This window comes from Photorhabdus hainanensis (assembly GCF_018448965.1).
Classification (GTDB): Bacteria; Pseudomonadota; Gammaproteobacteria; order Enterobacterales; family Enterobacteriaceae; genus Photorhabdus; species Photorhabdus akhurstii.
In genome coordinates, this window is record NZ_RCWD01000002.1 from 115,343 (window position 1) to 173,013 (window position 57,671).

A 57,671-nucleotide genomic window follows, 5' to 3' on the forward strand; every position below is an offset into this window, starting at 1 on the left:
CCTCACTTTACGTACCGTATTCTGGTCGGTTGTTGTCGCGTTACCTTTGCCGATGCTTTGGTCCGCAATTGGCTATGGGCTGCAAAGCGCCTGGCAGTATCCTATGGCGACCGCTATCGGTTATGGCGTCAGTGCTACGACTCCCGTTCTATGGATCTTCATGCTGAGTGCCACTTTCGCCCATCCAAATGGATTATTCATTGCCCATTTCCGTTGGCCGGAAGAACGCGTTAAACGGGCTTTACGATTCTACCAGCTATCTATCTTTGCCATTGTGCCATTGGTCATGGCATTGATAACTTTTGAACACTACAGTGATCGAGAATTTTCTTCCACACTCGGCAGGCTTTGCTTCCTGATCCTGTGTATTTCTTTAAGCCTGATCACTAACAGCCTGAAACGGGCAAGAGTCCCGCTCTATCTGGATAAAAATGGCTACGGCGAAAATGTTATCAATACCGCTCTCTGGTGGATTTTACTTTCCGCGCCGATAGTCGCAGCGCTAGCTTCCATACTGGGGTATTTCAGTACATCACAAGCATTGCTGGGGCGTTTAGAGACTTCCGTTGCTATCTGGTTCTTCCTGCTAGTTATTTACCATATTATCCGTCGTTGGATGCTGATTCAGCGACGCCGGATCGCCTTTGACCGGGCAAAACAGCGACGGGCGGAAATTCTGGCTCAACGAGCCAAAGGAGAAGATGATTCAACAGGTTCAACAAGTAGTATCGAAGGCGCCATTGAAGTTGAGGAACCTATTATTGATCTGGATGCCATCAGCGCTCAGTCACTGGGATTAGTCCGTTCAATTCTAACTCTGCTTGCCTTGGTTTCACTCATTTGGCTCTGGTCAGAACTTCATTCCGCTTTCTCATTTCTAGAAAATATCCGACTGTGGGATGTCACCACCACAATAAACAATGTAGAAACTGTTCAACCCATCACCGTAGGTTCTGTCTTGATTGCTATCTTGGTGATTATTATCACCACCCAACTGGTGCGTAACCTGCCCGCACTGCTTGAGTTGGCCTTACTACAGCATTTGGAGCTTACGCCAGGTACCGGTTTTGCCATCACCACACTCACCAAATACACCATTACTCTGATTGGTGGTCTGGTGGGTTTCTCTCTGATTGGTATTGAATGGTCAAAATTGCAATGGCTTGTTGCGGCGCTAGGGGTTGGGCTAGGCTTTGGCTTACAGGAGATCTTCGCCAATGTTGTTTCTGGCCTGATGATACTGTTTGAAAAACCCATCCGTATCGGTGATACCGTGACTATCCGCAATCTGACCGGTAGCATCACCAAGATCAATACACGGGCAACAACCCTTTCGGACTGGGATAGAAAAGAGATCATTGTTCCTAATAAAGCCTTTATTACCGAACAATTTATTAACTGGTCATTATCTGACACCATCACTCGTGTCGTGCTGACAATTCCTGCGCCGGCAGAAGCTAGCTGTGAAGAGGTCACCCAAATCCTGTTAACCGCGGCTAAACGCAGTTCTTTGATCCTTGATAACCCGGCGCCTGAAGCCTATCTGGTTGATCTTCAACATGGTATTCAAATATTTGAATTACGTATTTATGCTGCTGAAATGGGGCATCGAATGCCTGTCCGCCATGAAGTCCACCAGCTTATTTTGCAAGGGTTCCGCGAACACGGCATTACTCTGCCATTCCCGCCATTTCAGGCGAGTATTGATGTCATTGGTCGGGATATTCGCAGTGCGACGACCAATATGTCAGGCCGTAATCCACCACGTCAACCAGGTAGTTTATAAAAAGATCATGAAACACTGAGCATCCGTACTTGAATCAACTCACCCTATTTCAGGCAGAATATGGCCTTTTTTACCGCCATCCTATGCTTGAAATAGGCTTTGCGAAGCTATTAATGTCGCGCCACAAGAGATTTTCATTCCCTCCAATGCATACATTTGCCCATTAGAGCTGACTATTTTAGGCGTCCCTTCCACAATGGTTTGATTGCCGCCACATTTTGGACAGGATACCGCATCCCCGACCCGAGCCGCTTTCTTCCCTAACACACCAAAGCTTTCATCACCGGCTAACACCTTGCCGCCATGCGAAGTCGAATCACCGACCAAAATAATAGAACGTGACATATTTCCCTCCATTAATTAATGATTAAATATTAATTTCAACTTCCAACATCTGACTATCATGGCGCCACAACTTGATTAAGGAAAATTTATCTAAACAAAAATCATTGAAATAAATTACACGATCATGTTAGTTGAACACCTATAAAATTTACGTTATTAACTGTTTTAAACAAAAATTTACACATAATTAAATTATCAACCTTGATATCCATAAGATCAAAATATAAATTTACATTAATATTTGGTCATAAAGAACACAAAGGTAGATATGAAAAATTTTGAAGATTTCTATAGGGAAGCACTTTCACAGATAAAGCATGATCTGAGCAACGCGGCGCAAGAGCATCCACACCTTGATCCATTTACCTCCGAATCCGGCGACCCAGATATTCTCCGCGTACTGGAAGGTTTTGCGCTTATCACTGCCGGTCTTCAACAAAAAATTGATGATGGTTTCCCGGAAGTCGTCAACCCGCTTCTACGAAAAGTATGGCCGATACCTTTACATCCGATCCCTTCAACCAGCATTGTCCAGTTAGATATTCAACCGGGCAGCATGACTGAAACCACCAACATTGCCAAAGGCAGTGAAATTTCCGCCATACAGCAGAACCAATCAATTACGTTCAGAACTACTCAAGATATTAGTATTGAGCCTATTACCCTGATCCATAAAACGCTGACGCACAGCGAAGACAAAAGCCTGATATCACTGACCTTTCAATATCATGGGCAAACTCCCCACTGGAAGACAGGGCAAATCACGCTTTTTCTCGGAGAAGATCAAAAACTGGCGTCTTTACTGACCAAATACGTAGATCAATCGCTGAACAACACTTATCTGAAAACATCCCTAAAAGAGACAGAGATGTGGCTGGCTATTGAGATCGCTCCACGCCTGAAAGAAAATTTGGTCCTGCCGAGACCACATGACTATTTCTGGCCGTTGCAGGTGTTATACGAATACCTCTATCTGCCACATGTTAATGACTTTATGTCATTTGATTTATCGGAAGAAATCGCTGAGCTCCCTTTGGGAGAAGATAAGCAATTTACCATTATTCTAGAATTTGACTGTAACATTCCCATCGAGGACATTACACCCGCATTTATTCCCCATTGCGTACCCGTTATTAACCTGGCTCCGGCAAGAACAAAACCGATAACATTTGAAAAGGGCAAATCGCGTTATGTATTAGCAGCGAATGAAATCTTTAGTATTGATAACATTAAACTCCAATCCGATCCTGATGGAACATCTGAAGGATCTGCTCACAGCGTTCCTCTTATCAATAGCGAGCAACTGGCCGCCTGCCATTTTGCCGAACCCGGTGACAACATATTACTTTTTAACCATATACGGGAAGAATCTCCATTTGGCGGCAATCAAATTAATCTCACGTTTTATGATCATCAGGCAAAACCCGTAACAAAACACCACTATCGCGAATTTTACTGCCAATATCACAGATATCATACGCAAGCACGGACATTGGGCATCGGGCAAATCTGTATACCCAGCGAACAGATACCCAGCCATATTCAGGCCAGGAATATCGTGTCGGCGTCAAAAGATCTTCCTGCCGTCGTAAACAGTCATCAGCACTGGCCGATACTATCTTTGTTGTCGATTGGGCCATTTTTTCTCAGTCACATTGAATCAGTCAGATCTCTGGTCAAACAACTTGATACCTTCGCGCATCTGGACGCCCCGCGTAGCCGGCATATTCAGCGCATGGCCGATGGTCTCAGCGCTATCTACCTTGAGCCATACTACCATTTTGACAAGGGCATTCCTGTGAGAGGCCAAGCCATCACACTGCGCATGACACCAGAAAATTATGAGCATGAAGGAGAAATGTATGCTTTTGCCAAAACACTACACACCGCTTTCTCCCTCTGTTTTGTTGAAACCAGCTTTCACAGATTAACCGTTATCAATAACGACACCAATGAATACTGGGAATTTTACAATATGCCTGGGCATCAGAAGATCATGTAATTGAAGGAAACATTATGAAAACCGGACTCCGCTTTTCCTGCACCATCGGCAATCTGCCGCCCATGACTTTTGCGGTAGTGAATTTTACATTAGATGAAGCGCTTTCATCGTTATTTACCCTGTCTCTCACATTAGCGGCAAGCCGTTCAAATATAGACACGGACACCCTCCTGCTCCAAACCGTGCGGTTCACTGTCACCCGTGACGATATTCTGCAACGTGAAGTGAAAGGATTGGTTGCAAGCGCGGTTGTTGGCGCCACAAACCGACATCAAACTCAGTATCACCTGACAGTCAGACCAGAAATGTGGCTGCTGACACTCGATCAGGACAGCCGTATCTATCACCAGCTCAGTGTCCCCGATATTTTACAAAGCATACTGAAACAGAAGAAACTCCGGGCCAATATGCATTTGAATAACCCACACTCAACGCGGGAATACGTCACCATGAAAAGGGAATCATCCTATGATTTCTTTACCCGCCTGGCCGCTGAGGAGGGGATTTTCTTCTGGTTCGCCGATGACGGGCTCTATCTGAGTGATAGCTACCTGAACATGAGAGCGCCGGATACGTTGATTTATAACCCGGACATCGCCAACGCAGTAGAAGAAAATGTTATCTACAAATGGTCTCTTGGCTCCTACATGCGCCCGGAATCTACCGACCAAAAAGACAGAAATTATCACAACCCCAATTACGCTTTACAGCATAACGCCACGGATTTTGAAGCGGAGAACAGTACGCCATTTCATATTTTTGAAAGCTACGGCCGTTTTCAGAAAGATAAAGAGGGCATCCCGTTTACCCAGTACCGGCTGGAAGCCCTGCGGGTTGACAGCAAATCAGGGCAAGCGGACAGTAATTGTATTCGATTAATGCCCGGCAGAATCTTTACATTAACCAATCACCCGATTGACGCCATGAATGATCGCTGGCAAGTCACCTCTTCCCAACACATCGGGCATGTCCCCGCCGTTTTAGGCGATAACGGAACCGGCACTACCCTGAATTCACAAACCCAGTTCATTCCTGGTCGCAACGATTGGCGTCCCCCATACCGCTATAAACCCCTGGCCGACGGCGACGAAGTTGCAACCGTTGTCGGACCCGGGACTGAAGAAATTTACGTCAATAAAGATGGCGCGGTTCGCGTTCATTTCCACTGGAACCGTTATGACGCGCCTGACGACCAGGCTTCTTGCTGGGTGCGGGTTGCACAAGGGTGGAATGGCAACGGATTTGGTTTTCTGGCAACACCGCGAGTCGGTCAGGAAGTGATTATCTCCTATCTCAACGGCGATATTGACCGGCCTATCATTACCGGATGTACTTACAATGGCCTTAACCGCCCGCCGCTGAATTTACCCGCGGAAAAGACGCGCACCACGTTCAGAACCAAAACACATAAAGGTAATGGCTTTAACGAATTACGTTTTGAGGATGAAAAAGGACGGGAAGAGATTTATATCCACGCTCAACGTGACCAACTGATCCAAATCAACCACGATAAGACACAAAAAATAGAGCACGACGAAAGCCACACGGTCATGAATGATCGTCGGCATAAAATCGGCCATGATGAATTTATCCGTGTCATGAATGAACAACATATTCAGGTGGATAAAAATCAGTTCGAAACCATTGAGAAAGACAAAATTACGCGGATCAACAATAGCTGGAAGGAAGAGATCTACGCCTCCCATTTCCAACAAATTGGTGAAAACAAACAGAGTGATATCAAAGGCAATTACCAATTAAATGCCATTAAAGGCATTCACTCACACACCAAAATACATACCCTGCAAGCCAGTGATACATTGATCCTCAGAGGTAAAGCAGGAAGCATCACTCTGGATGCTCAAGGCATCACACTAAACGGCAACATCTTTCTGAAAGGCCCGGTGGTAGTGCAAGGAGGAAGCGCAGGCACCGTGCCAACATTGACCGGCGCAGCCAATGAAGGACAGCCCATCGCTCAGGATTGCAAAGGAAAAGCCGATGCACAGAAGGAAACATCAGAGTGAAAACGCCATCTTTGTTTGATTCAGCCTATTACTGGGTTGCCAATTGCACCTACCAAGCGATAGGTAATGAAAAACATCCTGCCGGACAATATTCAGCCAAAGCCTTAATCCGTGCTCCGACTGAATATGAGGCATTAACGAATCTGTGCAATTACGTTATTGGTTTCGGAATAGCAAACGGTCAATACCAAGACATTATTGCCTTACAAACCTATTTGATGGAAAGCACGCTGCCCGAATTACGGTTAATACGCCATATCCAACAGATAAGCGATCAACACCCCGTAATATTGGTAGAACAGGAAAATGTTGACTCTCCACTGCCTGCCGCTCGTGGTGATCTAATCTTGACACAAGCCACAGATATCCCTGTTTACGGCGATAACGAACATCTCTACGCGGTCATTGATGCGGCAATATACCAACAGGCAGGACGATTTATCATTCCTGATCTGCTCGCTTCCTCCTTACGCTGGCAAGGATTATTTCAGGGAGAAACTCAAGTTTCACTGGAAGATAGCGCCCCTTATCTGGTTGAACTGCATAAAGACAGTAGCAATCAGCCAGCGCTACAGCGATACATTATGAATGCCGATAACCGGGCAGAGTTGAGCCTGTTTATCCAAAGCGAACAACCTTTTGAAACGCTGCTAAATCATCTGCGTAAGTTCACCTATTTAAAAAATGAGCTGACTCAGGCGTGGGCATTTTTCCGTTTCTATCATCCCAACACACTGACAACACTGCTTAATACCCTGTCCGACGGGCCATTAGCCCATTTTATGCAAGGGATCAATGCAATGTGGTTCTATGGTGATAAACCCGATACCCGCCACATTATCACCATCACTGAAAATGTCCGGCAGGCAAAACCCGCGCCTGTCACGCTCAATCGCCGCTTGTGCGAACTGTTTGATCAACAAGCGCAACAACGCCTTACATTTAAAACCATTGATTTTATTCAGGAAAACCTGGCTGAACGCTGTCAGGTGAATAAAAACACCCTGCCTGCTTTTGTTTTACAGCAGACGAATCAAGCTTATCTGCAAGGGCTAACGCAACAGCGGGCCATACTCTATTATGTTGCCGCCAGGTGTTTAATGCCCGATGATGAAGTTCACTGGCAACAGTTTTGGGAGTCAGCCTGCTCGCAAACAGAAACGCAGGAAATACGGGCACATTCACTTTTCAAACAATGCGACACACTGACAACCAAGGAAATATTATGACCACTGACATTCAGGAACGTTTCGACAAATTAATAGAAAAAGCTTACGAAATGTTCCCACAAAATCTTGAAGCAGATACTTATATTCAGCCCTGTGACTGCGATGTTAAACCGATTTACCCGGTTCGCTATGCTTATGTGAACTTTTTCGGCAAGGAGCTGGAAAAACCAGAAGCACCGCCGGATATCCACACCCTGATGTTCTCTTCATCACTCCAACAAACCAAAGGCTATGCCGCCCGCCTGCTGCGTCCCGGCTGGATATACATCAAGGAAGAAGACCCGCTCACCACCCGCGGCAGCAAGGCCCGGGGCTATCTGCACATCTTTAAATACTGCGTGTCAGAGAAAGAAGTTAACGGTAAAAAACAGCGGGTAGAGAAATTTAAAAAATACATGTTCCTCAACCGCAGAGATGCCAGTGAAGGGCTTATTCCTGAGCCGGGCATTCGGGGCGAAGGCCATCCATTCCTGTTTGTCGCCAAAGATGTCATCAATATCAGTATCGCCTACAGTGAACACCCGTGGCACTCCTCGGTACTGGCTAAGATTGACAACAGTCTTGAACTGCGGCAGAAAACCATGCAGTTTATCAATCTCGAACAGAAGCAATCCCCCTTTGCGGTTAACGCCTCAGACAAGTATTTTCGAAAACTGATTGTCGATTACAAAATCCGGCAGGAACAGTTTGCCAACATCAAGTCCATCATTGAAAAAGACATCAATGAACTGGATTTGGCTGACGTCAGTATTGATACGCTGACCACTCAGGACAGCTACGAAATGGACGCCGGTAAGATTATCCAGGAAATCAACAGTTATCTGCACTTCAATGAACAGGCGCGGATTGTGATCCTACATGACCCGGTAGGCCGTCAGCGGGACATTGTGGAAGCCTACTCTATCCTGAATTTGTGGCAACAGAGCTATAACGCCTCCAACATCTATCCACTGACCATCGGTTTCTATGTCGAAAAGCTCAAAGCCACCAAAAACCCGGAGCTGAAAAAGAAAATAGATGACAGTATTCATCAGGACCGCTGGAACAACGACTGGCCGAAATTGAAAAAAGTCACCGAAGATTTTGAAGCGCGGCAGGCGATGTTTATGAAACTGTTTGAAGCCTTTGCGGATAACCCGGACCTCAGTTATCAAGTCGGCGGGCTGCAAAATTACTTTCACTACTTCTTTTCACTGCAAGATGAAAAACAGACGCTGGAAGAAGAGGATGCGTTGGAGTTCCGGTTTTTCAGTGAAATCCTCTCCGGTCTGCTCGGCAACCTGCAATCATCTTTGCCCGGCCAGCAGGTTTTAGCGAAGCTTGCAGCCAAAGAGTCGGACAGCAATGGGGATGGCAACTTCTGGCGCACCATTACCACCGGGGTTGTCACCGTACTGAATAACGACAAAGTAAAATCACCGCTGCTTAAGGGCCCGTTTATTAGTGGCGTCGATAATATTCTGCTGGGGATGGGGACCTTTCTGGCAACCGTCTGCGCCTATACTAATCAGGCAATTTATCAGGGTTCAAGTTATGTCCGGCAGCTTCCCCAGAAAGCGATTGACCAGATAACCCAACAACTGGTTCCGGCCCTGTTATCCACGCTGGGGGTGGTGATTGAACCGGATGGCAGAGTGGCACTCAGTGAACAGAGCTATCAGGAAGTGCTGAAACGGCTGGAATCGAAAACGAATCGCCACCGACCTGACCCGGCAGTACGTCAACAGGCTATCGGGGAACGGATGATTAACTGGAGTAAACGCCTGGAATCACTTGGCAATAAACCGGTGATAACTCTGCCGGAAGTTAAGACCAGTGTGGATTCTCCGGTTCAGCTTTTTACCTTAGAAGGGGCTAATAAAACCTCTATTGGTTTACTGTTTGATTCTTCATTGACCGGTGTCAGCCTGTTCCTGAATGCCTTTACCCTGGCGGACGTGGTTATGCAGACAGAATATGCCCGCAACAACCCTTTACAACCCGGGCCTTCCTATATGAATCTGCTGCGCTTTAGTACCGCGGTGATTGGTATGAGTGCTGATTTGACTTCTATTGGTTCGACACTGGCAAGTAAGGTGAATTCCCCTATAGTCAAGGCTCTGATGAATGGGACAAAAGTGCCGGCCATCAATATCGCAATGGTCAATCAGTTCTCCCGTGTTGCCGGTAGTGTGGCAGGATATTTAGGAGCAATTATCTCTTTCTATGATGCCAGTAACGCCTTTAAAGTAGGTAATAGAGTGGAAGGTTATAGCCAGATAGCGATGGGGACAGGCACGATCATTCTGGCCACAGTCGGATTAATATTCTTCGCCGCTGGCTCTGTCATGACAGCAGGATTGCTAGCATGGCTGGCTGCGGGAATCAGTTTGCTTGTCGGTGGCAGTATTGGACAAGCCAACAGTGCCTGGTCAGATTTGGAGAAAGTGCTGAATAACTGTTTTTGGGGTGCGGGAAATAAATATGCTTTTTGGCCAGTGGATGAACGACCAACTATCTTAAAGCAATTACAAGATGCTAGAGAAATGAGCGATACCATTAAGAATGCTTTTCTTATAGAAAACCAGGAATTTTTAAATCTGTTTATTCAGCCACAACTAAAGATACATAGAGAATACAGAAAAACCACCTATAGATTTACCTTACCTGCTTTCCAAATGGGTGTTTCAGAAATATACGGACTATTCGTTAAAGAAAACGAAATATACTATCTTGGTGCACAAGTTATCACTATCACCATTAACCATCGCCAGTATATACGGGACACTTTTCGTGATGCCACATTTGAGGCTGCACGAAAACAGGCAAAACTGATTTTGAATGGAAATACAGCCACACTAGAAATAGTCACGACAGAAGGGCGTGAAACAAATCCTTATCGCAGTAAGTTATATTGGTATTACCAGCAGTCAGACAATGTTATTGCCCCTCTGCGCTATTTCTGGGGAGAGAAGCCAACAGAGGAAAATACGATTAAAGGCAGTTTTGACGGAGAATTTATATGAAACAACGATTAAAAAATATACTCAAAAAATGGTTTCCTACTATGCATCCTCTACCAGCCAAACGGCTGGTACTCTGGGAAAAAGAAATCTTGTCTGTACCTCCGGATATCAAAGATGAAGAAACCATTAAGCATGTAGAAATACTAGATTACCTTAACGATAAGGAGTGCTGGGTTAGAAACCCTCAGCGCCGTTTCCGGAGTATCACATTAATCCCAGTAACACTGGGGATTATTAGTAGTCTGGTGTTAAACATTAACGATTTTATAGAATCAAGAAAAAAAAACGAGGAAGCTATTCATCGATGGGTTGGTTATGCAAAAAAAAAATATGGTGAAGAATTCTATCTGCGTAATGATCTACCTGTAGATATGGAGGATGTGCGTTATATCGGTAACGATAAAGAAATTTCATTAAGGAAATATTTATATTATCGTTATACTTTTTTCCCAAGTAGCTCTCAACTACTCATAATTGATATAAGTTTCCTGCTACTTTATCTACTGATTATTCCACCCTTTGTCTATTGTATATTTTTCTGGCAGAGCCAAGCGCCATTAATTATCGATCGCGAACAGCAAATTTTTTACACCTGGTATAAAGGTAAAGCCTATGCCGCCCGTTATCCACAATTAGGTATGATGGAAAAAACCAATATTCTGTATCTGAAAGTCTACGGACTGGATGAAAATAATAACCTTATCGAACGTGTCTTTATCCCTAATGTCAGCAGTTATACTTTTGCTTTCTTAAGTAGTGGCAATGATAAAGCTCTGGCAGTCGCCTTTATGGTGAAATTCTTATTAAACGGCAAAGAAGCGGTCAGTAAAGTGGACTATAAACGCCGTGAACCGCTTATCTGGTGGAGTAAAGATAAAAGACCCACTGATTTAGAGGCACAAATTCCGTTGATTCTGGCAGAATTGGATCGCTTAGGTCCCCCTGATGAAGATCTTTCCGAATGAAGCAACGATTAAAAAACTTACTTAAAAAATGGTTTCCCACTATTCATCCATTGCCAGCCCAACGGCTGGCATGCTGGGAAAAAGAAATTCTGGCAGTACCGCCAGATATTAAGGATGCAGAAACCATTAAGCACGTGGAGATATTGGACTACCTTGATAATAAAGAATGTCATATTCGTAATACTCAACGCCGCGCCCGGAGTATTGCTTTAATTCCGGTTACACTGGGGATTATTAGTAGTCTGGTTTTAAACATTAACGATTTTATGGATTCGAGAAAAAAAAATGAAGAAGCTATTCATCGATGGGTCGGTTATGCAAAAAAAGACTATGGTGAAGAATTTTATTTACGTAATGATTTGCCTGCGGATATGGAAGATATGCGTTATATTGGTAATGACAAAGAGATATCTTTGAGGAAATATCTATATTACCGTTATAACTACTTTAAAAACAGTGGTTATTTGTTGAAGGTTGATATTGCATTTCTGCTACTCTATCTGCTGATTATTCCTCCTTTTGTCTGGGCCATCTTTTTCTTACGCCGCCAGGCACCATTAATTATCGATCGCGAACGGCAGATCTTTTATACTTGGTATAAAGGCAAAGCTTATGTCGCCCGCTATCCACAAGTAGGCATGGCAGAAAAAACTAATATTCTGTTCCTCAAAGTCTACGGCCTGGACGAGAACAATCAACTTATCGGGCGTGGTTTTATCCCTAACGTCAGCAGTTATTCTTTTGCCTTCTTAAGTAGTGGCAATGATAAAGCGCTGGCAGTCGCCTTTATGGTGAAATTCTTATTAAACGGCAAAGAGGCGGTCAGTAAAGTGGATTATAAACGCCGTGAGTCGCTTATCTGGTGGAGTAAAGATAAAAAACCCGCCGATTTAGACGCTCAAATTCCGTTGATTCTGGCAGAATTGGATCGCTTAGGTCCCCCTGATGAAGATCTTTCCGAATGAAGCAACGATTAAAAAACTTACTCAAAAAATGGTTTCCTACTATCCATCCATTACCAGCCAAACGGCTGGTACGCTGGGAAAAAGAAATTCTGGCGGCACCGCCAGATATTAAAGATGTAGAAACTATTAAGCATGTAGAAATATTGGACTACCTTGATAATAAAGAATGTCATATTCGCAACACCCAACGCCGTGCCCGGAGTATTGCTTTGATTCCTGTTACATTAGGAATTATTAGTAGTCTTATTTTAAATATTAACGGATTTATCGAAGACCGTAAAAATGATGAAGCAGGTATCCATAGTTGGGTAGCATTGGTAAAAAAGAAATATGGTGAAGAATTTTATCTTCGCAACGATTTACCAGACTATATGGAAGATGCCCGTTATATTGGTAACGATAAAGAAATCTCCCTAAGAAAATATTTACATTACCGTTATAATTATTATCGGCATAGCGACTCTTTTTTGAAAATTGATATAGGTTTCCTGCTACTCTATCTACTGATTATTCCTCCTTTTGTCTGGGCCATATTTTTCTTACGCCGTCAGGCACCGTTAATTATCGATCGCGAACAGCAGATCTTTTATACCTGGTATAAAGGCAAAGCTTATGCTGCCCGCTATCCACAAGTAGGCATGGCAGAAAAAACTAATATTCTGTTCCTCAAAGTTTACGGCCTAGACGAAAATAATAACCTTGTCGGGCGTGGCTTTATCCCTAACGTCAGCAGTTATTCTTTTGCCTTCTTAAGTAGTGGCAATGATAAAGGTTTGGCGCTGGCTTTTATGGTGAAATTTTTATTAAACGGCAAAGAAGCAGTCAGTAAGGTGGATTATAAACGCCGTGAACCGCTTATTTGGTGGAGTAAAGATAAAAGACCCGCCGATTTAGACGCTCAAATTCCGTTGATTTTGGCTGAATTGGATCGCTTAGGTCCCCCTGATGAAGATCTTTCCGAATGAAACAACGATTAAAAAACTTACTCAAAAAATGGTTTCCCACTATTCATCCTTTGCCAGCCCAACGGCTTGCACGCTGGGAAAAAGAGATTCTGGCAGTACCGCCAGATATTAAGGATGCAGAAACCATTAAACATGTGGAAATACTGGACTATCTTGATGATAAGGAGTGTCATATCCGCAATCCTCAACGTCGTTTTAGAAGTATTAATCTAATCCCAGTTACATTAGGGATTATTAGTAGTCTTATTCTAAATATTAACGAATTTATCAAAGAACGGAAAATTGATGAAAAAGCTATTCATCGATGGGTTGGCTACGCAAAAAAAGACTATGGCGAAAAATTTTATCTACGTAATGATCTACCTGCTGATATGGAATATGTTCGTTATATTGGTAATGATAAAGAAATTCCGCTAAAAAAATATTTATATTATCGTTATACCTTTTACCCAAGTAGCACTCGACTTCTCATTATTGATATAAGCTTCCTTTTGCTCTATCTGATAATTATTCCCCCTTTTGTCTGGGGGGTGTTTTTTTCACGGCGACAAGCACCATTAATTATCGACCGTGAACGACAGATTTTCTATACCTGGTACAAAGGCAAAGCCTATGCCGCTCGTTATCCACAAGTAGGCATGGGGGAAAAAACTAATATCTTTTTCCTCAAAGTCTACGGTCTGGACGAGAACAATCAACTTATCGGGCGTGGTTTTATCCCTAACGTCAGCAGTTATTCTTTTGCTTTTTTAAGCAGTGGCAATGATAAAGGTTTGGCGCTGGCTTTTATGGTGAAATTCTTATTAAACGGTAAAGAGGCGGTCAGTAAGGTGGATTATAAACGCCGTGAGCCGCTTATCTGGTGGAGTAAAGATAAAAGACCCGCCGATTTAGACGCTCAAATTCCGTTGATTTTGGCCGAATTGGATCGCTTAGGTCCCCCTGATGAAGATCTTTCCGAATGAAGCAACGATTAAAAAACTTACTTAAAAAATGGTTTCCTACTATTCATCCACTGCCAGCCAAGCGGCTGGCACGTTGGGAAAAAGAAATTCTGGCAGTCCCTCCAAATATTAAGGATAAGGAAACTATTAAGAATATGGAAATACTGGATTACCTGAATGATAAAGAATGCCATATCCGTAATCCTCAACGCCGTTTTAGGAGTATTAATCTAATCCCTGTAACATTAGGGATTATCAGTAGTCTTATTCTAAATATTAGCGGGTTTATCGAAGACCGTAAAAATGATGAAAAAGCTATCCATCGATGGGTTAATTTAGTAAAAGAGGAATATGGTGATGAGTTTTATCTACGCAATGATTTACCGGATTATATGGAGAATGCCCGTTATATTGGTAATGATAAAGAAATCTCTCTGAAAAAATATTTACACTATCGCTATGCCTATTACCCTAGTAGTAACTATATCTTTAAAGTCGATATAGGTTTCCTGTTACTTTATCTGCTGATTATTCCATCCTTTGTCTATTGTGTATTTTTCTGGCAGAGACAAGCGCCGTTAATTATTGATCGTGAGCGGCAAATTTTTTACACTTGGTACAAAGGTAAAGCCTATGCCGCCCGCTATCCACAAGTAGGCATGGGAGAAAAAACTAATATCTTTTTCCTAAAAGTCTACGGCCTGGATGAAAACAATCAACTTATCGGGCGTGGTTTTATCCCTAACGTCAGCAGCTATACTTTTGCCTTCTTAAGTAGTGGTAATGATAAAGCGCTGGCAGTCGCCTTTATGGTGAAATTCTTATTAAACGGCAAAGAGGCGGTCAGTAAAGTGGATTATAAACGCCGTGAGCCGCTTATCTGGTGGAGTAAAGATAAAAGACCCGCTGATTTAGAGGCACAAATTCCATTGATTTTGGCAGAACTGGATCGCTTAGGTCCCCCTGATGAAGATCTTTCCGAATGAAACAACGATTAAAAAACTTACTCAAAAAATGGTTTCCTACTATTCATCCACTGCCAGCCAAACGGCTGGCACGTTGGGAAAAAGAAATTTTGGCAGTACCACCAGATATTAAGAATGCAGAAACCATCAAACATATGGAAATATTGGATTACCTTGATAATAAGGAATGCCATATCCGTAACACTCAACGCCGTGCCCGAAGTATTGCTTTGATTCCCGTAACTCTGGGGATTATTAGTAGCCTGATTTTGAGCATTAATAATTTTATAGAAGAACGAAGAAGTGGAGAAGCATACATTCACCGTTGGGTTAATTTAGTCAAAGAAGAATATGGTGATAAATTTTATCTACGTAATGATTTGCCAAATTATATGAAAGGGGCCAGTTATATCGGTAACGATAAAGAAATCTCCCTGAAAAAATACCTATATTATCGCTATAATTTCTATGAGTATAGCAATGATATTTTTATCACTGACATGATATTTCTACTACTTTATCTAATAATTATTCCACCGTTTGTTTGGGGAGTATTCTTTTCCCAGAGACAAGCACCATTAATTATCGACCGTGAACGACAAATTTTTTATACCTGGTATAAAGGCAAAGCCTATGCCGCTCGTTATCCACAAGTAGGCATGGCAGAAAAAACTAATATTATGTTCCTCAAAGTCTACGGCCTAGATGAGAACAATCAACTTATCGGGCGTGGTTTTATCCCTAACGTCAGCAGTTATTCTTTTGCTTTTTTAAGCAGTGGTAATGATAAAGGTTTGGCGCTGGCTTTTATGGTGAAATTTTTATTAAACGGCAAAGAGGCGGTCAGTAAGGTGGACTATAAACGCCGTGAGCCGCTTATCTGGTGGAGTAAAGATAAAAGACCCGCCGATTTAGATGCTCAAATTCCGTTGATTCTGGCAGAATTGGATCGCTTAGGTCCCCCTGATGAAGATCTTTCCGAATGAAGAAACGATTAAAAAATTTACTCAAAAAATGGTTTCCCACTATTCATCCAATGCCAGCCCAACGGCTGGCACGCTGGGAAAAAGAGATTCTGGCAGCACCACCGGATATTAAGAATGAAAGTACTATTAAACATGTGGAAGTACTAGACTACCTTGATAATAAGGAATGCCGTATTCGTAACACTCAACGCCGCGCTCGGAGTATTACCTTAATCCCAGTTACATTAGGGATTCTTAGTAGTCTTATTCTAAATATTAACGGATTTATAGAAGACCGTAAAAATGATGAAGCAGAAATTTATCGTTGGGTAGCACTAGTAAAGAAGAAGTATGGAGAAGAATTTTATTTACGCAATGATCTACCTGATTATATGGAAGATGCCCGTTATATTGGTAATGATAAAGATATCTCTCTGAGAAAATATCTGCACTATCGCTATACCTTTTATCCAAGCAGTTCACGGATTCTCAAAATTGATATAGGTTTCCTGCTTCTTTACCTAATAATTATTCCACCGTTTGTTTGGGGAGTATTCTTTTCCCAGAGACAAGCTCCATTAATTATCGACCGTGAACGGCAAATTTTTTACACCTGGTACAAAGGTAAAGCTTATGCCGCTCGTTATCCACAAGTAGGCATGGCAGAAAAAACTAACATTCTTTTCCTCAAAGTCTACGGCCTGGACGAGAACAATCAACTTATCGGGCGTGGTTTTATCCCTAACGTCAGCAGTTATTCTTTTGCTTTTTTAAGTAGTGGCAATGATAAAGCTCTGGCGGTCGCCTTTATGGTGAAATTCTTATTAAACGGCAAAGAAGCAGTCAGTAAGGTGGATTATAAACGCCGTGAACCGCTTATCTGGTGGAGTAAAGATAAAAGACCCGCCAATTTAGACGCTCAAATTCCATTGATTCTGGCAGAATTGGATCGCTTAGGTCCCCCTGATGAAGATCTTTCCGAATGAAACAACAATTGAAAAATATACTCAAAAAATGGTTTCCCACTATTCATCCATTGCCAGCCCAACGGCTGGTTCGTTGGGAAAAAGAAATTCTGGCAGTACCACCGGATATTAGGGATACAGAAACCATCAAACATGTGGAGATATTGGACTACCTTGATAATAAGGAATGTCATGTTCATAATACTCAACGCCGCGCCCGAAGTATTACCTTGATCCCAGTTACATTAGGGATTATTAGCAGCCTAGTGTTAAATGTTAATGATTTTATAGAATCGAGAAAAAAAAATGAAATAGGCATTCACCGTTGGGTTAATTTAGTCAAAGAGGAATATGGTGATAAATTTTATCTACGCAATGATTTACCTGATTATATGGAAGGAGCCCGTTACATCGGTAACGATAAAGAAATTTCACTAAGAAAATACCTACACTATCGCTACAATTTTTATGAATATAGCAATGATATTTTTATAACTGATATGGTATTTCTACTGCTTTATCTAATAATTATTCCACCGTTTGTTTGGGGAATATTCTTTTCCCAGAGACAAGCACCATTAATTATCAACCGTGAACGGCAGATTTTCTACACCTGGTATAAAGGCAAAGCCTATGTCGCTCGCTATCCACAAGTAGGCATGGCAGAAAAAACTAATATTCTGTTCCTCAAAGTCTACGGCCTGGATGAGAACAATCAACTTATCGGGCGTGGCTTTATCCCTAACGTCAGCAGTTATTCTTTTGCTTTTTTAAGCAGTGGCAATGATAAAGCTCTGGCAGTCGCCTTTATGGTGAAGTTTTTATTAAACGGCAAAGAAGCGGTCAGTAAGGTGGATTATAAACGTCGTGAACCGATTATCTGGTGGAGTAAAGATAAAAGACCTGCCGATTTAGAAGCTCAAATTCCATTGATTTTGGCAGAATTGGATCGCTTAGGTCCCCCTGATGAAGATCTTTCCGAATGAAGCAACGATTAAAACATTTAATCAAAAAATGGTTTCCTACTATTCATCCATTGCCAGCCCAACGGCTGGCACGCTGGGAAAAAGAAATTCTGGCTGCACCACCGGATATTAAGGATGCAGAAACCATCAAACATGTGGAAATACTGGACTATCTTGATGATAAAGAGTGTCATATCCGCAATCCTCAACGCCGTTTTAGGAGTATTAATCTAATCCCTGTTACATTAGGGATTATTAGTAGTCTTATTTTGAATATTAACGGATTTATCGAAGACCGTAAAAATGATGAAGCTGGGATCCATCGGTGGGTCAATCTAGTAAAAGAGGAATATGGTGACGAATTTTATCTACGTGATGACTTACCCGATTATATGGAAAATGCTCGCTATATTGGTAATGATAAAGAAATTTCACTGAGAAAATATTTACATTACCGTTATAATTACTATCGGCATAGCGACTCTTTTTTGAAAATTGATATAGGCTTCCTACTACTCTATCTACTGGTTATTCCACCTTTTGTTTATTGCATATTTTTCTGGAGACGTCAGGCACCATTAATTATCGACCGTGAACGACAGATTTTCTACACCTGGCATAAAGGTAAAGCCTATGCTGCACGTTATCCACAATTAGGTATGTTGGAAAAAACCAATATTCTGTATCTCAAAGTCTACGGATTGGATGAAAATAATAACCTTATCGAACGTGTCTTTATCCCTAATGTCAGCAGCTATACTTTTGCTTTCTTAAGTAGTGGCAATGATAAAGGTCTGGCAGTCGCCTTTATGGTGAAATTCTTATTAAACGGCAAAGAGGCGGTCAGTAAAGTAGATTATAAACGCCGTGAACCGCTTATTTGGTGGAGTAAAGATAAAAGACCTGCCGATTTAGAAGCTCAAATTCCATTGGTTCTGGCAGAATTGGATCGCTTAGGTCCCCCTGATGAAGATCTTTCCGAATGAAGCAACGATTAAAAAACTTACTCAAAAAATGGTTTCCCACTATTCATCCACTGCCGTCTAAACGGTTGGCACATTGGGAAAAAGAAATTCTGGCAGTACCACCAGATATTAAGAATGCAGAAACCATCAAACATATGGAAATATTGGATTACCTTGATAATAAGGAATGCCATATCCGTAACACTCAACGCCGTGCCCGAAGTATTGCTTTGATTCCAGTAACTCTGGGGATTATTAGTAGCCTGATTTTGAGCATTAATAATTTTATAGAAGAACGAAGAAGTGGAGAAGCATACATTCACCGTTGGGTTAATTTAGTCAAAGAAGAATATGGTGAGAAATTTTATCTACGCAATGATTTACCGGATTATATGGAAAATGCACGTTATATTGGTAATGATAAAGAGATTTCTCTAAGAAAATACCTACATTATCGCTATAACTATTATGAATATAGTGATGATATTTTTATAATTGATATGACATTTATGCTACTTTATCTATTGATGATTCCGCTTTTTGTCTGGGCCATCTTTTTCTTACGCCGTCAGGCACCATTAATTATCGATCGCGAACAGCAGATCTTTTACACCTGGTATAAAGGCAAAGCTTATGTCGCCCGCTATCCACAAGTAGGCATGGCAGAAAAAACTAATATTCTGTTCCTCAAAGTCTACGGCCTGGATGAGAACAATCAACTTATCGGGCGTGGCTTTATCCCTAACGTCAGCAATTATTCTTTTGCTTTTTTAAGCAGTGGCAATGATAAAGCTCTGGCAGTCGCCTTTATGGTGAAGTTTTTATTAAACGGCAAAGAAGCGGTCAGTAAGGTGGATTATAAACGTCGTGAACCGCTTATTTGGTGGAGTAAAGATAAAAGACCCGCCGATTTAGACGCTCAAATTCCGTTGATTTTGGCCGAATTGGATCGCTTAGGTCCCCCTGATGAAGATCTTTCCGAATGAAGCAACGATTAAAAAACTTACTTAAAAAATGGTTTCCCACTATTCATCCATTGCCAGCCCAACGGCTGGCATGCTGGGAAAAAGAAATTCTGGCAGTACCGCCAGATATTAAGGATGCAGAAACCATTAAGCACGTGGAGATATTGGACTATCTTGATGATAAGGAGTGTCATATCCGCAATCCTCAACGCCGTTTTAGGAGTATTAACTTGATCCCAGTAACCCTAGGGATTATTAGTAGTCTGGTGTTAAACGTTAACGATTTTATAGAATCAAGAGAAAAAAATGAGCAAGCTATTCATCGATGGGTTGGTTACGCAAAAAAAGATTATGGGGAAGAGTTTTATTTACGTAATGATTTACCTGCGGATATGGAAGATATGCGTTATATTGGCAATGATAAAGAGATCTCATTAAGAAAATATTTATATTATCGCTATACCTTTTACCCAAGTAGCTCCCAGTTGCTCATAATTGATATAAGTTTCCTTCTACTTTATCTATTGATTATTCCCCCCTTTGTCTATTGTATATTTTTCTGGCATAGCCAAGCACCATTAATTATCGATCGCAAACAGCAAATTTTTTACACTTGGTATAAAGGTAAAGCCTATGCCGCCCGTTACCCACAATTAGGTATGATGGAAAAAACCAATATTCTGTATCTCAAAGTCTACGGACTGGATGAAAATAACAACCTTATCGAACGTGTCTTTATCCCTAATGTCAGCAGCTATACTTTTGCTTTTTTAAGCAGTGGCAATGATAAAGCGCTGGCAGTCGCCTTTATGGTGAAATTTTTATTAAACGGCAAAGAAGCGGTCAGTAAGGTCGATTATAAACGTCGTGGATCGCTTATCTGGTGGAGTAAAGATAAAAGACCTGCCGATTTAGAAGCTCAAATTCCGTTGATTCTGGCCGAATTGGATCGCTTAGGTCCCCCTGATGAAGATCTTTCTGAATGAAACAACGATTAAAAAAATTACTTAAAAAATGGTTTCCCACTATTCACCCACTGCCAGCCAAACGACTGGCGCTCTGGGAAAAAGAAATTCTAGCAGTACCACCTGATATTAAGGATGAAGAAACCATTAAACACGTGGAGATACTGGATTACCTTGATAATAGGGAGTGCCATGTTCGTAACACTCAACGCCGCGCTCGGAGTATTACTTTGATTCCTGTAACACTAGGACTAATCACCAGTATGTTATTAACAGTAAATGATTTCATAGAAGAACGAAAGAGTAATGAATCAGAAATTTATCATTGGGTTGATGTAGCTAAAAAAGAATATGGGGAGAAATTTTACCTACGTGATGACCTGCCTGACTATTTAAACGGTATGAACTATATTGGTGATGATAAAGATCTGTCCCTGAGAAAGTACTTACATTATCGATATAATTATTATCGATATAGTGACTACCTTTTTAAGGTCGATATAGGTTTTCTTCTGCTCTATCTGTTGATTATACCTCCTTTTATCTGGGCCGTCTTTTTTTCACGCCGACAAGCACCATTAATTATCGACCGTGAACGACAAATTTTTTATACCTGGTATAAAGGCAAAGCCTATGCCGCTCGTTATCCACAAGTAGGCATGGCAGAAAAAACTAATATTATGTTCCTCAAAGTCTACGGCCTAGATGAGAACAATCAACTTATCGGGCGTGGTTTTATCCCTAACGTCAGCAGTTATACTTTTGCTTTTTTAAGTAGTGGCAATGATAAAGCGCTGGCAGTCGCCTTTATGGTGAAATTCTTATTAAACGGCAAAGAAGCGGTCAGTAAGGTGGATTATAAACGCCGTGAGCCGCTTATCTGGTGGAGTAAAGATAAAAGACCCGCCGATTTAGAGGCACAAATTCCGTTGATTTTGGCAGAATTGGATCGCTTAGGTCCCCCTGATGAAGATCTTTCCGAATGAAACAACGATTAAAAAACTTACTCAAAAAATGGTTTCCCACTATTCATCCACTGCCAGCCAAACGGCTGGCACGCTGGGAAAAAGAAATTCTGGCGGCACCACCGGATATCAAGAGTGAAGAAACCATTAAGCACGTGGAAATACTGGATCGCCTTAACGATAAGGAATGCTGGGTTAGAAATCCCCAGCGTCGCTTCCGAAGTATTACCTTAATTCCGGTAACACTAGGATTAATTACTAGCCTGTTATTAACAGTGAATGATTTTATAGAAGAGCGAAAAAGTGCTGAATCTAATCTTCATGATTGGATAGAGTTGGTAAAGGGAAAATATGGCGAAGAGTTTTATTTGCGCAATGATTTGCCCAATTATATGGAAGATGCCCGTTATATTGGTAACGATAAAGAAATCTCTCTGAGAAAATATCTGCATTATCGCTATAATTATTATAAATATAGTAATGATATTTTTTTAACTGATATGGCATTTTTGCTACTTTACCTACTGATTATTCCACCTTTTGTTTGGGGTGTGTTTTTTTCTCTCCGACAAGCACCATTAATTATCGACCGTGAACGGCAAATTTTTTACACCTGGTACAAAGGTAAAGCCTATGCCGCCCGCTATCCACAAGTAGGCATGGGGGAAAAAACTAATATTTTTTATCTCAAAGTGTATGGACTGGACGAAAATAATAACCTTGTCGGACGTGGTTTTATCCCTAACGTCAGCAGTTATTCTTTTGCTTTTTTAAGCAGTGGCAATGATAAAGGTTTGGCGCTGGCTTTTATGGTGAAATTTTTATTAAACGGCAAAGAGGCGGTCAGTAAAGTGGATTATAAACGCCGTGAGCCGCTTATTTGGTGGAGTAAAGATAAAAGACCCGCCGATTTAGATGCTCAAATTCCGTTGATTTTGGCCGAATTGGATCGCTTAGGTCCCCCTGATGAAGATCTTTCCGAATGAAACAACGATTAAAAAACTTACTCAAAAAATGGTTTCCCACTATCCATCCATTGCCAGCCCAACGGCTGGCACGCTGGGAAAAAGAAATTCTGGCAGCACCACCAGATATTAAGGATGCAGAAACCATCAAACATGTGGAAATATTGGACTATCTTGATGATAAAGAATGTCATATCCGCAATCCTCAACGCCGTTTTAGGAGCATAAACCTGATTCCAGTAACACTGGGGATTATTAGCAGCTTGGTATTAAACGTTAACAATTTTATCGAAGAACGAAAGAGTAATGAATCAGAAATTTATCGATGGGTTAATATAGCTAAAAAGGAATATGGTGAGAAGTTTTACTTACGCGATGATTTACCAGGCTATCTGAAAGATACACGCTATATTGGCAATGATAAAGAAATTTCACTAAGGAAATATTTATATTATCGATATACCTTTTATCCAAGTAGTTCCAGACTTCTCAAAATTGATATAGGTTTCCTGCTTCTTTACCTAATAATTATTCCACCGTTTGTTTGGGGAGTATTCTTTTCCCAGAGACAAGCTCCATTAATTATCGACCGTGAACGGCAAATTTTTTACACCTAGTACAAAGGTAAAGCTTATGCTGCTCGTTATCCACAAGTAGGCATGGCAGAAAAAACTAACATTCTTTTCCTCAAAGTCTACGGCCTGGACGAGAACAATCAACTTATCGGGCGTGGTTTTATCCCTAACGTCAGCAGTTATTCTTTTGCTTTTTTAAGTAGTGGCAATGATAAAGCTCTGGCGGTCGCCTTTATGGTGAAATTCTTATTAAACGGCAAAGAAGCAGTCAGTAAGGTGGATTATAAACGTCGTGAACCGCTTATTTGGTGGAGTAAAGATAAAAGACCCGCCGATTTAGACGCTCAAATTTCATTGATTCTGGCAGAATTGGATCGCTTAGGTCCCCCTGATGAAGAAGAAAACAAATGAAAAAACAGCGCCAATAGCGCTGCAATTACGGTGAATAATAAATTAAACCTGATACATTTTGCACAAATAATGGGAAACCGCATCATCAGCGTTTGAGCCAATCACTTCCATATCTGGCAAGATATCTTTCAAACGCTGGTGAGCATCCTGCATAATGCAGCCCTTACCTGCTACCGTCAGCATTTCAAAGTCATTCATGCCATCACCAAAAGCAATACAATCACTCAATTTATAGCCTATAGATTGGGCTACCCGCTCAAGTGCATGACCTTTCGACACCCCACCCGCCATCACTTCCAGGCAATTGCGCAACGAGAAACTCACATTGACTCTATCGCCCCAACGCATTTTGATTTTCTCTTCCAACACAACCAATAGATCATGATCTTCGCAGGTAAAATAAACTTTGCATACATCATCGGTTTTGAAGTTGTCACGCTCAAAAAGTTGATAATGAAACACGGATTCCTGAAAAAACTCTTTCTGCTCAGGGCATTCACGATTCATATACCAGTGATCATGGCAGTAATAATTCGTCAGAATATCAGCGTTATCAAACTCCATTAGACACAATTCATGCACAATCTCAGGATCAACATTGTGACTGAAAACCAGTTCACCCACAGCGTTGTGTACCCGAGCGCCATTGGAAGTGATCATATAGGCATCAATACCAAGAACATCTCGGATTTGCGCAACGTCTACATGATGACGACCAGTGGCAAAAATAAAATGAATGCCTTTATTGGTCAGTAAATTAAGGGTTTCCTTGGTGTAAGAAGTTAATTTGTGATCAGGGGACAGCAAAGTGCCATCTAAATCTGAAGCAACAATATGATACATAGTTATAGTTCCTATAATTGAATCAATTCCGGTCAAAAAAATCACAAATGGCATTAAGTGCCTGGCTACGTAATTTATCTTTTTCAAACAGGATCTCATGACGCGGCCCTTGAATAATCAAAGGTGACTGTCCTTCGATGAAATCCTTCACTTTGTTATGTGATTCACAAAAAGCCCGTAATTTCCAATTGTTAACGACCTTATCTTCACTGGCTTTTAAAATTATCAATGGTGTCTCAATTTCTCCGGCTTTTTCTATCAGCATGTCGCCAATCCAAATACTTTCCCGTATCCAGTGATATGTCGGACCACCTATACGTAATTCCGGATAATCCACGTAATAACGGAGGTAACGGCTATAACGTTCGTAACTGTGTGTCAGAAGGTTTATCGAATAAGGCAACGGACGCCATTTCCCAGTTAGCACTGCATAATGGTTACGCATATCCGGCCGCTTTTCAGCCCGGTTAACCAGGAAAGTCGCCAACCAACGTGGCATGGGAAAGTTAATACCAAACATAGGAGCACAAAGGGCTGCTGCATCAAATATCTGGCTGTGACGTAATAAAAATCCCCCTAATATTGCCGCTCCCATTGAATGGGCTAACGCATAACAGTGAGAATAATGACGAGGAAGAATTTCTTTTTCGATAAATATTTCAACGTCATTAATATAGTCATCAAATTTTTCTACATGCCCTTTTTGTGGATCTGCAAGCATCCTGCTGGATCGCCCCTGTCCACGATGATCAATAATAAATACGTCATAGCCAAGGTGATAAAAATCAAATGCCACTTCCGAGTATTTGATATAACTTTCACTACGACCTGGAAAGATAACAACCGATCTATAATTTTTTATTGTTGCACAAAAACGGACATAACGTATCAGTATATTATCTATACCGATAAACTCACACTCTTCCCTGACCTGCCAAAAGTCTAATAACGGCCCGTTGGCAAAAGCAGAGAACTGTGCCTCACGATTGAGCCAGCTTTCTTTTAACATTTCTGGCGTCATCAATTATCCTCAGACTATTCAAGCTCCTCTAGATGTTCACAAATTAAGGCCATAAAGACGTTACCAAAACGCTCCAATTTACGTTGCCCCACGCCGTTGATTAATAACATTTCATCAGCCGTAACCGGGCATTGTTCTGCCATTTCAATCAACGTGACATCATTAAACACAACAAAAGGCGGGATATTTTCTTCGTCAGCAATAGATTTCCGTAATCTACGTAACTTGGCAAATAGTTTGCGATCATAATTACCACTATATGATTTACTTTGCTGATTACGCCCTTTCAGATTCTGTATTCGTGGAACAGCCAGTTTTAGTGAAACTTCACCACGCAATATCGGACGCGCAGCTTCCGTTAATTGTAATGCAGAATAGTTGGCGATGTTTTGACTGATAAAGCCTAAATGAATAAGCTGCCGCAATACACTAATCCAGTGTTCCTGACTCTGCTCTTTACCGATACCATAAACCGGTAAATTATCATGTCGCATATCACGGATACGCTGATTATTCGCGCCTCTAAGTACTTCAACAATATAGACGATACCAAAGCGCTGTCCAACCCGGTAAATACAAGAAAGCGCTTTTTGGGCATCCACTAAACCATCATAATTTTTCGGCGGATCAAGGCAGATGTCACAGTTACCACAAGGGGTTTGCTTACTTTCACCAAAGTAGTTCAATAACACCAAACGGCGGCAAGTTTGCGCTTCGGCAAAAGCCCCCATCGCATTGAGCTTATGCCGCTCAATATCCTGCTGTGTACCCGCCTCTTTCTCTTCCAGACAACGGCGAAGCCATACCATATCCGCGGGATCATAAAACAGCACCGCTTCCGCCGGCAAACCATCACGTCCAGCACGTCCCGTTTCCTGATAATAGGATTCGATATTACGTGGAATATTGAAATGCACCACAAACCGAACATTAGGTTTATTAATTCCCATACCAAATGCCACGGTTGCCACCACTACCTGCAAATCATCACGTTGAAATGCATCCTGCACCCGCGCACGCTGGCTGTTGTCCAACCCGGCATGGTATGGCGCAACACTTAAACCACGTTTTTGTAAACGCTCTGATATCTCTTCAACTTTGTTACGGCTGTTGCAGTAAACAATGCCGCTTTTACCTTTTTGACCGCGAATAAATAGCCACAGTTGATCTAATGGTTTGTATTTTTCTATCAAGGTATAACGGATATTGGGACGGTCAAAACTGCTGATATGGATAAGTGGATTATTAAGATTCAGTAGTCGGACAATATCATTGCGGGTAGTTTCATCTGCGGTCGCCGTCAACGCAATGACAGGTAATGTCGGAAAGCGTTGCCTTAGCTGTCCCAACGCCCGATATTCCGGCCGGAAATCATGGCCCCACTGTGAAATACAGTGAGCTTCATCCACAGCCAGCATTGCGGGTTGCCATTCCAGAAGTTGTTCAAGGAAGTTATCCATCATCAAGCGCTCAGGGGCGATATACAGCAATTTAACCATTCCCTGACGGCAACGCCGGATTACATCAATTTGCTGTTCACGGGCCTGAGTTGAATTCAAGCAATCCGCCGCAACGCCATTTGCCCGCAGTTGATCCACCTGATCTTTCATTAAAGAGATCAACGGCGAAACAACCAAAGTTACCCCTTCCTGTACCAGCGCCGGAATTTGGTAACACAATGATTTACCGCCACCAGTCGGCATAATGACCAAACAGTCACGCCCTTCAAGAATGGTATTGATAACTTGTTGCTGGCCAGGCCGGAATTGCAAATAACCAAAGGTTTTCCGCAATACCTGCTCTGTCAGTGATATCGTATTAATGACCTCTGCGGTAGACACGCTTTTCCTCAACCATATTAAAAAATCACAGACGCTTTTCAAAACGTCTGGGCATTATGCTATCTCACTCTCGAAATAATTACAGCATGTCATTGAACATCATCTCGGTATAAAAGCAGGTTTAATTAAAGGTTACAGCCGATCAAAAATTCTCCCCCAATTCATCTTACTCATCCCAATGCAGCGCCATAACGCCGCATTTTTGACTGCTATTTAGACAAAAATAGAGTAAATCCTTACACTTACACAGTTGTTAATGATAATAATTTGTATTAATGTTATCAAAATTGAATACCCCAAAAGTCACCTGTCTAAGAGAATCGGAATGAATACCAGGAAAAAGAATGCTTATATTCGAAAGTTTCAGAATTAAGCGTACCGATTTGTTTCCAGTGTATAGCGACTATGTTGGATAGGATTTTTGATTATGAATAGGGATTGTTATCACCATGAGTTCACTACATATTAACTCTGATAATCACACTCTGCACCTCAACGCAGAGAACTGGCTCCATGCCAATCGCCACCTGGTGACAAAAATATTACGTGAGCTGTATCACGAAAAATTGATTAATCCTACCTATCATGGACAGCAACAGTATTCTCTGGCAATAGGTGACTACCAATACCATTTTCAAGCGGAGGCTTATCAGCTCGATCATATTGATATTGATGCCGCATCCGTAACCAAATTCAAGGAGAAACAATCTCAGCCGCTTGATGCCATTCAACTGATTATTGAGTTGTATTCGCTATTGGAAATCCCGGAAAAAATGCTGCCGATTTATCTCGATGAGATATCTAGCACCCTCTACGGTCACGCTTTTAAATATCAGTACAACCGACTGACAGCCCAAGATTTAGCTCATGCTGATTATCAAGTTGTTGAAACGGCAATGAGTGAAGGCCATCCGGTCTTTATTGCGAATAATGGCCGCATTGGTTTCGATGCCGATGATTATCAGCGCTATGCGCCTGAAAGCGCCAGCCCGGTGACTTTAATCTGGATCGCGGTTCATAAGAATAAAGCCACTTTCTCCGCGCTATCCGATCTCTCATACCAACAATTAATAGAAGAAGAGCTAGGGAAATACCTGCCGGCGCAATTTGAACGTCATCTTAATACGTTGGGATTATGTCCATCAGATTATTATCTGATGCCTCTCCATCCCTGGCAGTGGCAGCACCGTATTGCCATCAGCTTTGCGGCAGATATTGCCAATAATAATATTGTTTATCTTGGCGAAGGTCATGATCGCTACCTCGCACAGCAATCTATCCGTACTTTCTTCAATATTACTCAACCGAAGAAGAACTACGTTAAGACCGCCCTCTCGGTGTTGAACATGGGCTTTATGCGCGGGCTCGATCCACACAGCATGGTCACAACCCCATCAGTCAACGAATGGCTCAGTAACTTAGTCCATAATGACAGTTTCTTCCAACAGAAAGGTTTTACCGTATTACGGGAACGTGCTGCTCTCGGTTATTTCAATAACTACTTTGAATCAGCTATTAAAAAAGACAGTCCACATAAGAAAATGTTGTCAGCGCTGTGGCGCGAAAGCCCAATGACGCTGTTGAAAGATAACCAACGCTTGATGACAATGGCTTCATTGCTGCATGTTGATCATCAAGGTAATTCCGTCATTGCCGCTTTAGTAAAGGATTCAGGTTTAAAAGCAGAAGAGTGGGTGTCACGTTATCTCGATGCTTACCTTTCTCCATTATTGCGCTCTTTCTTCACCTATGATCTGGTGTTTATGCCACATGGCGAAAACCTAATGTTGGTATTGGATAATAACAGCCCGACAAAAATGTTGATGAAAGATATTGGTGAAGAAATTGCTATTTTGAATGGCGATCTTCAACTGCCTAAAGAGATTAATTTCCTACATGTCACTATCGAAGACGACATGAAGATTAACTATATCTTCCTTGATATTTTCGATTGTTTCTTCCGCTATCTGATTCCACTGTTGCAAAAAGATCTCAATCTACCAGAAGAGCATTTCTGGTCACTGGTTGCACGCTGTGTCCATAATTATCAATCACAACATCTACATCAGATTGAGAAATTCCGTAAGTTCGATCTGTTTAAGCGGGAATTTGTTCGTACCTGTCTGAATCGTCTGCAAATGGCGAATAATCAACAGATGATCGATCTCGACGATCGTGAAAAGAATCTCAAATTTGCCGGAACTTTAGTTAACCCGCTATACGCTTTACGCCATGAATACTCGGTTACTCTTCATCAGACCGAACAGCAATAAATAAAAATATCAACATAGATAAATACCAAAAGACTTAATTTGGGGATGTAATGAATAGTAAGAAAGTGATGTATCCGTTTTTGCAAAAGGATTTTATGATTAAAAAAACAGCTCTTGCAATGACTATACAGTTAGTACTGATGGGAAATAGTTATGCCATCACGGAAAGTGCGCAAAATACAAGCGATAAAACCACTGCCCAAAATGACAAGATACTCGTCACTGCTTCACGAGCAGAACATGAAGGCGTGACCGAAGACACCGGGATGTACAATACCACTTCGATGGTCACCGCCACCGGACTGAATCTTTCAGCGCGTGAAACGCCACAGACCGTCAGTGTCGTGACCAAACAACGTATGCTTGACGAAAATCTGGACAGTGTTAATAGCGTCATCGATAGCACAACCGGTATGAGTGTACGCCAGTTTGATAGCGATCGTTTCGGGTTTACTTCTCGTGGCATGAGCATCAATAACATCCTGCGTGATGGAGTTGCGACCTACTACGATACCCGCTTTAACTATGGTGACAATCTTTTAGATGCTGACCTGTTTGATCGTATCGAAGTGGTACGTGGAGCAGCCGGTTTGATGGTCGGCCCAGGCAATCCTTCGGCAGCCGTTAACCTGATTCGTAAACGTCCGACCCGCGATTTCCGTGGTGAATTCTCTGCCGGAGCGGGTTCTTGGGATAAATGGCGCACTGGCCTTGATCTCTCCGGTCCGTTAAATGACAGTGGCAACCTACGCGGGCGTTTCGTTACAGCCTATCAAGCGGCCAACTCCTTTATTGATCGCAATAACAACGAAAGATACCCGTTCTATGGCATTCTTGAAGCGGATTTGACAGAAAATACCTTGCTGACTATAGGCGTGGATTATCAACGTAATCACACCCGTGGCGGTATGTTCGGTGGTTTGCCGATCTACTTTGCAAACGGCAGCAAAACAGACTATAAACGCAGCGATAGCTATGCGCCTGATTGGGCTTTTTCAAAAGTTCGGACCTTCTCTACTTTCACCAGCCTGCAACATAACTTTGACAATGGCTGGAGTATAACGGGCACCTTTACTTACGATAATAACGCTTTGGACCAAAAAGTGCTGTGGGCGACAAGTTTTCCTGACCGTAGCACCAATATTGGTATGGTGCCAGGTAACATGACACTTATTGATGGCAGTCGCCGTCAGCAGAACTACGATCTACAGGTGAATGGTGACTACCGGTTATTTAACCGTACCCATCATGTCAGCTTCGGCTTAAACCATCAGCAACAGGATTTCCAAAACGATTACTTCAACGCAACCTGTATGCTTACACGTCCAAATAGCTGTCCAGGAATAGGTGACTTCACCTCTCCTGGCTGGCAATATCCTGAACCAGAGTGGAGTAATACGCGAACTTATGGCTCGAAAGGCCGTAATGAACAGACCGCAGGTTATGCAGTCACTCAGATTTCTCTGGCAGATCCATTGACCTTGATCCTCGGCGGTCGGGTAACCAGTTGGCAAACACGCGGTGATAATTTCAATACCCCACAGAATGCCAGCTATAGTGACGAATTTGTTCCTTACGGTGGGTTGATCTACAACATCACTCAAGACTTGTCGGTTTACACCAGTTACACCGAAATATTCAACCCGGAAAGCCACCGTGACCGCAATAATAAATTGCTTGCCCCAGTGTCCGGACAAAACTATGAAGTGGGTCTAAAAGGTGTCGTCTTCGATAACAGTCTTGATTACTCACTGGCAGTCTTTGAAATCCGTCAAGATAACCTGCCATTAGTAGATAACAATGCTCCGAGACTACCGGATCTCTCAATTCCTCGTTATACAGTGGATGGCACCAAAACCCGCGGGTTCGAAGCAGAAATTAGTGGTCAACTGACGGATAACTGGCGCCTATATACTGGTTACACGCAATTCCGGGCAACAGATCCTAATGGTGTACGAATCAATTCCAATACGCCAAACAGATTGTTTAAACTGTTTACCACTTACACCCTGCCAGGCGCGATGAGCAATCTGACCATTGGTGGCGGTGTTAACTGGCAGGATAAAACTTGGTTAACAGTTGATGGGCCTGGGAAGACATCCATGCAAGCGGAACAAAACAGTTTCGCGGTGATTAACCTGATGAGCCGTTATCAATTCACACCGGATCTCTCTTTGACGGTTAACCTGAATAACGTCTTTGATAAGACCTACTATACTCAGTTCGGCCAATATTCTCAGTATTACTATGGCGCACCTCGCAACATTGAAGCGATCTTGCGTTATAAGTTCTGAGTTTAAAGTCATAATGACACTGCGGACGGCGAACCTTATGTTTCTATTTATTTGAAGGAAGGCAAACAATGAAATTGAAGCGTTGCAAAGGGTTTGCCGTACCGCTGATGCTATTGATCAGTCTGTTGGCTGGCTGTGATAAGTCAGCCAGCACAAACAATGCACCGTCAGATAAGCCCGGCTATCCCAAACAAATTACTACCGCATTGGGTACGGCGGTGATTACACATCAACCTCAGCGGGTTGTCGCCCTCGGCGCGGGAGCGGAAGATATCGTACTGGATCTCGGTATCGTGCCGATCGGTATTGAATCCCATCGTTGGGGCGGAGATGAACAAGGCTATCTGCCGTGGTTTAAACAAGCGGTGCAACAGCGGGGCGGAACTTTACCCACCGTAATAGACATGTATCCTGAGTTGGACATTGAGAAGGTCATTAACCTTAAGCCTGATCTGATTGTGGCAACCCAATCAGGCATCACCCAAGAGGTTTATAACCATTTATCACATTTCGCCCCAGTGATCGCTTATCCTTCTCATCCCTGGCTTACGACACCACAACAACAAATTGAATTAATTGCTCGTGCGCTAGATAAGCAGTCGCAGGGAGAAAAACTCACCACCGAGCTGAATGCCACATTACGTGAGGCAAGCGATACCATCCCACATATCAACCGCTATACTTTCGCCTACATCAAAGCGGGTATCAGCAGTAATATGCTATCGGTATATGTCAAAGGCGATCCACGCGTCGATACCTTAGTCCATCTTGGTTTAACGCTACTACCATCGGTTAGCACACTGGCCGATCCCTTCGGCAGTTTCGCCGCCAATATAGGACTGGAAAATGCGGATTATCTTAATGGCGCTGATATCTTAGTAACTTGGTTCAATAATGAACAAGAACGTAAAGCAGTGGAAGCACAGCCGTTATTTCAGTCCATCCGAGCTGTACATCAGGGAGGTTATATTCCGCTAACCGACCAATCACTGGTTGTTGCTATGTCTTACGGTACACCGCTTAGTTTGCGCTGGGGTTTATCACAATTTATGCCGATTCTGGCAGAGGCAATTAAATCATCATGACAAATCCTAAACGCCGATTCCTACTGCTGCTTGGCTTAGGTCTCATGATACTACTGACCTTGATTTGTATTGTCGCCAGTCTGAGTCTGGGCGCCAAAACATTGCCACTCTCAACCATATGGCATCACTATTGGTTAGGCGACAGCGGCAGCTATAGCGATCTGGTCATCAATGCCCGCAAACCCCGCACGTTAATCGGCATTATGGCTGGCGCCGCACTGGCGCTTTCCGGGGCCGTAACGCAAGGATTGCTGCGTAATCCGTTAGCCGAACCGGGCTTACTCGGTGTTAACGCCGGAGCGGCTACGGTGGTTGTCAGTTTCTCTTTCATCCCCATGCTGGATGAACTTCCGCGCTTCTGGACAGCATTTATTGGCGCAAGTCTGGCTACATTGCTGTTCTACCTGCTCAGCGGCGGACAACGTAATAGCAATCCGGCACGCATGGTATTAACCGGCGCCGCCATTAACGCCTGCTTATTTGCTTTTGTGCAAGGCGTTGTATTAATGAATGCCCATGTATTGGATAACTATCGCTTCTGGACCATTGGATCGCTCAGTGCAATGTCTCTGGCAGAAGCAAGTTCACTGATACCTTATCTGTTATTTGCCTTGATATTGACCCTTTCACTCAGCTCTTCCCTGAATGTAATGGTGTTTGGTGAAGGTATCGCCAGTTCGCTTGGCGCTAATGTTGCCCGCACCCGCGTATTGTCACTTATTTCTGCCACCATGCTGGCGGCGGTGGCTACCGCGATGGCGGGACCTATTGCCTTTATCGGCTTGGCTGCGCCTCACTTGATGCGGGCTTTAGTTGGCAGCGATTTCCGCTGGCTACTGCCCTATTGCTTGTTCGCTGGGCCTTGCCTCTTGCTCACTTCCGATATATTGGCACGGTTGGTAATAGCCCCCGGGGAGATCATGGTGGGAATTATCACTGCGGGAATCGGTGGGCCGTTGCTCTATCTGGTGATTAAAACCCATCGTGGAGTTAATTATGTCGCAGATTAACCTATCTAGACCGGCAAAAACTCGAACCTTTATGTTGGGAACCGCTGTTTTTCTTGTACCTCCACAACGGACTCAAAGAGCCATCTTATTGATATTGTTACTGCTTGCAGCGCTGTTTTATCTCTCTCTGGCATTGGGTAAGCAAGGTATCGATACCCCGTGGCTAGCAACCTCAACTCCTTATCAGGAATTTATTCTCACACAGCTACGCTTACCCCGCGCATTAGTGGCTATCGGCGCAGGTGCAACTCTGGCACTCTCAGGTTCACTTTTCCAACTGACAACCCGCAACGCACTCGGTAGTCCAGATATTATCGGCGTTAATGCCGGCGCTGCTGCTGGCATAGTCGCCACATTGATCATCTGGCCGGGAGTATTGCCGATTCCTTTAGGTGCGCTGCTAGGGGCCAGCTTTGCAGTATTATTGGTCTACGCCGGGAACATTAGTCGCTCTGGACAAATGCAGACAACCAAGATTGTCATCTCCGGGATTGCTATCGCCGCTCTCTGCATGGCATTTGTTAATTTCGCTATTTCGAATGTACGTCTTGAGCAAGCACAGCAACTCGCTTCACTGCTGCACGGCAGCCTCGCCAACCGAGGTTGGCAAGATGTTGGGTTAATTTATGGAACGATACTGTTTGCCCCTTTTCTCTTTTGGTTAGGACGGCAATTAAACTACGTCAATCTCGGCTATGAAGTTGCTAATACGCTCGGAGTACCAGTCCGTACAATTCAGCTTATGAGTCTATTACTGGCGGTACTACTGGCCTCTATGGCGGTACTGGTTGTCGGGCCAGTGGCGTTTATCGCACTTTCCGCGCCGCAAATTGCCCGCCGCCTGGTACGGGCAAAAGGCGCTGCTCTGTTCTGCTCCGCATTGGTGGGAGCATTACTACTACTCGCTTCCGATTTAATTACTTTGCTACTTCCTACTTCGGCACGTCTGCCAGCAGGCGTTATCACCGCAGGGGTAGGCGGTGTCTATTTGATGTATTTGCTGTACGCTGAATTAAGGAGGACAAAGTAATGTCACTTGAGATGAATTCCTCAACTCGCGCTTCACGATTGACTGCCCAAGATCTTTCGCTGGCATACGGAAAAAAGACGATTGTTGAGTGCTTGAATATTGCTATTCGTGATGGTGAATTCAGCGTCATCATTGGCCCAAATGGTTGTGGAAAATCGACCCTGCTACGCGCCATTAGCCGAGGTATCACCCCACAGCACGGTGAAATTCTGCTCGATGAGCGCAATATTCGACATTACAAACCCAAAGCGGTAGCACGTGAGCTATCTCTGCTAACACAAGGGGCAGTCATCACCGAAGCGTTGACCGTATACGATTTGGTTTCACGTGGGCGTTACGCTCATCAATCTTTTTTACGACAGTGGTCAGCAGAAGATGAACAAGTCGTTAATGAAGCTTTACATGCCGTCGAACTCCAGGATATGTCACATCGGTTAGTGAGTGAACTTTCCGGCGGCCAGCGTCAACGCGCCTGGTTTGCAATGACATTGGCACAGCAAACACCGATCGTACTGTTAGATGAACCGACCACTTATCTGGATATCACTCATCAGATTGAAATGCTCGATCTCTGTCAGCGCCTACATTTACAGGGAAAAACGTTGGTGCTGGTACTGCACGATATCAACCTGGCACTACGTTACGCTTCACATTTAATTATGATGAAGGATGGTAAAATTTATGCCGAAGGGGTACCAGAAGAGATTATCAACGAACAGAGTATCGCCGATGTGTTTGGTCTCCCTTGCCGTATTATTTGTGATCCAGAATCAGGTAAACCATTGATTATTCCCAAATATAACCCCGTCTGAGCCGGGAATGAGCTGCCTATATTGCTGTATTAACAAGCAATATAGGCGCCAAAAAGATTTACTACTTGATAATGACAATGATAATAATAATTATTATCATAATTATATTTACAATGATTAGTCATATGTAAGATACTACAATCAGGCAGTATGAACATGTAAACAGGGAGTTGGTGGTGTCAAATACAAACAATTCAATTACCCCTTTAACCACAGTGGTAATTGAAGATATTATCCAGTTATTTGAACAAACGTTTAGCCATTTTACTGCCACCATGAGAGTAAATGCAGATAATATCCCTGCTGCCAGCATGAGTTTTCTCCAATGGTCAGATACAAAGAAATTTCCGGTATTAATTCAACGCTATCAGGATGAATATTACGGTGACAACAATATAAAACCTAACCAAAAAGCGCTGTATTCTTTATGGGCGCAATGGTATTTTGGTTTGGTTATTCCCCCAATGATGTTAATGTTGCTGGAATATCCACAAGCAGTGGATACCCATTACAATCTTTTTCGGGTTGAATTCCATGACAGTGGCAGGCCAGATATTGTTTACTATAATTTAACTTGGTTGAATGAAGCGCCTTCATCATTACTCCATCGTCATTATTCTCTGTTGGATCGACATATTATTCCTGTATGTGAAAAGATCGAATCATATCAAGGGATAAATGGACGGCTCCTATGGAATAATATCGGTTATATTATGCATTGGTATCTTGCTGAATTCAGCACAAGAATAAATAGCAAGTTATATCAAGAGATTATAAATGGTCTTTTCATGGAGCCACAACTACCTGACGGTAGAGATAATCCACTTTATCGTACTGTTATCTTACGCCATAACAATATGCAACGTCGCACTTGTTGCCAAAGAAATAAACTGCCTGGCGTCGGTAATTGCCATGATTGCCCTTTGGAATCCAAGGTAGAAAGCAGACACTAACATTCTATTCTATAATTTTTAATTCTTATCTGTTCCGGCAGAAAGAGATTATTATGATTTAATCGCGCTACTATTCAACAGTTATTTAATCTAACCAAATACTACACATAATAAAATCAACTATGTTGGGCAATAACCAAATAATAACCTATATATGAAATAATAAGGACATATAATGTACGGAGACACTCTGCTATTAGACCATTCACTCACAAAAGATAGTCATATGACGGACGAAGATTTTTCCAGATATTTCTTAAATATGCATAGTGCTGGAGACTATCTCGATGACGCTTATAATGTCATTACCAGAATAAAGAGAATATTACAGCAGGTGGATAAGCCTTTCAGTGGGATATTGCCCAATGAGTTATCTCCACTATTTTCTAAAGTGAATCTAGATCTCCCCCTTACCTCTTTAAACCAGGCTTTAGATGAATTGCAGCAACTTTATATTAAAGATGCTGTTTATTTTCATCATCCAAAGTATGTGGCTCATCTTAATTGTCCATTGGTATTACCCGCCGTTCTGGCTGAAACCATTATTGGCGCGATTAATTCCTCATTGGATACCTGGGATCAAAGCGCTGGCGGGACACTAATAGAGCAAAAAGTTCTCGACTGGACACGAGATAAAATGGCATTAGGTACAAATGCCGATGGTATCTTTACTAGTGGCGGCACCCAATCAAATCTGATGGCAATGCTACTAGCACGGGACCATTTTTGTCATCAGCGCGATCCTGAACATAAAAATCAGCTACATGGTCTGCCGGCGGATTTCCATAAACTGCGTATTTTTACCTCGACAGTCAGCCATTTCAGTACACAAAAGGCTGCCGCTATCCTTGGTTTGGGATACAACGCCGTGGTTTCTGTTCCTCATGACAGTGAGTTCCGTATGGACCCTCAAGCATTGGAACAAAACATTAGCCAATGTATCGCACAAGGCAACATTCCTCTCGCCATTGTCGCTACGACCGGCACCACGGATTTCGGCAGTATTGATCCACTTCACCCTATCGCTGCTATCGCCAAGCAGTATGGTATCTGGCTACATGTGGACGCGGCATACGGATGCGGTTTACTGGTTTCGCCTCGTCGCGCTTATCTACTGGAAGGCATCAATTTAGCGGATTCTGTCACGGTGGATTACCATAAGTCATTCTTCCAGCCAGTCAGTTGCAGTGCTTTCTTCGTCAAAAATAAGAAACACTTATCCCATCTGACTTATCATGCCGAATATTTGAATCCGCTAAGTGCGTTACAAGAAGGCACACCCAATCTGGTCAATAAAAGTATCCAGACAACTCGTCGTTTTGATGCATTGAAAATGTGGCTGACATTACGAATTATGGGCGCAAAACGACTTGGACAAGCTTTTGATAAAGTAGTCGATACCGCTCAGGATGCCTATCGGTTAATGGCGCAGAATCCCTATTTTGAACTTATCCATTATCCAGAGTTAAGTACTTTGGTTTTCCGTTTTATTCCTAAACAAAAATTACCCGCTACAGATATTGATGCCGTCAATGCGGCCATTCGTAAGGCGCTATTCCGTGAAGGCAATACCGTCATTGCGGGTACCAAAGTCAATGGCAGACAATATCTGAAATTTACTTTCCTTAACCCGGCAACAAACCAGCAACATTTACAAGAAATTGTGCACAACATTGTAATGCACGGAAATGATTTTCTGGCAACCCATAATAACAACTAAACGAAGATTAATACTGTTCACCAGGAGAAATTATGACAACTCGCCTTTATGATTTTATCGCCATTGGCATAGGCCCTTTTAATCTCGGACTGGCTTGTTTAACTCAGCCGCTAAAAGACGTTCATAGCCTGTTCATCGATCAAAAACCGGGCTTTGACTGGCATCCGGGAATGATGATGGAAAACTCCACCATGCAAACCCCATTTATGTCAGATCTAGTGACCTTGGCATCACCCACGCACCCACTTAGCTTCCTTAATTACATTAAGCAGAAAGGAAGAATATATTCCTTTTATATCCGAGAAAGTTTTTTCCTGATGCGTAAGGAATATAACCAATATTGCCAGTGGGCGGCAGAACAGTTATCCAATTTACGCTTTAACACACGCGTTGATAGCATCAGTTATGATGAAGACGCTTCGCTATATACACTACATTGTTCAGATACGTTAACTGGACAACAACACCAATTTATTTGTAAAAAATTGGTATTGGGTACCGGGCCTTCACCTTATATTCCAAAGTGCTGCCAACCCTTCTCTGATCAGATGGTGACATCGGGTAATTACTTGAAGAGCAAAGAAGCCTTACAACAAAAGCAATCTATTACCGTTCTGGGTAGTGGGCAAAGTGCAGCGGAGATTTTTTACGATTTACTCAGCGATATCGATAAATTCAATTATCAGCTTAATTGGCTTACCCGTTCACCACGTTTTTTCCCGCTGGAATATACCAAACTGACTCTGGAAATGACCTCGCCAGAATATGTAGATTATTTCTATAGTCTCCCGGGAGAAAAACGTGATGCATTAAATCTGTCCCACAAACAGCTTTATAAAGGTATCAACAGTTCATTAATCAACGATATTTTCGATTTAATGTATACCAAACGATTAAACGGTGAATTAAACGTTAATTTATATACTAATAGTGAATTACAACAAGTTAGCCATGCTAACAATGGCCGTGACCTAACATTGGCATTATTCCAACACGAGCAGGAGAAAGCATTTTCTCTCGATACAGAAGGGGTCGTTCTGGCAACCGGCTATCAATACCAAATTCCAACTTTTATTGAAGGTATACGTCACCTTATCCATTGGGATGAAAAAGGACGTTATGCTGTACAACGTAATTATAGCATCGATCAGAGCAACACCATTTTCATACAGAATGTGGAGTTACATACCCACGGTTTCGTCACGCCGGATCTGGGAATGGCCTGTTATCGCAACTCCTGCCTGATTTATGAAATTACCGGTATTGAACATTACCCGATTGAGAAAAGTATTGCTTTCCAGCAGTTCAGCGTCGACACCGAAGGAGCATGCTAATGTCCGTCTTTAATCCTACGCTATTTGAAAAATCCTTGCCTGAAATAGGCAGTTTTGCATTACGTCCACTGGATCTAGAACGGGATATTCCCATATTAACTGACTGGGTTAACCGGGATTACGCTCATTATTGGGGAATGCAAGATAATACCGAACAACAAGTATGGGAATTTTATCATGATTTAGAATCCCGCCATCCGGGCAGTGTATTTATTGGCATCTATCAGGAACAACCTGCTTTCCTATTAGAGTGTTATCGCGCACAAGATGATCTGATTGGAAAATATTATCCAGCACGCCCAGATGATATGGGAATGCATATTCTGGTTGCCCCGCCGCAAGAAAAAATCAGGCATTTCACTTGGGGAATTTTCCAAACCATCATGGCCTTTATTTTCAGCGATCCTGCCGTGGCTCGAATTGTGGTTGAACCTGATATACGCAATGAGAAAATTCACAAGCTTAATCTGCGGGCGGGTTTTGTTTATCAGAAGACATTGGGATTACCTCATAAAACAGCCAAATTAGCCTTTTGTACCAGAGAACAGCACCAGATTGCGTTACAGCGGGAATACCAAGCGACAACATCAACCCCCCCGGGTTCATTGGTGACAAATGCCACACATTTGCAACCCGCCGTCTGGAAAAAAGTTAATCGTCTGCACTTGTGTAAAGCGATTTCTGAATTTTCACATGAATGTTTACTCACGCCTCAACAGTTAACTGAAAAAACAGACAGTGACGGATATCACCATTACCGTTTGGATAGTTACCGTTTGAATAGTGCTGACCATCTGGTGAGCTATACTTTCCGGGCGCGGCGCATGGCTCTGGATCACTGGCTGATTGATGCCGATTCGCTACAGAAACATGCCAACGGGGAAATAGCAGAACTCGATTCCTTACTCTTCATTATTGAGTTCAAACAACAACTTGGCATTAGCGATGTTGTCATGCCCACCTATCTGGAAGAAATTACCAGTACTCTCTATAGCAGCGCTTTTAAGCATAACAGAATCGGTATCAGTGCAATGGATCTCGTGAACACCGATTTTCAGGCGTTGGAAGGAGAGATGATGGAAGGACACCCCTCTTTCGTCGCCAATAATGGCCGGATTGGTTTTGATATCGGTGATTTTCAGAACTTTAGTCCCGAAGCCGCCTCTGCTATGCATTTAGTATGGCTGGCCGCACATAAGAGCAAAGCTCATTTTGCTTGTATAGAGCAACTCAACTATCAACAGTTGCTGGAACAAGAGCTAGGCACAGCCACAGTCACTGAATTTAACCAGCGGTTAATCGCGCTTAACCTTAATCCAGAAGACTATTTCCTGATGCCAGTTCACCCCTGGCAATGGCAGAACAAGTTGGCATCAATATTTGCGCCTGATATCGCTAATCAGAAATTGGTCTATCTTGGTATTGGTACTGATACCTATCAGGCGCAACAGTCAATCCGTACCTTATTCAATCGCACTCATCCTCAGCGATATTACGTGAAAATGGCGTTATCTATCCTGAACATGGGATTTATGCGCGGTTTATCACCTTATTACATGGCGACGACACCGGGCATTAATGACTGGCTATTCGATTTGGTAACACAAGATCCGATCTTGCAACATTATCGTTTTAAAATTCTACGAGAAGTCGCCAGTGTTGGATTCAAAAACAGCTATTACGAGCAAGCAATCAGTAGTGATACGCCTTATAAAAAAATGATGGCGGCACTGTGGCGAGAAAACCCATTGCAACTCATTGAACCTGGGCAACAAGTGATGACAATGGCTGCGTTATTGCACAGTGATCAGCAAGGGAATGCCCTGTTGCCTGCGTTAATTTCAGCATCCTGCCTGTCCACTCAAGAATGGTTGCGCCGCTATTTAGAGAGTTATCTTGCGCCACTGTTACACTGTTTGTACGCTTATGATCTGATGTTTATGCCACATGGCGAAAACATCATCATGGTATTGGAAAACCATATTCCACAGCACATCTTCATGAAAGATTTGGCTGAAGAGATTCTGGTCATGAATCCCGACGCTGATTTACCGGAAAAAGCGAGTCGAGTCAAAGTGGACATGCCAGAAGATATGAAAACACTGACCATCTTATCTGATGTGTTTGATGGTATATTCCGCTATCTGGCTGCCATACTGGATGAACAGGGTGACTATTCACAAGATCTTTTCTGGCAAGCCGTAGCAGATTGTATTTTAAGCTATCAGCACAACCATCCCGAATTGCGTGAACAATTTGTGCGTTACGATCTGTTTACACCGGAGATTAAACGCTGCTGTCTAAACCGCCTGCAAATCGCGAATAACCGCCAGATGCTTGATTTAGCTGATCCGGCTCAAAGTTTACAGTTTGCTGATAATCTGATTAACCCAATTGCCAAATTTGGTCATTCGTAAAATAGAGCTATCAATGAGCATGGAAAACGGTGCCTCATCCGTAACATGCTCACTATTCTATTAAGGCAGTACCTACAGTACTGCCTCAGACCGCTGACAAATGTTTGCTGTTAAAAATGTCGTATGCTTGCTATGATGAAAAAATAGCCAAAGGAGGACGGCATGACTACAAAAACTCGTATTCAGTCACGACTGAAACGCTCAAAGCGTTATGTTTTCACTCGTGACGATTTCAAAGATCTCTCAGGCTACGATCAGGTTGGTAGAGCACTTCGCGAACTGGTGAAAGAAGGGCAATTACTGAAAGTGGGTTATGGGATCTATACCAAAGCGCGGCAAAACGCGATTACCGGGAAGTTAATGCCTGCGGCACCCGGTGGTTCCGCTGCGGTGGTGATTGAAGCACTGGAACTTCTGAAAGTGGATTATCGCCTGGTAGGGGCCAGCAGTGCCTACAATAACGGTAAATCCACTCAGATCCCCGCTTCGCTGGAAATCAAAACTTCACCGCGTTTTAAGAGAATCTTGTCAGTAGGGAACAGCAAATTAAATGGATGATTTAACAAAATTATTCCCTGATGTTGCGGATGCGTTGGGGATTGAATCTGTCGCAATTGTAGAGAAAGATCATTACATCGTTGAATTGTTGCGTCTACTCGGGCCTTTGACCTTTTATACCCATCAACTGGTTTTTTCCGGAGGAACTGCGCTGTCGAAAGCGGGAATATCCTTGAACAGGATGTCAGAAGATGTGGATATCAAGTTGGTTCCTGTCGCTGATTTCTCACAACAATACTCCAGGAATCAGCGTAAAAATATCCGTAAAGATATTATTCAGGTAATTACTGAAACGATTATGGCTTCGGGTACTTTTCGTTTTGATGAAGAGCATCCTAAAGTCACTCGGGATGAATATCGTTACAATGAGATTCCAGTGCGTTACCCGCAAGTATACGCACAAGCTCCCTGCTTACGACCATTTATCAAACTGGAATTGATGGAAACGGAGTTGCTTGAAGCGCCGGAAGCTCGTGATATTCGTTCACTGATAACAGATTTGACGAACAAGGGCGAAGTGGTGGGCGCTTTTCCATGTGCCACCATCGCCAGTACACAGGCTGAAAAGCTGATTTCTATGATACGCAGAACAGCTGCAAGTATGCGGCATCTGGAGCGTGGAGTGGATAAGTCACTGGTACGCCATATCTACGACAATTTTTGTATTGTCAGAGAAAAAGGATCTGATATCCCTGTATTAAAGCGCTTTGTACAGGAATGCATTAAGCAGGATATTGAACGTTACGGTAACCAGTACCCACAGTTCTGCGAATCTCCCATTGAAGAACTAAAAATGGGGCTGGAAGAGTTAGTGAATAATCCTGTTTATAAAGAGCGCTATCAACAATTCGTCGTGCCAATGGTGTTTGATGAACGTCTGGTCTCATGGGAAGAAGCCTGTACCTGTTTCCGCCGAACGGCATTAGATGTGCTTGATGCATAGAGCCAGGGATATGCTCGGATGTTGGTATCTTATCCGACAGTGTTTGTCCTGATTCGAGTCCCAAAACCAAGCGTGACGAAAAAAAAGCACAGATCCGTTTCAGCTTACCTATAGTTGTATTCAATTATGTTTATTCAGATTATTACCAGACATTCCTTATGAACTGGCAAGGTTAGCAATAAAAGCATAATATTAACAAGCCATTAACCATATAAAGTCACATTGGTAACATATATCTTTATTTAGGAATAAAATTAAATGTCTACAACACTACTAACCCTGGAAGAAGCCCGGCAAGTGATTGGTCATGCTTTTGTTCACGATATGCCTTTTAACCAATTATTAGGACTTGAACTAATCCGGTTTGAACAAGATTACGTAGAAATACAATTCCGTAACCAAAGTAAACTAGTAGGTAATATCGCACAAAAAATTTTACATGGTGGTGTCATTGCCTCAGTGCTGGATGTATGTGGTGGATTGGTCTGTATCGGTAACGCCTTGACCCGTCTGGTACCGGCATCACTAGAAGAATTAGAAAAACGATTATCAATAATGGGAACAATTGATTTACGCGTGGATTACCTACGGCCTGGCCGCGGTGAACTATTTACCGCCACCAGTAGCATTATCCGTAATGGCAACAAAGTTTCTGTCGCCAGAGCAGAACTACATAATGAGCAGAGAGCCCATATCGCCAGTGTAACGGCGACCTATCTGGTAGGATGACAATATAATTTTAATCGCTTGCGTAATATTCAGCCCGGTGACATATTATTTTCATGTTAACGGGCTAAAAACCCATGACACTCTTTCCACCTTTATTAGCATCAGGACGATATGAATAAGCCACAAACTACCAAAGGAGTACTGTACGCTTTCAGTGCCTGTTTTATCTGGGGAATCGCGCCAGTTTATTTTAAACATATCCAGCAAGTACCTGCTGACGAAATCCTGACCCATCGTATTATTTGGTCATTTTTCTTTATGTTGCTATTGCTAACATTAACTCGTCACTGGTCACAGGTAGCCAAGGTTTTCCGTCAACCTAAAAAAGTATTATTTCTGGCCGTAACGGCCACTGTCGTCGCCTGTAACTGGCTGATCTACATCTGGGCGGTGAACCACGGTCATATGCTGGAAGCTAGCCTAGGTTATTTTATTAGCCCATTGGTTAACGTTTTATTCGGTATGCTGTTTCTCAGTGAGCGTTTCCGACGCATGCAATGGGCTGCTGTTATTCTGGCCTTCACCGGCGTGTTAATCCAGTTATGGCAATTTGGTTCTATACCGGTCATTGGATTAAGTTTGGCCGTCACTTTTGCCCTATATGCCCTGCTGCGTAAGAAGATGAATGTTGACGCTCAAACGGGCATGACGATTGAAACACTGTGGTTACTGCCGATTGCCGCCATTTACCTATTTGGTTTTGCCAACACCCCAACTAGCGATTTGAGTAATAACTCAGCAACTCTCAATTTATTTCTGATTGCCGCAGGCATTATTACTACTGTGCCATTACTGTTATACACGGAAGCCGCTGCCCACCTGCGTCTCTCCACACTCGGATTCTTTCAGTATGTCGGCCCAACGCTGATGTTCTTGCTAGCAACCTTGGTTTATGGTGAACACATAGGCACTGACCGTCTGATTACTTTCGGCTTTATCTGGGCTGCATTGGTGCTGTTTACACTGGATGCAGTGTATACACAGCGTAGATCGCAGAGATAGTAAATTAATGAAAATAACCATCAGATTAGCCAATACCACCGAACAGATCGCACTTGAAGCTCTGCAATTACGGGCGTCTCTTATGTGGGAAGAAGATAGAGAATTATTACTAGCAAATCCCCACATGATAGAACTGCCTATAGAGCATATTGAAGCAGGGTATGTTTATGTTGCAGAACAAGCTAGCGTAATTCTAGGGTTCAGTGTTGTATTGCCTCAATCTGATGGAAATGCTGAACTTGATGGATTATTTGTTGAACCGACCTTTTGGTATCAAGGCATTGGCGAGCAATTGGTGCAAATCGCATTGAATGATCTTCATATAAAAGGCAAAGCATCATTACAGGTGATGGCTAATCCGCAAGCAGAAGGGTTTTATATTGCCCTTGGATTTAAACACTTGGGAAAAGAATATACTCAGTTAGGAACAGCAATTCGTATGATTAAATACATACGATGAGATAAACTAATTTTATTTTGTAAATTAATGCCTTTTATCGTCACATCTATTTTATCTTTAATAATCAAATACTTTTTTTCAAAAAAATATTTTGACTTAATTCATCCTGTTTTCACATTTAATATAAAATTGTAGGATTAAGGTTAATAATATTTCAATTAAAGAAATTAAAACCTAGACTACATTAAAGATAGAAAACAATAATAAAATCTTATTTTAAAACAAAAAGCAATCCAATTTATATAGCCAATCAGAGATTATATAAACCATATAGAAAAGCATTTTAGCATTAATGTTAAGATTGTTTCCACTCAATAATCAATTTTTTAAAATAAAACCCAATACTTCACAAAAACATTATTAAATCATTATCGTATTATCTCTGTTATAGCCGCTATAATACAATTATTACAGCGGCTATATATTAAAGCCAATTCTTGCGCTTAAAATAGAGATACGGTGCAAGACCGGCAGCAATCATTAAACCAATTGCGCCCGGATAACCAAATGTCCAATGTAACTCCGGCATAAATTCAAAGTTCATACCATAACTGGACGCCACCAGCGTTGGCGGCAGGAATACCACAGAGACAACCGAGAAGATTTTGATAATCCGGCTCTGCTCAATATTGATAAAACCCATTGCCGCCTGCATCAAGAAATTAACTTTCTGAAACAGGGATTCATTATGTGGCAATAGCGATTCAATATCCCGCAATATTTCACGGGCCTGCTCCAGTTGATCACCCGGCAAACGTGCTCGCCTCACCAAGAAGTTAAGCGCGCGCTGAGTGTCCATAAGACACAAGCGAACTTTCCAGCCGATATCTTCCTGTTCAGCAAGACTGGATAAGGCAATATCAAACTCATCACCCTGTTTCCCTTCCATAATGACCCGGCTCAGGGATTCCAGCACACTGTAAATATTTTCGATAACATCAGCCAACTGTTCGATCTTGGTTTCAAACAGATCCATCAGCACTTCATAAGCATTGCCATCAACTAATGTCTGATTACGAGCACGCATACGATACAATCGGAACGCAGGGAGCTCCCGCTCTCGCAATGTATAGAGACGACCATCACGAATAGTAAATGCAACTGTTGCGTTGCCAGCATGGTCTTCCGCGTCTTCAAAGTAGAAAAACGAGTGAACGTGTATCCCGTCTTCATCTTCAAAAAAACGCGCCGACGCCTCAATGTCATCCAGTTCCGGTCGGGTTGCCAGAATTTGGCCTAATTCGTTTTGAACTTGCAGCCTATCTTGCTCTGCCGGTTCAACCAAATCTACCCATAAGGAATCAGATAACTTTTCTCCCTCTTCAAATTCAAGACGGAGCAGGCGATTATTCTCTAACTTAAATGCGCTCAGCATGTATCATAAGTCTCCTTTACTCCCTACGTGATCGTAAGGCGCGAATGTTACGCTTAGAAGAAAAAGCCTGTCAACATTCAACCTGGATATTATTTCTAGACCATTTCAAGTCTGGCATAAGCAGCAACCAGCCACTTAATCCCTTCCCCTTGAAACGCGATTTGCAATCGGCTATGTTCACCACTCCCCTCCATATTGACAATGGTTCCTTCACCAAATTTAGGGTGACGAACACGTTGTCCAAGGGCATAACCGCTATCATTGGCACTGATAGGCGTGCCCAACCGACTATGGCTAACTGGACGAGATACTGTCGCTCGTAACCGAACTTCTTCAATACATTCTGACGGCAGTTCCCCAATAAAACGAGATGGCCGATGATAAACCTCTTTACCATATAAACGGCGACTTTCAGCATAAGTGATGGTCAGCTTTTCCATTGCTCGTGTCAGACCCACATAAGCCAAGCGACGCTCCTCTTCCAGACGTCCACCCTCTTCAATCGACATCTGGCTTGGGAACATGCCTTCTTCCATGCCAACAATAAATACTTGTGGGAATTCCAGTCCCTTAGCCGAATGTAATGTCATTAGTTGCACTGAATCCTGATAGGCATCAGCCTGCCCTTCTCCCGATTCCAACGCGGCATGGGAAAGAAACGCCTGCAATGGCGTCAAATCTTCATCCTCTTCCTGATAGCTAAACTGGCGAGTCGCGGTGACAAGTTCTTCAAGGTTTTCAATACGCGCCTGCGCTTTTTCACCTTTTTCCTGCTGATACATCGCTCGCAGGCCAGAATCACGGATAACCCTGTCAGTCTGAACATGCAATGGCATCTCTTCAGTTTCTGTCGATAACGCGTCAATCAGTTCAATAAAACGTTGTAAGGAAGCAGCGGCACGCCCGGCCAGCACTTTCTCTTGCAGCAATATCTGGCAACAGTCCCACAAGGTTTGCTGCCGCTCCCGCGCCGCCTGGCGCACAATATCTAACGTTCTGTCACCAATACCACGAGTGGGCGTATTCACTACACGTTCAAACGCCGCGTCGTCATGGCGATTGGCGATCAGACGCAAGTAAGACAGTGCATCTTTAATTTCCTGACGTTCAAAGAATCGTTGACCACCATAAATACGGTACGGCATTGACGCCTGTAACAGAGCCTCTTCCAATACACGAGATTGAGCGTTGCTGCGGTAAAGTATGGCGCAATTTTTCAGAGCGCCCCCATTTTCAAGCCAGTTTTTTATCCGGCTAACCACATAGCGGGATTCATCCAGTTCATTGAATGCACAATAAAGGGAGATTGGTTCACCCTCTACGCCATCAGTCCACAGATTTTTACCCAAGCGATCACTGTTATTGGCAATCAATGTATTGGCAACTTTCAAAATATTACTAGTGGAACGGTAATTTTGCTCCAAACGGATAGTTTCCGCACCAGAAAAATCTTTCAGGAAACGCTGAATATTCTCAACTTGCGCACCGCGCCAACCATAAATAGATTGATCATCATCCCCGACAATCATCACTTTGCCTGTTTCCCCTGCCAACAGATGAATCCAGGCATATTGAATACTGTTAGTGTCCTGAAACTCATCCACCAGAATATTAGTAAAACGGCCACGGTAATGTTGCAGGATCTGAGGTTTATTCAACCACAACTCATGCGCTCGCAGTAAAAGCTCGGCAAAATCCACTAACCCGGCCCGATCACAAGCCTCCTGGTAAGCTTGATAAATTTTCTGCCATGTCGCCTCAACAGGATTGCCATAACTTTCAATATGCTGTGGCCGCAATCCTTCATCTTTTTTGCCATTGATATACCACATGCCTTGACGAGCGGGCCATTGTTTATCATCCAAATTCATCGCTTTGATAATGCGCTTAAGCAGACGATGTTGATCTTCGCTGTCAAGAATCTGAAAATCCTGTGGCAAATTGGCATCCAGATGATGCGCTCGTAACAAACGATGAGCCAAACCGTGGAACGTACCAATCCACATGCCGCCTTGACTGGTGCCGATCAAGTTTTCAATCCGATGGCGCATCTCCGCAGCCGCTTTATTGGTGAAGGTCACGGCCATAATGGAAAATGGCGAAGCTTTCTCCACCGACAACAACCAAGCAATTCGGTGTACCAGCACTCGGGTTTTACCACTCCCCGCGCCAGCTAATACCAACATATTGGTCCGCGGAGCAGCTACAGCTTCCCGTTGTTTGTCATTCAGACTTTCGAGCAGATAGGAGACGTCCATAGTTACCATCAATTGATTAGACAGCGACCCGAGGTTGCTGTGTTTTTATACAGAATAATTTCTTGATTATATCAATGCTGTCAAAGAAGCCAAATTGTAAATCTCAATGTGAGGCAGCAGGCGGCTTTCCGTTGTCTGCAATAGCTTTTTGTTCTTAGTATTTATCCAACAAGCCTGCATACCACTACGCAGTGCCCCTGCCACATCAGTATTCAAATCATCACCGACATGTAAGATCTGCCCAAGCGGTAAATCCAGGCGATCCGCAGCCAAACGGTACATATCGCTGCAAGGTTTTGAGCGCCCGTCAGGGCCAGCTTTCAGCACAAATTTAAAATAAGGAGCCAAACCACAGGCGGCAGGTTCCGCATTACCATTAGTAATGGCGACTAGCGGCATCTGTTCAGCAAGTGCCGCCAGAGTTTTATGTGTTGATTCAGGAATATCAATCCGATTACGCCAGAGTGTGAAATGCGCCATGACATCATCGGCCCCTCGATCAGCGTCTTCACCACTAAAACCGTAATGACAAAACATCAACCTTGAACAGTGCCAACGCCATAAAGTCATGTCATGATAAATTTCAGGATATTGCTCCAATGTCAATTCACGGAAAGCATATAGATCCTGATAATTAAGATGACTAAACCTAGGATCATATTGCCGTACAAAATTCAGTACTTCCTCTTCTGCCTTATCCATGACTGGGTGATTATCATACAGAGTATCATCTAAATCAAATGTCATCGCTAACACTGGCGCAAGAGGCCGGTAAAAACGCATTACGATTTCCCCCGTTTGGCTCTGGGATGGGCTACATCATACACTTTTGTCAAATGCTGGAAATCCAAATGAGTATAGATTTGTGTGGAGGATAAGCTTGCATGGCCCAGCAATTCCTGAACTGCGCGTAAATCACCGCTGGATTCCAGAATATGAGTGGCAAAAGAGTGGCGCAATTTATGAGGATGAATATGGCTGCTCATTCCCTGGCGTATTCCCCACTGCGCAAATCGTTTTTGTACATTACGGGCTGATATCCGCCGCCCACTCTTTGAAACAAAAACAGCATTATCCTCCGGCTCGAAGAGTTCCCGCATCGCCAACCACCGATTAAGCCATTCAACCGCGGTACGTCCCAAAGGCACCTTCCGCTCTTTACTGCCTTTACCTGAAACCCATACTTCTCCACTTTCAAGATCCAGATGCTGGCAATCAAGGCCCACCAACTCCGACAAACGTAATCCAGCACCATACATCACTTCTAACATCGTCCGGTCACGCACCGATAATGGATCATTAAAATCGATATTCAGCAGTTGGTTCACTTCATCCACATCGATATTTTTCGGCAAATGACGCTTAGTTCCCGGCGTGCTGACGGTTTTACTCGGGTTAACGGAAATTTCGCCTTGAATCACCTGCCAATCAAGGAAGCTGCGCAAGGAAGATAAACGCAACGCCAAGCTCGCTGACTGTAAACCAGCCCGACGACTACGCGTTACCAACATTCTCACTTTCGCGGGATCAAGATCTTTCCATTGGCTGACGCCCATTTCTAAAACCATCTCAGCCAATGTGACAAGATGGCGACGGTAATTGATGATAGTCACTGGACTTAACCGACGCTCTACCCTGAGGTAGCGCAAAAATGCCTCAATCGGCTCCAGTAACCGGTCAATTTCCTGCATCATATGCGTTTAATCCAACGAGATAATATATCCGGCAATAACTTAGCCAGATGCTCAAGCATGTCAGTTCCCATGCCTTCTTGATAATGTTGATGGTTCCGGCTGTTAAATATCACCATACCCAGTTCGCCCCTCGTTCCCAGTAGAGAGACGGCAACCGAACCTACCTGCCGAACTTGCGGCAACAACAATAAAATTTCCGGCCCATTTAGCATACCGAGATAGTGGTTTTTATTACCAAAACGCTGAATACGGATTGGTTCAAAAGCATTGCGAGAAAGCGCTAAATTAGGTGCGTCAAGTGGTGCGCCAATATACCATTTATCATTGAAAAGACGGATGCTGGCACTATTTAACCCCATATTCTTAGCCCATGCACTTAACCGACTAAGCATGTCTTGCAAACTCTCTGCCGCAACCAAATCAATCAGTAACTTAAGCAACTGCTCAAACAGTTGTTCATTCACTCTAGCCTGTTCCATGAGCCGAGTTATATCTTCTTCCAGATAAGCAATCCGCGCTCTCTGGCGGTTCATATACCATTCAACCAAAGAAACCGTTTCTCGTACCGGGTGAGGAACCCGCATCTGTTCAACGACACATGCATTACGGATAAAGAAATTGGGGTTTTCCAGCAAATAATCCACGACAGTCTGATCATCAAGTATCTCATTGATGTTCAACTGCTCTTCTTTTTTCTCCATCTCCGATGCTCCGCAGCTCAGAATCAATTACAGATGAATTGCGCCATCATAAACATGCGTCGCCGGCCCCGTCATATAGAGCGGTTTTCCCGGCCCGTCCCAACAGATCAACAGTGAACCTCCCGGCAAATCTACCCGAACATGATTGTCGAGCAATTGCTGCTGAATGCCGACTGCTACCGCTGCGCAAGCACCACTGCCACAAGCTTGGGTTTCCCCAACGCCACGTTCATAAACCCGCAAGCGGATATGACCACGGTTTAAAATTTGCATGAAACCAATATTCGCCCGTTCAGGAAATCTTTCGTGGCTTTCCAACGCTGGCCCCAAAATTTCTACTTCGGCCGTTTCCACGTCCGGCACTTGAATCACACAATGAGGATTCCCCATAGAGACAACACCACAAAGAACCGTTCTCTCTACTACCCGTAAAATATAGGTTTTTTCTGCCCTTAACGCCCGAAATGGCACATGATGCGGCTCAAATTCAGGTTCCCCCATATTAACGCAAACCTGCTCATCATTGGTGATGCTCAACACCATCCGTCCCGATTGCGTGCTGACTTTAATATCACGCTTATTAATTAAGCCTTTAAGACGGACAAAACGGGCAAAACAACGCGCTCCATTGCCACACTGTGCAACTTCGCTACCGTCAGCATTAAAAATACGATAGTGAAAATCCATATCTGGATCATAAGGCGCTTCAACAATTAACAACTGATCGAAGCCCACACCAGTATGTCTATCTGCCAAACGGCAGATTAGCTCTGGTGAGAAATAAACATTTTGGGTCACAGCATCAACGACCATAAAGTCATTACCCAGACCATGCATTTTGGAGAACTGCATATCATGCTCCACGTAAGCCGTAGTCATTGACTATCGGCTTATCTCGCTTATTTCTGAGAGGTGCTATCCACTTTCTGCCCTTGCTGCTCAGTATTCGCGGGAATCTGAGACGCAGTTGTCGCCTTCTCGGTTGATGGTTGTTCTGGAGGAAAATAGAGAGGGCCTTTTAGTCCACAGCCGGAAAGTATCAATAAGGTTATGATAGCCAGAAATCCGCGTAATTTTTTCTTCATTGCATTAATGCCTGTAATTCATACGTCAATATTCTCTATAATCGCAGTTAGACCTCGAAAAGCAAATAGGAAATGAAGATGAACGACAGTGAATTTCACCAGTTAGCTGACCAACTAATGTTTTATATCGAAGGGCAGTTGGATAATTACGATGGCAATGCTGATATCGACTGTGAAACCAATGGCGGTGTCATGACCCTCAGCTTTGATAATGACAGCAAAATTATTATCAATCGTCAGGAACCGTTTCATCAAATCTGGCTGGCAACCAAAAGCGGGGGTTATCATTTTGACTACAAACAAGGTCAGTGGATTTGTGACCGCAGCGGTGACAATTTTTTAACCATGCTAGCACACGCCATCACCGAGCAAAGTGGCGAACAGTTCAGCTTTTAATGCTTGAACCTACCCCGCGCCGCGGGGTAAATCAGTAATGAGACACAGAACGATAAAATTCTGACCGCTCTTCTCTATCATTCTCACCATCATGAGTCACACACAAATGTGAAAAAGATGATCCACTAAATGGAATAACCTGAATCTGCCCTTCCATTTGGACGATCTGATAAAACTGCGGCAAGTTAAAGTTGATAAAACTTGATCCGTAGGTAAACCGATCATGAGATGAAGAATAAAACCGACTGACGTCGCGTACCAATTCTTCCTTACTGCCCTCACAATGAGAATAGATTTCTACCCGGTTGGTTTCATCCAGAATATAGATATTAAAACTTTTACTATCTTGTGTATTTTCGAAGAAAAATTGAATAATGCCCTCGCTGGCAAAACCATCAACCACCGCGGGCAAATGTGTCTCTTTGGTATTAATTTTCACCGGCAACCCATGCAATTTGTTATTAGAAATTGCCCCATAGAATTCCACGGCATTTTCCAATTTCTGCACAGATACATTAAGACGTTCAAAGAACAGCCCCCAAGTCTGACCGGCAATGCGTAATGCTTTAAAACGACCTGGGTCCTGACGATTGCTGGATAAACGTAATTCAATACATTCAGATACCAGTTGCTGGATTCGAGTTCGGATAAGTCCTCGTAAATGCTCGCTGTAACAGAATACCTCAACTGCCGCTGGCGGTGCGGCATCTTGATGCATCTTGCCCAGAATGGTCTTCAACGCTTCCAGCACAGCTTGTTCACCACTAAAGTGCAAGGTCCGCACTTCATTCCATGAATTACGGTAAAGCAAGTCAATACTTTCCACCAAACACTGTTGTGATTCACCAAAACTGAATACATCAAGCTTACGGAAATCAAAATGTACAACCTGATTAGAGAACTCAGCCGTCGGATCTTTCTCCAAATTGACAATAATTGCCAAATGGCGAATTTCACACGGACTATAAAGTGCTTTCGGTGTCGGCGCTGGCAAACGGATGGGGAAATGAGCGGAAATATCATTAATCAATTCATGCAGTTTCAACTCATCACATTGGGTGTCGCCATGATGAATATGGACACACGATTTTTCCGTTAACAAACCATTAAAGTAGGTCCACGACACTAGTTTATTGAGATAACGATTATATTCCAGAGGTTGATGACCAATAATCGATCCAATCGTCGGCGCCTGATTGTAAAGATACCAACCGCTGCGGTTCGCACGTCCTTGAGGAACATAGATAAATGTTAAATTTGTCTCTGACAGGTCTGGCGAAATTTGCGGATTAACCAGCGTTACTTTTCCTGGCAATGCTTCAAATGCAGCATAAAGTTTACGCGTCAGCACACCAATATCCTGTGGACTGGCACTGACACTCAGATTATTACGGCGGGCAAAACGGATAAGATTACGATAGCTCTGCATCATGGTATCAAGCAGTTCATTATGCGCATCACGAACTTGTTCAATTTTCCATGAGTTGCGGTTATCCAAAACTCTCAACCGCTCTGGTTCCCACTTCCACTCATAGACCAGTTGGGTTAGAACCTGGCGTCGCCAGCCAATGCAACCTTTATCATCCTGATTAAGAGAGAGCTTTTCACAAACTTTTAAATAAAAACATCGACGTATTAGATCTAAACGGGTCGTATCGTTAATTTCCGTCAGATAACGGGTAACACGCTCAAGCATCATACTGTATGCATCAAGGCCAAAGGAGACTATTTCACCAGCATGCAAACGCTGTTTCATATCCATTGCCAGTAACTTACCATTGGGATATTCCCAAGAATAGGCTTCCAGTAATAAGCTTTTTAATACGGCTTTATAAGGGGAATCGATACTTTTGTAGAGTTGCCATAAGCTAGCGCCAAAATACTCTTCAGCGGATAGTTCACCCAATCCACCGAGATCAAGCCACTCATTTGGCGTCAAAACACCTTGCGCATAAAGGGATAAAACATATTCATCATAATGACGTTCTTCTTCTACGGGCACCATTTCCCATAACAAACGTTTACCCGCCATACGTACAGCGGTACGGTAAAATTCATCCAGTAATAGAATATGTTGAGTAGAACCGCAGTCCTCACCGCCGAGACTACCACTCGCATTATGGCGAAAACGGTTTTCATCAATAAGAAAAAAGTTAACTTCAATACCAAGCGCTGCCGCCCATTGTTCAATAAGCGTGCACTTACGTTGCAGCAAAAGGCGCTCATCATTATCCAGCCATGACTGATGACATACCCAGATATCTAAATCAGAGCAACCGCTCTGCCCAATTGATGAGGTACTGCCCATTGAGTAAATACCGGTAATAGGCAGTTCACCATTAGCAGGCTGTTCTATGAAGTGTTCTAATTTACTTTCTAAATCATTAAGATAAGATTTTTGTGCTTCATCATGCACGAAAAAACATACGCCGCAGGGAACATTACCGTTAATGTAACCTGGCATCATCGGATGATGATAATGCAATAATACTGGCAGTAAACTGTATACCTGCTTAAATTCCGCACTCATGGCGGTAGAGGCGCGTTCTAACCTGAGTTGGTTTATCGCATCCAGTCTCTGCTTCAGTGTTTCGATATAAAGGTACAAGACGTCTCGCCCAATTGAGTTCCAGTGCCCAGATAAATCCCCCGTTTCCGGTTGTTATAGCTTGATGGAATTATTTAGAATGATTTTTACCAATTTATTACCGGAAACGTGATCAATTTAACACCTTGTCGATAAACCGTAAAGTCAGTAAAGCAATTGAATTGCGATGTGCTATCGTACGAAAAATCAAATAATACATTGTTATATATAGAAATAATCAAAAAACCCATACCATTTATACTCTCTTATATGAAAGAAATTTTCTCCGCCCATTTTTCCAAGCTAATACGCATAATACCTTGTTATCATCAATCCGATGAAAATGACTCCGTTGGCTATATTTTAGTTAATGATTCTTTTCATTCGCGATTCCTTAATTACAGAAATAGTTTACTGAAAAAGTTAATTCATAATTAAATCAATCTATTTTCATTGCTATAAAAATAATTTAAAAATTAAAATTTATTTTACAATTTAACATAACCGGCATATCTTCTTCTTAACCCCCTAGCTGGAAAAAAAACGGCTGAAGTGTTAAAACGAGTGCTATGTTTTTCATTTATATGATGGCTGAAAGGGCCTGAGAAATACAAACATCTATGTCAACTAAAACCATCCGTATCGCAACCCGGCAAAGCCCTCTGGCTATGTGGCAGGCGCTGTATGTTCAGCAAAAACTACAACAATGTCACCCAGATCTGAAAGTTCAACTGGTCCCGATGGTAACCAAGGGCGATGTTATTCTGGACACGCCTCTGGCAAAAATCGGAGGAAAAGGGCTGTTTGTCAAAGAGCTAGAATTAGCTCTGCTTGAGGGCCGAGCCGATATCGCTGTCCATTCAATGAAAGATGTCCCGGTCTCTTTTCCAGAAGGGTTAGGTCTGGTCACGATTTGTGAACGTGATGATCCTCATGATGCTTTCGTCTCTGCCAAATATCATTCTCTTGATGAATTGCCAACAGGCAGCATTGTCGGCACATCAAGTTTACGCCGCCAGTGTCAACTCCGTGAATTACGTCCTGATCTGATTATCCGCGACCTTCGGGGCAATGTTGGAACCCGCCTGAGCAAGTTGGATAATGGTCACTATGATGCAATCATCCTCGCCGTCGCAGGATTGAAAAGGTTAAAACTGCATGAGCGTATCCGTATACCATTGACGGCAGAACAATCATTACCTGCCGTTGGTCAAGGAGCCGTAGGAATTGAATGCCGCCTTGACGACCAACAAACACAAACGCTGCTAGCGCCATTAAACCACTATGATACAGAAATCTGTGTTCTTGCCGAACGTGCGATGAATACCCGGCTAGAAGGAGGCTGC

49 protein-coding genes (2 of these 49 running past the window's edge) are annotated in these 57,671 nt (G+C 42.9%); 37 read left to right on the forward strand and 12 right to left on the reverse strand.

Features of this window, described 5'->3' with window-relative positions; genetic code table 11:
* A protein-coding gene (gene mscM, locus EAE92_RS02130; RefSeq protein ID WP_214066871.1) for a miniconductance mechanosensitive channel MscM crosses the window boundary here: on the forward strand, positions 1-1,786 show its 3' portion. It extends 1,553 nt beyond the left edge of the window; the window shows 1,786 of its 3,339 coding nt (coding positions 1,554-3,339); the start codon falls outside the window, past its left edge; its stop codon occupies positions 1,784-1,786.
* A gap of 81 nt (positions 1,787-1,867) precedes the next feature.
* On the opposite strand, the gene EAE92_RS02135 is transcribed toward mscM, so the two are convergent.
* Complete coding sequence (locus EAE92_RS02135; protein ID WP_214066872.1) at positions 1,868-2,131, reverse strand: PAAR domain-containing protein; 264 nt, start codon at positions 2,129-2,131, stop codon at positions 1,868-1,870.
* A 268-nt stretch (positions 2,132-2,399) separates the two neighbouring features.
* Here EAE92_RS02135 and EAE92_RS02140 point away from each other — a divergent pair, with 268 nt between their 5' ends.
* Genes EAE92_RS02140 through EAE92_RS02230 form a run of 19 tightly spaced genes read left to right on the forward strand, consistent with a single transcriptional unit; the run spans position 2,400 to position 23,904 of the window.
* Positions 2,400-4,133 (forward strand): type VI secretion system baseplate subunit TssF, encoded by a 1,734-nt coding sequence (locus EAE92_RS02140; protein WP_246544965.1) that lies wholly within the window; start codon positions 2,400-2,402, stop codon positions 4,131-4,133.
* A gap of 14 nt (positions 4,134-4,147) precedes the next feature.
* Positions 4,148-6,160, forward strand: a complete 2,013-nt coding sequence (tssI, locus tag EAE92_RS02145; RefSeq protein ID WP_214066874.1) for a type VI secretion system tip protein TssI/VgrG — start codon at positions 4,148-4,150, stop codon at positions 6,158-6,160.
* The gene (locus EAE92_RS02150; RefSeq protein WP_214066875.1) at positions 6,157-7,389 is read left to right on the forward strand and encodes a DUF4123 domain-containing protein; all 1,233 of its coding nucleotides are present in this window, start codon (positions 6,157-6,159) and stop codon (positions 7,387-7,389) included. Before tssI ends, EAE92_RS02150 begins: the two co-directional genes overlap by 4 nt.
* Positions 7,386-10,394: a toxin VasX gene (locus EAE92_RS02155; protein ID WP_214066876.1), complete on the forward strand. Its 3,009-nt coding sequence runs from the start codon at positions 7,386-7,388 to the stop codon at positions 10,392-10,394. The genes EAE92_RS02150 and EAE92_RS02155 overlap by 4 nt, the downstream gene beginning before the upstream one ends.
* On the forward strand, positions 10,391-11,359 hold the full coding sequence (locus tag EAE92_RS02160) for a hypothetical protein (protein WP_214066877.1): 969 nt from the start codon (positions 10,391-10,393) through the stop codon (positions 11,357-11,359). The genes EAE92_RS02155 and EAE92_RS02160 overlap by 4 nt, the downstream gene beginning before the upstream one ends.
* Positions 11,356-12,324, forward strand: coding sequence for a hypothetical protein (locus tag EAE92_RS02165; RefSeq protein WP_214066878.1), 969 nt, complete (start codon positions 11,356-11,358; stop codon positions 12,322-12,324). Before EAE92_RS02160 ends, EAE92_RS02165 begins: the two co-directional genes overlap by 4 nt.
* Entirely contained in the window at positions 12,321-13,289 is a 969-nt protein-coding gene (locus EAE92_RS02170; RefSeq protein ID WP_214066879.1) for a hypothetical protein, read from the forward strand. The genes EAE92_RS02165 and EAE92_RS02170 overlap by 4 nt, the downstream gene beginning before the upstream one ends.
* Positions 13,286-14,254, forward strand: coding sequence for a hypothetical protein (locus EAE92_RS02175; protein WP_214066880.1), 969 nt, complete (start codon positions 13,286-13,288; stop codon positions 14,252-14,254). Before EAE92_RS02170 ends, EAE92_RS02175 begins: the two co-directional genes overlap by 4 nt.
* Positions 14,251-15,219 (forward strand): hypothetical protein, encoded by a 969-nt coding sequence (locus tag EAE92_RS02180; RefSeq protein ID WP_214066881.1) that lies wholly within the window; start codon positions 14,251-14,253, stop codon positions 15,217-15,219. Before EAE92_RS02175 ends, EAE92_RS02180 begins: the two co-directional genes overlap by 4 nt.
* Positions 15,216-16,184 (forward strand): hypothetical protein, encoded by a 969-nt coding sequence (locus tag EAE92_RS02185; protein WP_214066882.1) that lies wholly within the window; start codon positions 15,216-15,218, stop codon positions 16,182-16,184. The genes EAE92_RS02180 and EAE92_RS02185 overlap by 4 nt, the downstream gene beginning before the upstream one ends.
* Positions 16,181-17,149, forward strand: coding sequence for a hypothetical protein (locus EAE92_RS02190; RefSeq protein ID WP_214066883.1), 969 nt, complete (start codon positions 16,181-16,183; stop codon positions 17,147-17,149). Before EAE92_RS02185 ends, EAE92_RS02190 begins: the two co-directional genes overlap by 4 nt.
* The gene (locus EAE92_RS02195) at positions 17,146-18,114 is read left to right on the forward strand and encodes a hypothetical protein (RefSeq protein ID WP_214066884.1); all 969 of its coding nucleotides are present in this window, start codon (positions 17,146-17,148) and stop codon (positions 18,112-18,114) included. The genes EAE92_RS02190 and EAE92_RS02195 overlap by 4 nt, the downstream gene beginning before the upstream one ends.
* Complete coding sequence (locus EAE92_RS02200; RefSeq protein WP_214066885.1) at positions 18,111-19,079, forward strand: hypothetical protein; 969 nt, start codon at positions 18,111-18,113, stop codon at positions 19,077-19,079. Before EAE92_RS02195 ends, EAE92_RS02200 begins: the two co-directional genes overlap by 4 nt.
* Complete coding sequence (locus tag EAE92_RS02205; protein ID WP_214066886.1) at positions 19,076-20,044, forward strand: hypothetical protein; 969 nt, start codon at positions 19,076-19,078, stop codon at positions 20,042-20,044. Before EAE92_RS02200 ends, EAE92_RS02205 begins: the two co-directional genes overlap by 4 nt.
* Positions 20,041-21,009 (forward strand): hypothetical protein, encoded by a 969-nt coding sequence (locus EAE92_RS02210; protein ID WP_214066887.1) that lies wholly within the window; start codon positions 20,041-20,043, stop codon positions 21,007-21,009. Before EAE92_RS02205 ends, EAE92_RS02210 begins: the two co-directional genes overlap by 4 nt.
* Positions 21,006-21,974 carry a hypothetical protein gene (locus EAE92_RS02215; RefSeq protein WP_214066888.1) on the forward strand — a complete coding sequence of 323 codons (969 nt, stop codon included), beginning with the start codon at positions 21,006-21,008 and terminating at the stop codon, positions 21,972-21,974. The genes EAE92_RS02210 and EAE92_RS02215 overlap by 4 nt, the downstream gene beginning before the upstream one ends.
* Positions 21,971-22,939, forward strand: coding sequence for a hypothetical protein (locus EAE92_RS02220; RefSeq protein ID WP_214066889.1), 969 nt, complete (start codon positions 21,971-21,973; stop codon positions 22,937-22,939). Before EAE92_RS02215 ends, EAE92_RS02220 begins: the two co-directional genes overlap by 4 nt.
* Complete coding sequence (locus EAE92_RS02225; protein ID WP_214066890.1) at positions 22,936-23,535, forward strand: hypothetical protein; 600 nt, start codon at positions 22,936-22,938, stop codon at positions 23,533-23,535. Before EAE92_RS02220 ends, EAE92_RS02225 begins: the two co-directional genes overlap by 4 nt.
* A 42-nt stretch (positions 23,536-23,577) precedes the next feature.
* Positions 23,578-23,904, forward strand: a complete 327-nt coding sequence (locus tag EAE92_RS02230) for a hypothetical protein (RefSeq protein WP_214066891.1) — start codon at positions 23,578-23,580, stop codon at positions 23,902-23,904.
* A gap of 42 nt (positions 23,905-23,946) precedes the next feature.
* Here EAE92_RS02230 and yigL read toward each other — a convergent pair whose 3' ends face one another.
* From yigL to recQ, 3 genes are read right to left on the reverse strand one after another with little or no spacing between them, the layout of a single operon-like run.
* Positions 23,947-24,747 carry a sugar/pyridoxal phosphate phosphatase YigL gene (gene yigL, locus EAE92_RS02235; protein WP_214066892.1) on the reverse strand — a complete coding sequence of 267 codons (801 nt, stop codon included), beginning with the start codon at positions 24,745-24,747 and terminating at the stop codon, positions 23,947-23,949.
* A gap of 22 nt (positions 24,748-24,769) precedes the next feature.
* A complete protein-coding gene (pldB, locus tag EAE92_RS02240; RefSeq protein ID WP_214066893.1) occupies positions 24,770-25,768 on the reverse strand; it encodes a lysophospholipase L2 in 999 nt (332 codons plus the stop codon).
* A 14-nt stretch (positions 25,769-25,782) separates the two neighbouring features.
* Positions 25,783-27,609, reverse strand: coding sequence for an ATP-dependent DNA helicase RecQ (recQ, locus tag EAE92_RS02245; protein WP_036809981.1), 1,827 nt, complete (start codon positions 27,607-27,609; stop codon positions 25,783-25,785).
* 449 nt (positions 27,610-28,058) lie between these two features.
* Between recQ and EAE92_RS02250 the strand changes: the two genes are divergently transcribed.
* The 15 genes from EAE92_RS02250 (at position 28,059) to EAE92_RS02320 (ending at position 46,229) form a co-directional block, all read left to right on the forward strand.
* A complete protein-coding gene (locus tag EAE92_RS02250; RefSeq protein WP_214066894.1) occupies positions 28,059-29,882 on the forward strand; it encodes an IucA/IucC family protein in 1,824 nt (607 codons plus the stop codon).
* A 50-nt stretch (positions 29,883-29,932) separates the two neighbouring features.
* Positions 29,933-32,176: a TonB-dependent siderophore receptor gene (locus EAE92_RS02255; RefSeq protein ID WP_422616045.1), complete on the forward strand. Its 2,244-nt coding sequence runs from the start codon at positions 29,933-29,935 to the stop codon at positions 32,174-32,176.
* 68 nt (positions 32,177-32,244) lie between these two features.
* Positions 32,245-33,261, forward strand: a complete 1,017-nt coding sequence (locus tag EAE92_RS02260) for an iron-siderophore ABC transporter substrate-binding protein (RefSeq protein ID WP_214066895.1) — start codon at positions 32,245-32,247, stop codon at positions 33,259-33,261.
* Positions 33,258-34,271, forward strand: coding sequence for a FecCD family ABC transporter permease (locus tag EAE92_RS02265; RefSeq protein WP_214066896.1), 1,014 nt, complete (start codon positions 33,258-33,260; stop codon positions 34,269-34,271). The genes EAE92_RS02260 and EAE92_RS02265 overlap by 4 nt, the downstream gene beginning before the upstream one ends.
* The gene (locus EAE92_RS02270; RefSeq protein WP_214066897.1) at positions 34,258-35,301 is read left to right on the forward strand and encodes a FecCD family ABC transporter permease; all 1,044 of its coding nucleotides are present in this window, start codon (positions 34,258-34,260) and stop codon (positions 35,299-35,301) included. The genes EAE92_RS02265 and EAE92_RS02270 overlap by 14 nt, the downstream gene beginning before the upstream one ends.
* The gene (locus tag EAE92_RS02275; protein WP_214066898.1) at positions 35,301-36,113 is read left to right on the forward strand and encodes an ABC transporter ATP-binding protein; all 813 of its coding nucleotides are present in this window, start codon (positions 35,301-35,303) and stop codon (positions 36,111-36,113) included. Before EAE92_RS02270 ends, EAE92_RS02275 begins: the two co-directional genes overlap by 1 nt.
* A 176-nt stretch (positions 36,114-36,289) precedes the next feature.
* A complete protein-coding gene (fhuF, locus tag EAE92_RS02280; protein ID WP_214066899.1) occupies positions 36,290-37,066 on the forward strand; it encodes a siderophore-iron reductase FhuF in 777 nt (258 codons plus the stop codon).
* Positions 37,067-37,241: 175 nt separating this feature from the next.
* Positions 37,242-38,786 (forward strand): pyridoxal phosphate-dependent decarboxylase family protein, encoded by a 1,545-nt coding sequence (locus EAE92_RS02285; RefSeq protein ID WP_214066900.1) that lies wholly within the window; start codon positions 37,242-37,244, stop codon positions 38,784-38,786.
* 32 nt (positions 38,787-38,818) lie between these two features.
* A complete protein-coding gene (locus EAE92_RS02290; protein WP_214066901.1) occupies positions 38,819-40,120 on the forward strand; it encodes a lysine N(6)-hydroxylase/L-ornithine N(5)-oxygenase family protein in 1,302 nt (433 codons plus the stop codon).
* Complete coding sequence (locus EAE92_RS02295) at positions 40,120-42,537, forward strand: GNAT family N-acetyltransferase (protein WP_214066902.1); 2,418 nt, start codon at positions 40,120-40,122, stop codon at positions 42,535-42,537. Before EAE92_RS02290 ends, EAE92_RS02295 begins: the two co-directional genes overlap by 1 nt.
* A gap of 162 nt (positions 42,538-42,699) precedes the next feature.
* Positions 42,700-43,095, forward strand: a complete 396-nt coding sequence (locus EAE92_RS02300) for a DUF6088 family protein (protein ID WP_036809950.1) — start codon at positions 42,700-42,702, stop codon at positions 43,093-43,095.
* Entirely contained in the window at positions 43,088-44,038 is a 951-nt protein-coding gene (locus tag EAE92_RS02305) for a nucleotidyl transferase AbiEii/AbiGii toxin family protein (RefSeq protein ID WP_214066903.1), read from the forward strand. The genes EAE92_RS02300 and EAE92_RS02305 overlap by 8 nt, the downstream gene beginning before the upstream one ends.
* 258 nt (positions 44,039-44,296) lie before the next feature.
* The gene (locus tag EAE92_RS02310) at positions 44,297-44,767 is read left to right on the forward strand and encodes a thioesterase family protein (RefSeq protein ID WP_036782681.1); all 471 of its coding nucleotides are present in this window, start codon (positions 44,297-44,299) and stop codon (positions 44,765-44,767) included.
* Positions 44,768-44,878: 111 nt separating this feature from the next.
* Entirely contained in the window at positions 44,879-45,769 is an 891-nt protein-coding gene (gene rarD / locus EAE92_RS02315) for an EamA family transporter RarD (protein ID WP_105394938.1), read from the forward strand.
* Between the two features lie 7 nt (positions 45,770-45,776).
* Positions 45,777-46,229, forward strand: a complete 453-nt coding sequence (locus tag EAE92_RS02320) for a GNAT family N-acetyltransferase (protein ID WP_181150144.1) — start codon at positions 45,777-45,779, stop codon at positions 46,227-46,229.
* Positions 46,230-46,653: 424 nt separating this feature from the next.
* Here EAE92_RS02320 and corA read toward each other — a convergent pair whose 3' ends face one another.
* From corA to lptM, 7 genes are all read right to left on the reverse strand, one after another.
* On the reverse strand, positions 46,654-47,604 hold the full coding sequence (gene corA, locus EAE92_RS02325; RefSeq protein ID WP_065388998.1) for a magnesium/cobalt transporter CorA: 951 nt from the start codon (positions 47,602-47,604) through the stop codon (positions 46,654-46,656).
* A 95-nt stretch (positions 47,605-47,699) separates the two neighbouring features.
* The gene (gene uvrD / locus EAE92_RS02330) at positions 47,700-49,862 is read right to left on the reverse strand and encodes a DNA helicase II (RefSeq protein WP_479687648.1); all 2,163 of its coding nucleotides are present in this window, start codon (positions 49,860-49,862) and stop codon (positions 47,700-47,702) included.
* 66 nt (positions 49,863-49,928) lie between these two features.
* Positions 49,929-50,645, reverse strand: a complete 717-nt coding sequence (yigB, locus tag EAE92_RS02335) for a 5-amino-6-(5-phospho-D-ribitylamino)uracil phosphatase YigB (RefSeq protein WP_046395914.1) — start codon at positions 50,643-50,645, stop codon at positions 49,929-49,931.
* A complete protein-coding gene (xerC, locus tag EAE92_RS02340) occupies positions 50,645-51,556 on the reverse strand; it encodes a tyrosine recombinase XerC (RefSeq protein WP_046395913.1) in 912 nt (303 codons plus the stop codon). The genes yigB and xerC overlap by 1 nt, the downstream gene beginning before the upstream one ends.
* Complete coding sequence (locus tag EAE92_RS02345) at positions 51,553-52,257, reverse strand: DUF484 domain-containing protein (RefSeq protein WP_214066904.1); 705 nt, start codon at positions 52,255-52,257, stop codon at positions 51,553-51,555. The genes xerC and EAE92_RS02345 overlap by 4 nt, the downstream gene beginning before the upstream one ends.
* Positions 52,258-52,284: 27 nt before the next feature.
* Positions 52,285-53,109: a diaminopimelate epimerase gene (dapF, locus tag EAE92_RS02350; RefSeq protein ID WP_214066942.1), complete on the reverse strand. Its 825-nt coding sequence runs from the start codon at positions 53,107-53,109 to the stop codon at positions 52,285-52,287.
* A 47-nt stretch (positions 53,110-53,156) separates the two neighbouring features.
* Positions 53,157-53,342, reverse strand: coding sequence for an LPS translocon maturation chaperone LptM (gene lptM / locus EAE92_RS02355; protein ID WP_065388992.1), 186 nt, complete (start codon positions 53,340-53,342; stop codon positions 53,157-53,159).
* Between the two features lie 78 nt (positions 53,343-53,420).
* Here lptM and cyaY point away from each other — a divergent pair, with 78 nt between their 5' ends.
* A complete protein-coding gene (gene cyaY / locus EAE92_RS02360; protein WP_214066905.1) occupies positions 53,421-53,738 on the forward strand; it encodes an iron donor protein CyaY in 318 nt (105 codons plus the stop codon).
* A 31-nt stretch (positions 53,739-53,769) separates the two neighbouring features.
* Here the strand turns inward: cyaY and EAE92_RS02365 are convergent, their stop codons facing one another.
* Positions 53,770-56,346, reverse strand: a complete 2,577-nt coding sequence (locus tag EAE92_RS02365; RefSeq protein ID WP_214066906.1) for a class I adenylate cyclase — start codon at positions 56,344-56,346, stop codon at positions 53,770-53,772.
* 599 nt (positions 56,347-56,945) lie between these two features.
* Here EAE92_RS02365 and hemC point away from each other — a divergent pair.
* Positions 56,946-57,671, forward strand: partial view of a hydroxymethylbilane synthase gene (gene hemC / locus EAE92_RS02370; protein WP_214066907.1) — the 5' portion only. It continues 216 nt past the right edge of the window; the window shows 726 of its 942 coding nt (coding positions 1-726); it begins with the start codon at positions 56,946-56,948; its stop codon lies beyond the right edge, outside the window.

Coding starts and splice junctions, on each gene's coding strand:
- EAE92_RS02135 (WP_214066872.1), bottom strand. CDS start 2,131: ATGTCACGTTCTATTATTTTGGTCGGTGATTCGACTTCGCATGGCGGC.
- EAE92_RS02140 (WP_246544965.1), top strand. CDS start 2,400: ATGAAAAATTTTGAAGATTTCTATAGGGAAGCACTTTCACAGATAAAG.
- tssI (WP_214066874.1), top strand. CDS start 4,148: ATGAAAACCGGACTCCGCTTTTCCTGCACCATCGGCAATCTGCCGCCC.
- EAE92_RS02155 (WP_214066876.1), top strand. CDS start 7,386: ATGACCACTGACATTCAGGAACGTTTCGACAAATTAATAGAAAAAGCT.
- EAE92_RS02160 (WP_214066877.1), top strand. CDS start 10,391: ATGAAACAACGATTAAAAAATATACTCAAAAAATGGTTTCCTACTATG.
- EAE92_RS02165 (WP_214066878.1), top strand. CDS start 11,356: ATGAAGCAACGATTAAAAAACTTACTTAAAAAATGGTTTCCCACTATT.
- EAE92_RS02170 (WP_214066879.1), top strand. CDS start 12,321: ATGAAGCAACGATTAAAAAACTTACTCAAAAAATGGTTTCCTACTATC.
- EAE92_RS02175 (WP_214066880.1), top strand. CDS start 13,286: ATGAAACAACGATTAAAAAACTTACTCAAAAAATGGTTTCCCACTATT.
- EAE92_RS02180 (WP_214066881.1), top strand. CDS start 14,251: ATGAAGCAACGATTAAAAAACTTACTTAAAAAATGGTTTCCTACTATT.
- EAE92_RS02185 (WP_214066882.1), top strand. CDS start 15,216: ATGAAACAACGATTAAAAAACTTACTCAAAAAATGGTTTCCTACTATT.
- EAE92_RS02190 (WP_214066883.1), top strand. CDS start 16,181: ATGAAGAAACGATTAAAAAATTTACTCAAAAAATGGTTTCCCACTATT.
- EAE92_RS02195 (WP_214066884.1), top strand. CDS start 17,146: ATGAAACAACAATTGAAAAATATACTCAAAAAATGGTTTCCCACTATT.
- EAE92_RS02200 (WP_214066885.1), top strand. CDS start 18,111: ATGAAGCAACGATTAAAACATTTAATCAAAAAATGGTTTCCTACTATT.
- EAE92_RS02205 (WP_214066886.1), top strand. CDS start 19,076: ATGAAGCAACGATTAAAAAACTTACTCAAAAAATGGTTTCCCACTATT.
- EAE92_RS02210 (WP_214066887.1), top strand. CDS start 20,041: ATGAAGCAACGATTAAAAAACTTACTTAAAAAATGGTTTCCCACTATT.
- EAE92_RS02215 (WP_214066888.1), top strand. CDS start 21,006: ATGAAACAACGATTAAAAAAATTACTTAAAAAATGGTTTCCCACTATT.
- EAE92_RS02220 (WP_214066889.1), top strand. CDS start 21,971: ATGAAACAACGATTAAAAAACTTACTCAAAAAATGGTTTCCCACTATT.
- EAE92_RS02225 (WP_214066890.1), top strand. CDS start 22,936: ATGAAACAACGATTAAAAAACTTACTCAAAAAATGGTTTCCCACTATC.
- EAE92_RS02230 (WP_214066891.1), top strand. CDS start 23,578: ATGGCAGAAAAAACTAACATTCTTTTCCTCAAAGTCTACGGCCTGGAC.
- yigL (WP_214066892.1), bottom strand. CDS start 24,747: ATGTATCATATTGTTGCTTCAGATTTAGATGGCACTTTGCTGTCCCCT.
- pldB (WP_214066893.1), bottom strand. CDS start 25,768: ATGACGCCAGAAATGTTAAAAGAAAGCTGGCTCAATCGTGAGGCACAG.
- EAE92_RS02250 (WP_214066894.1), top strand. CDS start 28,059: ATGAGTTCACTACATATTAACTCTGATAATCACACTCTGCACCTCAAC.
- EAE92_RS02255 (WP_422616045.1), top strand. CDS start 29,933: ATGAATAGTAAGAAAGTGATGTATCCGTTTTTGCAAAAGGATTTTATG.
- EAE92_RS02260 (WP_214066895.1), top strand. CDS start 32,245: ATGAAATTGAAGCGTTGCAAAGGGTTTGCCGTACCGCTGATGCTATTG.
- EAE92_RS02265 (WP_214066896.1), top strand. CDS start 33,258: ATGACAAATCCTAAACGCCGATTCCTACTGCTGCTTGGCTTAGGTCTC.
- EAE92_RS02270 (WP_214066897.1), top strand. CDS start 34,258: ATGTCGCAGATTAACCTATCTAGACCGGCAAAAACTCGAACCTTTATG.
- EAE92_RS02275 (WP_214066898.1), top strand. CDS start 35,301: ATGTCACTTGAGATGAATTCCTCAACTCGCGCTTCACGATTGACTGCC.
- EAE92_RS02285 (WP_214066900.1), top strand. CDS start 37,242: ATGTACGGAGACACTCTGCTATTAGACCATTCACTCACAAAAGATAGT.
- EAE92_RS02290 (WP_214066901.1), top strand. CDS start 38,819: ATGACAACTCGCCTTTATGATTTTATCGCCATTGGCATAGGCCCTTTT.
- EAE92_RS02295 (WP_214066902.1), top strand. CDS start 40,120: ATGTCCGTCTTTAATCCTACGCTATTTGAAAAATCCTTGCCTGAAATA.
- EAE92_RS02300 (WP_036809950.1), top strand. CDS start 42,700: ATGACTACAAAAACTCGTATTCAGTCACGACTGAAACGCTCAAAGCGT.
- EAE92_RS02305 (WP_214066903.1), top strand. CDS start 43,088: ATGGATGATTTAACAAAATTATTCCCTGATGTTGCGGATGCGTTGGGG.
- EAE92_RS02310 (WP_036782681.1), top strand. CDS start 44,297: ATGTCTACAACACTACTAACCCTGGAAGAAGCCCGGCAAGTGATTGGT.
- rarD (WP_105394938.1), top strand. CDS start 44,879: ATGAATAAGCCACAAACTACCAAAGGAGTACTGTACGCTTTCAGTGCC.
- EAE92_RS02320 (WP_181150144.1), top strand. CDS start 45,777: ATGAAAATAACCATCAGATTAGCCAATACCACCGAACAGATCGCACTT.
- corA (WP_065388998.1), bottom strand. CDS start 47,604: ATGCTGAGCGCATTTAAGTTAGAGAATAATCGCCTGCTCCGTCTTGAA.
- uvrD (WP_479687648.1), bottom strand. CDS start 49,862: ATGGACGTCTCCTATCTGCTCGAAAGTCTGAATGACAAACAACGGGAA.
- yigB (WP_046395914.1), bottom strand. CDS start 50,645: ATGCGTTTTTACCGGCCTCTTGCGCCAGTGTTAGCGATGACATTTGAT.
- xerC (WP_046395913.1), bottom strand. CDS start 51,556: ATGATGCAGGAAATTGACCGGTTACTGGAGCCGATTGAGGCATTTTTG.
- EAE92_RS02345 (WP_214066904.1), bottom strand. CDS start 52,257: ATGGAGAAAAAAGAAGAGCAGTTGAACATCAATGAGATACTTGATGAT.
- dapF (WP_214066942.1), bottom strand. CDS start 53,109: ATGCAGTTCTCCAAAATGCATGGTCTGGGTAATGACTTTATGGTCGTT.
- lptM (WP_065388992.1), bottom strand. CDS start 53,342: ATGAAGAAAAAATTACGCGGATTTCTGGCTATCATAACCTTATTGATA.
- cyaY (WP_214066905.1), top strand. CDS start 53,421: ATGAACGACAGTGAATTTCACCAGTTAGCTGACCAACTAATGTTTTAT.